45 protein-coding genes are annotated in these 44006 nt (G+C 57.4%); 30 read left to right on the top strand and 15 right to left on the bottom strand.

What is annotated here, in order from left to right:
* Positions 1-33 precede the first annotated feature (33 nt).
* Complete coding sequence (locus ACOZ32_RS14155; RefSeq protein WP_424335355.1) at positions 34-1260, top strand: RNA-guided endonuclease TnpB family protein; 1227 nt, start codon at positions 34-36, stop codon at positions 1258-1260.
* A gap of 264 nt (positions 1261-1524) precedes the next feature.
* Here ACOZ32_RS14155 and ACOZ32_RS14160 read toward each other — a convergent pair whose 3' ends face one another.
* Positions 1525-2838, bottom strand: a complete 1314-nt coding sequence (locus tag ACOZ32_RS14160) for a Cdc6/Cdc18 family protein (protein WP_424335356.1) — start codon at positions 2836-2838, stop codon at positions 1525-1527.
* Positions 2839-3665: 827 nt separating this feature from the next.
* On the opposite strand from ACOZ32_RS14160, the gene ACOZ32_RS14165 reads away from it, so the two are divergent.
* Complete coding sequence (locus ACOZ32_RS14165) at positions 3666-4121, top strand: hypothetical protein (RefSeq protein ID WP_424335357.1); 456 nt, start codon at positions 3666-3668, stop codon at positions 4119-4121.
* A gap of 41 nt (positions 4122-4162) precedes the next feature.
* Here the strand turns inward: ACOZ32_RS14165 and ACOZ32_RS14170 are convergent, their stop codons facing one another.
* On the bottom strand, positions 4163-5398 hold the full coding sequence (locus tag ACOZ32_RS14170; protein WP_424335358.1) for a glycosyltransferase family 2 protein: 1236 nt from the start codon (positions 5396-5398) through the stop codon (positions 4163-4165).
* A gap of 3 nt (positions 5399-5401) precedes the next feature.
* On the bottom strand, positions 5402-5566 hold the full coding sequence (locus tag ACOZ32_RS14175; protein WP_424335359.1) for a hypothetical protein: 165 nt from the start codon (positions 5564-5566) through the stop codon (positions 5402-5404).
* A 211-nt stretch (positions 5567-5777) separates the two neighbouring features.
* On the opposite strand from ACOZ32_RS14175, the gene tnpA reads away from it, so the two are divergent.
* Both tnpA and ACOZ32_RS14185 read left to right on the top strand, forming a co-directional pair.
* Positions 5778-6170 (top strand): IS200/IS605 family transposase, encoded by a 393-nt coding sequence (gene tnpA, locus ACOZ32_RS14180; protein ID WP_424335360.1) that lies wholly within the window; start codon positions 5778-5780, stop codon positions 6168-6170.
* Positions 6171-6172: 2 nt separating this feature from the next.
* Entirely contained in the window at positions 6173-7432 is a 1260-nt protein-coding gene (locus ACOZ32_RS14185) for an RNA-guided endonuclease TnpB family protein (RefSeq protein ID WP_424335361.1), read from the top strand.
* Positions 7433-7743: 311 nt separating this feature from the next.
* Here ACOZ32_RS14185 and ACOZ32_RS14190 read toward each other — a convergent pair whose 3' ends face one another.
* Positions 7744-9084 (bottom strand): ISH6 family transposase, encoded by a 1341-nt coding sequence (locus tag ACOZ32_RS14190; protein ID WP_010904179.1) that lies wholly within the window; start codon positions 9082-9084, stop codon positions 7744-7746.
* Between the two features lie 307 nt (positions 9085-9391).
* On the opposite strand from ACOZ32_RS14190, the gene ACOZ32_RS14195 reads away from it, so the two are divergent.
* The 5 genes from ACOZ32_RS14195 (at position 9392) to ACOZ32_RS14215 (ending at position 13591) form a co-directional block, all read left to right on the top strand.
* Positions 9392-10048, top strand: a complete 657-nt coding sequence (locus ACOZ32_RS14195) for a TasA family protein (RefSeq protein WP_424335362.1) — start codon at positions 9392-9394, stop codon at positions 10046-10048.
* A 13-nt stretch (positions 10049-10061) separates the two neighbouring features.
* A complete protein-coding gene (locus ACOZ32_RS14200; protein ID WP_424335363.1) occupies positions 10062-11024 on the top strand; it encodes a hypothetical protein in 963 nt (320 codons plus the stop codon).
* A gap of 9 nt (positions 11025-11033) precedes the next feature.
* Positions 11034-11576 (top strand): signal peptidase I, encoded by a 543-nt coding sequence (locus tag ACOZ32_RS14205; RefSeq protein WP_424335364.1) that lies wholly within the window; start codon positions 11034-11036, stop codon positions 11574-11576.
* A 431-nt stretch (positions 11577-12007) separates the two neighbouring features.
* Positions 12008-12757, top strand: coding sequence for a hypothetical protein (locus tag ACOZ32_RS14210; RefSeq protein WP_424335365.1), 750 nt, complete (start codon positions 12008-12010; stop codon positions 12755-12757).
* A 78-nt stretch (positions 12758-12835) separates the two neighbouring features.
* On the top strand, positions 12836-13591 hold the full coding sequence (locus ACOZ32_RS14215; protein ID WP_424335366.1) for a hypothetical protein: 756 nt from the start codon (positions 12836-12838) through the stop codon (positions 13589-13591).
* A gap of 28 nt (positions 13592-13619) precedes the next feature.
* Here the strand turns inward: ACOZ32_RS14215 and ACOZ32_RS14220 are convergent, their stop codons facing one another.
* Complete coding sequence (locus ACOZ32_RS14220; protein WP_424335367.1) at positions 13620-14651, bottom strand: PGF-CTERM sorting domain-containing protein; 1032 nt, start codon at positions 14649-14651, stop codon at positions 13620-13622.
* A 137-nt stretch (positions 14652-14788) separates the two neighbouring features.
* On the opposite strand from ACOZ32_RS14220, the gene ACOZ32_RS14225 reads away from it, so the two are divergent.
* The 6 genes from ACOZ32_RS14225 to ACOZ32_RS14250 all read left to right on the top strand — a co-directional run bounded on the left by ACOZ32_RS14225 (position 14789) and on the right by ACOZ32_RS14250 (position 21838).
* Positions 14789-16018, top strand: a complete 1230-nt coding sequence (locus ACOZ32_RS14225; RefSeq protein WP_424335368.1) for a hypothetical protein — start codon at positions 14789-14791, stop codon at positions 16016-16018.
* A gap of 20 nt (positions 16019-16038) precedes the next feature.
* Entirely contained in the window at positions 16039-17205 is a 1167-nt protein-coding gene (locus ACOZ32_RS14230; RefSeq protein ID WP_424335064.1) for an ISH3-like element ISH27-3 family transposase, read from the top strand.
* Positions 17206-17439: 234 nt separating this feature from the next.
* Complete coding sequence (locus ACOZ32_RS14235) at positions 17440-18543, top strand: PGF-pre-PGF domain-containing protein (RefSeq protein WP_424335369.1); 1104 nt, start codon at positions 17440-17442, stop codon at positions 18541-18543.
* A gap of 101 nt (positions 18544-18644) precedes the next feature.
* A complete protein-coding gene (locus ACOZ32_RS14240; protein WP_424335370.1) occupies positions 18645-19379 on the top strand; it encodes an ABC transporter ATP-binding protein in 735 nt (244 codons plus the stop codon).
* A gap of 127 nt (positions 19380-19506) precedes the next feature.
* A complete protein-coding gene (locus ACOZ32_RS14245) occupies positions 19507-20604 on the top strand; it encodes an ABC transporter permease (RefSeq protein WP_424335371.1) in 1098 nt (365 codons plus the stop codon).
* Positions 20605-20611: 7 nt separating this feature from the next.
* A complete protein-coding gene (locus ACOZ32_RS14250; RefSeq protein WP_424335372.1) occupies positions 20612-21838 on the top strand; it encodes an ABC transporter permease in 1227 nt (408 codons plus the stop codon).
* 365 nt (positions 21839-22203) lie between these two features.
* On the opposite strand, the gene ACOZ32_RS14255 is transcribed toward ACOZ32_RS14250, so the two are convergent.
* The 3 genes from ACOZ32_RS14255 to ACOZ32_RS14265 all read right to left on the bottom strand — a co-directional run bounded on the left by ACOZ32_RS14255 (position 22204) and on the right by ACOZ32_RS14265 (position 26264).
* Positions 22204-23244 carry a DUF1616 domain-containing protein gene (locus ACOZ32_RS14255; protein ID WP_424335373.1) on the bottom strand — a complete coding sequence of 347 codons (1041 nt, stop codon included), beginning with the start codon at positions 23242-23244 and terminating at the stop codon, positions 22204-22206.
* A 2-nt stretch (positions 23245-23246) separates the two neighbouring features.
* Positions 23247-25397 (bottom strand): hypothetical protein, encoded by a 2151-nt coding sequence (locus ACOZ32_RS14260; protein ID WP_285265410.1) that lies wholly within the window; start codon positions 25395-25397, stop codon positions 23247-23249.
* Positions 25398-26045: 648 nt separating this feature from the next.
* On the bottom strand, positions 26046-26264 hold the full coding sequence (locus ACOZ32_RS14265; protein WP_285270502.1) for a hypothetical protein: 219 nt from the start codon (positions 26262-26264) through the stop codon (positions 26046-26048).
* On the opposite strand from ACOZ32_RS14265, the gene ACOZ32_RS14270 reads away from it, so the two are divergent.
* The 4 genes from ACOZ32_RS14270 (at position 26226) to ACOZ32_RS14285 (ending at position 29030) form a co-directional block, all read left to right on the top strand.
* Entirely contained in the window at positions 26226-27032 is an 807-nt protein-coding gene (locus ACOZ32_RS14270; RefSeq protein ID WP_424335377.1) for a DUF58 domain-containing protein, read from the top strand. The two genes, ACOZ32_RS14265 and ACOZ32_RS14270, sit on opposite strands and share 39 nt — an antisense overlap.
* Complete coding sequence (locus ACOZ32_RS14275; protein ID WP_285265408.1) at positions 27029-27481, top strand: hypothetical protein; 453 nt, start codon at positions 27029-27031, stop codon at positions 27479-27481. Before ACOZ32_RS14270 ends, ACOZ32_RS14275 begins: the two co-directional genes overlap by 4 nt.
* Positions 27474-28310 carry a hypothetical protein gene (locus ACOZ32_RS14280; RefSeq protein WP_285265407.1) on the top strand — a complete coding sequence of 279 codons (837 nt, stop codon included), beginning with the start codon at positions 27474-27476 and terminating at the stop codon, positions 28308-28310. The genes ACOZ32_RS14275 and ACOZ32_RS14280 overlap by 8 nt, the downstream gene beginning before the upstream one ends.
* Positions 28311-28475: 165 nt before the next feature.
* Positions 28476-29030, top strand: a complete 555-nt coding sequence (locus ACOZ32_RS14285; RefSeq protein ID WP_285265406.1) for a metal-dependent hydrolase — start codon at positions 28476-28478, stop codon at positions 29028-29030.
* 125 nt (positions 29031-29155) lie between these two features.
* On the opposite strand, the gene ACOZ32_RS14290 is transcribed toward ACOZ32_RS14285, so the two are convergent.
* The 4 genes from ACOZ32_RS14290 to ACOZ32_RS14305 form a co-directional block, all read right to left on the bottom strand.
* Positions 29156-30136 (bottom strand): AAA family ATPase, encoded by a 981-nt coding sequence (locus ACOZ32_RS14290; RefSeq protein ID WP_285265405.1) that lies wholly within the window; start codon positions 30134-30136, stop codon positions 29156-29158.
* Positions 30133-31152 carry a DUF4350 domain-containing protein gene (locus ACOZ32_RS14295; RefSeq protein WP_424335374.1) on the bottom strand — a complete coding sequence of 340 codons (1020 nt, stop codon included), beginning with the start codon at positions 31150-31152 and terminating at the stop codon, positions 30133-30135. The genes ACOZ32_RS14290 and ACOZ32_RS14295 overlap by 4 nt, the downstream gene beginning before the upstream one ends.
* A 50-nt stretch (positions 31153-31202) precedes the next feature.
* Positions 31203-31478 carry a hypothetical protein gene (locus ACOZ32_RS14300; RefSeq protein WP_285265403.1) on the bottom strand — a complete coding sequence of 92 codons (276 nt, stop codon included), beginning with the start codon at positions 31476-31478 and terminating at the stop codon, positions 31203-31205.
* Between the two features lie 114 nt (positions 31479-31592).
* Complete coding sequence (locus tag ACOZ32_RS14305; RefSeq protein ID WP_285265402.1) at positions 31593-31784, bottom strand: hypothetical protein; 192 nt, start codon at positions 31782-31784, stop codon at positions 31593-31595.
* A 673-nt stretch (positions 31785-32457) separates the two neighbouring features.
* On the opposite strand from ACOZ32_RS14305, the gene ACOZ32_RS14310 reads away from it, so the two are divergent.
* Complete coding sequence (locus tag ACOZ32_RS14310; protein ID WP_424335375.1) at positions 32458-33015, top strand: hypothetical protein; 558 nt, start codon at positions 32458-32460, stop codon at positions 33013-33015.
* Here ACOZ32_RS14310 and ACOZ32_RS14315 read toward each other — a convergent pair whose 3' ends face one another.
* On the bottom strand, positions 33016-34290 hold the full coding sequence (locus ACOZ32_RS14315; protein ID WP_010890432.1) for an IS4-like element ISH8B family transposase: 1275 nt from the start codon (positions 34288-34290) through the stop codon (positions 33016-33018).
* Between the two features lie 112 nt (positions 34291-34402).
* Between ACOZ32_RS14315 and ACOZ32_RS14320 the strand changes: the two genes are divergently transcribed.
* From ACOZ32_RS14320 to ACOZ32_RS14345, 6 genes are all read left to right on the top strand, one after another.
* Entirely contained in the window at positions 34403-34720 is a 318-nt protein-coding gene (locus tag ACOZ32_RS14320) for a hypothetical protein (RefSeq protein ID WP_424335376.1), read from the top strand.
* Between the two features lie 319 nt (positions 34721-35039).
* Positions 35040-35675, top strand: a complete 636-nt coding sequence (locus tag ACOZ32_RS14325; protein WP_424334752.1) for an outer membrane lipoprotein-sorting protein — start codon at positions 35040-35042, stop codon at positions 35673-35675.
* Complete coding sequence (locus tag ACOZ32_RS14330; RefSeq protein WP_424334751.1) at positions 35672-36583, top strand: S49 family peptidase; 912 nt, start codon at positions 35672-35674, stop codon at positions 36581-36583. The genes ACOZ32_RS14325 and ACOZ32_RS14330 overlap by 4 nt, the downstream gene beginning before the upstream one ends.
* Positions 36570-37583 carry a DUF4350 domain-containing protein gene (locus ACOZ32_RS14335; RefSeq protein WP_285271307.1) on the top strand — a complete coding sequence of 338 codons (1014 nt, stop codon included), beginning with the start codon at positions 36570-36572 and terminating at the stop codon, positions 37581-37583. Before ACOZ32_RS14330 ends, ACOZ32_RS14335 begins: the two co-directional genes overlap by 14 nt.
* An 890-nt stretch (positions 37584-38473) precedes the next feature.
* Positions 38474-38674, top strand: a complete 201-nt coding sequence (locus ACOZ32_RS14340) for a hypothetical protein (RefSeq protein WP_230890055.1) — start codon at positions 38474-38476, stop codon at positions 38672-38674.
* A gap of 119 nt (positions 38675-38793) precedes the next feature.
* The gene (locus tag ACOZ32_RS14345) at positions 38794-39354 is read left to right on the top strand and encodes a TATA-box-binding protein (RefSeq protein ID WP_285271306.1); all 561 of its coding nucleotides are present in this window, start codon (positions 38794-38796) and stop codon (positions 39352-39354) included.
* Between the two features lie 92 nt (positions 39355-39446).
* On the opposite strand, the gene ACOZ32_RS14350 is transcribed toward ACOZ32_RS14345, so the two are convergent.
* Entirely contained in the window at positions 39447-39728 is a 282-nt protein-coding gene (locus ACOZ32_RS14350; protein WP_230890057.1) for a PadR family transcriptional regulator, read from the bottom strand.
* A 137-nt stretch (positions 39729-39865) separates the two neighbouring features.
* Here ACOZ32_RS14350 and ACOZ32_RS14355 point away from each other — a divergent pair, with 137 nt between their 5' ends.
* Positions 39866-40033: a hypothetical protein gene (locus ACOZ32_RS14355; RefSeq protein ID WP_058984897.1), complete on the top strand. Its 168-nt coding sequence runs from the start codon at positions 39866-39868 to the stop codon at positions 40031-40033.
* 226 nt (positions 40034-40259) lie between these two features.
* On the opposite strand, the gene ACOZ32_RS14360 is transcribed toward ACOZ32_RS14355, so the two are convergent.
* A complete protein-coding gene (locus ACOZ32_RS14360) occupies positions 40260-41477 on the bottom strand; it encodes a PQQ-binding-like beta-propeller repeat protein (RefSeq protein WP_058984962.1) in 1218 nt (405 codons plus the stop codon).
* A gap of 488 nt (positions 41478-41965) precedes the next feature.
* Here ACOZ32_RS14360 and ACOZ32_RS14365 point away from each other — a divergent pair, with 488 nt between their 5' ends.
* From ACOZ32_RS14365 to ACOZ32_RS14375, 3 genes are all read left to right on the top strand, one after another.
* Positions 41966-42166, top strand: a complete 201-nt coding sequence (locus ACOZ32_RS14365; protein ID WP_211312382.1) for a ribbon-helix-helix protein, CopG family — start codon at positions 41966-41968, stop codon at positions 42164-42166.
* 300 nt (positions 42167-42466) lie between these two features.
* Positions 42467-42985, top strand: a complete 519-nt coding sequence (locus ACOZ32_RS14370; protein ID WP_058984896.1) for an ArsR/SmtB family transcription factor — start codon at positions 42467-42469, stop codon at positions 42983-42985.
* Positions 42986-43433: 448 nt separating this feature from the next.
* The coding region (locus tag ACOZ32_RS14375) for an IS4 family transposase (protein WP_424335378.1) at positions 43434-44006 on the top strand (573 nt) is incomplete at its 3' end.

Here is a 44006-nt window from a genome sequence, read left to right on the forward strand (position 1 = left end):
ATGCTGTGAGTATTAGCTAAAGACGAATGACTTGTGAAGACGCTGGAGCTGAAACTCGTCGATCCGAACACCCACAAACGACGGAAGCTCCGCGAGACACGGGACGCCTACCAACAAGCGCTCCAAGCAGCCTTCGACGCTGGATGCACGACACAGACTGAAGCAAACGACGTGGTAGTGGACTACGAACTCTCAGGGTACGCGAAAAACGCCCTCAAGAAATACGTCCCACAGCTAACCACAACCGACGAAGCGGAAGAACTCCACGACGACCACCCCGTCAAATTCACGAACGAAGGGCTACGGCTTGGTCACAAGCCCGAGAACGCTATCGAGTGGTACGTCAAAATTCCCCACCACGACGACTACCACCTCTGGCTCCCAGCGCAGCCAAATCCCGACCAGCGGGACTGGCTGGAGGCGTTGAACGCTAGTGACGGCGAGATGGGTGAGAGCCGGCTCGTCGAGCGGGACGGAGCGTGGTATTTGCACGTCAGCGTAACCCGCAACGTGGAGGAACAATCTGAGGCGTCCGCCGAGGAACGGACGCCGATCGGAGTGGACATCGGGGACGCGTCGCTCGTCACGGTGTGTCACCGCGACGAAGCCGGGTCTCCGACCCGCCCCGAACTATGGGCTGACGAGGGCAAGACCGTTCGTCGGCTCCGCAAAACCTACTTCACCGCCACACGGCGCCTCCAGACGCGTGGCAGCGAGCGTATCGCCGAATCCTACGGTGACGATTTGTGGGCCCAGATAGACGATATACTCCACACCGTCACCCGCGAAGTCATCCAGTACGCCGAATCCATCCAGAACCCTGTGCTTGTACTAGAAGACCTGACGTACATTCGGGAGTCCATGGACTACGGCGAGTACATGAATCGGCGTCTTCACGGCTGGGGGTTCGCCAAACTCCACGCCCAAATCCAGTACAAAGCCCTCGAGAAAGGCATCCCTGTCGAGGTGGTAAATCCCCGCAATACCTCCAAGGAGTGCCACGCTTGTAGTGAAGTTGGGTACCGTCCCCGGCAGGCGACGTTCAAGTGTACAAACGACGACTGTTGGATCGGTGAGTACCAAGCCGACGTGAATGGAGCGATAAATATTGCAGATCGCTACCGCAGTGGAGAGAGCCACCCAAGAAAAGACACGAGTGGCGATGACTCGGCTGCGGATGGGGCCTCGTTGACCGGGCCACAAGACACCCAGGCCGATGCTGACACACAGCAGGAGACGCGTGGAACGGATGCGTCTTGAAACCACAAGGCCGCGCTCGGCCTGAAATCCCATGGTGGGATTCCCGCGTCTTCAGGCGCGGGAGGAGGTCAAGTGGTCTGTGCGGAACGCGATCACGAGTTCGACGTGGCGATGCTTCGGGACGCATCAATAGCGGCGACCTGTACTCGCTGTAGGTATCCTAGAGAGACGATACAGAGTGGTTCTCACAGGAAACTATTCTGTTCTAGCGGGAATTGCTGAAACGGTGGTGGGTGTTTGTCTGGTTGTGTCCTTGTTGGTTGGTTATCGTCGTTGGTTGAGTTGGTGGAAGTCGATGTCGGCGAATCGTGTGGTGTCGTTGAGGACTTCGACGGCGATGTCGGTGTCAACTTGGAGTTGGTATTCCCATGCGGGTCCGCCGATTGAGCCAGCGGTTACTTTTTCACCATCTGCGATGCCTTGCATGTCGAGTTCTCGGAGGTGGTCTTTGAATCGTCGCTGGCCGAGTTTGTCAGCGTCCGTTTTTGTGGCGATTTGCTTGTAGACGCCGTAGATGGGGTTGGCTCTGACGGGGGTGTCTCCAGCGAAATCAAGGACGGTGAGTGCTGCGAGTGCGAGGTGGGCTTGGGTCGTCATCTCGCGCATCGCTTCAACGACGGTTTCTCGTTCGACGAGGGCTTGGGCTTTGCGAGCATGTTTCTCGCGGACTTGCGTTTCGTTGTGTTTGTCCGCAAGTTCGCTTGCCTTCCGGAGGTATTTGATTGCTTGTCGTGCATCGCCTGTGTCTTGTGCGGAGAGGGCGGCGATCAGTGGGATGACGTCGTCGGTGAGGACATCGCTTTGGAATCGGTGTTTGCGTCCGGATTCATCGACGGTGACGACGGTTCCAGAATCAGCTGTCGTGGCGCTGTCTTCGAGTGGGATTAGTTCAGTGTCGCGGAAGGCTTTGGTTGCTCGGCGGTAGAGGATTTGTTGGAGTTGGGTTGCGTCGTAGGGGGCGAAGAGTACAGAGTCGTCGTATAGTGAGCTTTTGACTTTCGGGCTGAGTGTATCGCGCCATTGCAGGTCGTTGCTGATGCCGATGATGCTGGGGAAGACGTGGTCGTCGACGTAGCCTTGTGCGCGTGCTCGTGGGAGGCTGTAGAGGATTCGGTCGTCATCGCTGAGTGTGTCGATTTCGTCGAGGACGATGATGATTGTCCCGCCGATGTCGTCCATCGCTTCGAACATCATGTCCATGACGACGTCGGTTGCGTGGCCGGTTGGGCGGCTGTCTTCGGTTAGTTCTTGGTAGATTCGGGCGGCTGCTTTGTAGGATGTTGAGAGGTCGTGTGATTCGCAGGAGATGTAGCAGGTTGTGAGATCGAGGTGTTCGGATTCTTGTTCGGCGTGTTGCTGGAGTTCAGCTAGTTTTGCTTTTGCTGCTGCTGTTTTTCCTTGTCCGGCTTTGCCGTGGAGGAAGACGTTGTTTGCTCCGACACCGCGTGCTGCGGGGGCGAGGGACATGTGGAGGTCTTCGATTTCACGTTCGCGTTCGGGCAGTTCGTCTGGGCGGTGCTCCTCTCGGAGAACGGCTTCCTGCTGGAAGATAGGTGAAGAGTCCGAGAATTGTGTCATACCTCAGTTGTACTGCTTTCGATTCATAAAACCCCCGTTTCGGGAATGTCTAATACGTCCTCAATCTGGGGATGACACCCACCACCGTTTCAGGAATTCCTCGAATACACCCCCACCACCGTTTCAGGAAAACACGAAGCAAAGATACCGCTAGCAAACTCCCGGCCTATTCTACATCCTCATCTAGAAGACCGCTCCTACAGACCACACGAAGAAACCAACTTACAAAAATATAAAGCTAATCCATTTCAGAATTAGTTTTATATTCTATTACTAGGAGAATATACTACAATTCAGGGGGCGAGACAACGCTAATACTACCTGCTTCCGGCCACCAAATTGCTGAAACGGTGGTGGGTGGGTGGCCATTAGGAAAACATCGACATCCTCTCTATCTCCCACCAAATACGGTGTCGAGGCTGGAATCAGGCGTACCTCAACTGACCATCTCTCAGATCATCCGTCCGTAGTACGGTTCTCAGCCCCATCTTGTGGAGTTCCTCGCAAGGGCGTACTTAGTTCGGAATTGCTGAAACGGTGGTGGGTGTCCGATACCTACCCTACTACAATTTTGCTAGATCGAAAGTGAGCTGGTTGGGGCTAGTATCGTAGACGTTCTTGATTCCAGTTCGCGGTTCGAAGCCGTTGCGGATATCGTTGAGTTCGCCGCAGAACGGGATGGGGGCGGGTGTTCCGGTGTTTTGGGTCTTTGATTTAGGACCGGGGGTTGTCTCGATAGCTCCGGAAACAGTGGTGTGGGAGTCCGGAAGCTTCGGAAGTGGTGGTGTGGTCGGAGCTTTTTTCGTTAGCATAATATACTAACTAGTGTGGCGAACGCCATCAAGAAGTCTGGCGACGGACTAGCTCTCCAAATCACTCGGTCAGCACGAGCAGCAACACTCGTTGACGAAGACGACGATAATACTGCAACTCGACTAGCCAGGACACGAATTCATGCCTTTAACGGCCTTCTCGTCGCCGTTGACGTTGGTCGTGTTCCTGATGGTTACGAAGCGGAACTTGTCGCGACGGCTGCTGCCGACACCAACACTGCGTATCGAGCGGTCACAGCACACGTCCAAATCGCCGGGAACGGCTATCAACTGCAACTTCCGAATGCTGTTGATGCAGGTCTCCACGAAGGGGACACCCCAAGGATCACGACCGCACCAGGCGTCCTCCTTATCGCGCACAACGAGACGGATACCGAGACAAATTCGGTTCGCGTTGGGAAGGATCTCGCCACGAGACGTCGAGAACAACACACCGAGGCAAGTCGATAGCTTCGGAAATGGTGGTGGGTGGGTTCGTAGTCGATGAGCTGTTAGCGTGTGGCGACGGCGCTGAGGAAGAAGGCGTTGAAGACGGTTTGGATGCCGATGACGATGGCGGTGAACGCGATGACGTCGCCGGTGACCATGGGGAGTTGGGTGAAGCCGGTGTTGGCCCACTGGTAGACGAGCCAGCCGGCGTACGCGGCGCCGCTGAGAGCGACGATGGTCCCGATTGACGCCATTTGTTCGAGGTTCATGCGGTCGACGAGTGCGTCTGTGACTGGGTCGTCGGGGCGTTGAATCGGGTCGCTGGCAACCGTCGCGAAGACGCCGAGGCTGGCGACCTGGTAGCCGACGAGCACCAAGAGTGAACCTGCAATTGCGGAGTGGATGCCGAATGTTGCGCCGTTAATGGAGATGCCACTGAAGGCGGCCAGCAGTACCATCGCCCCAAGGATTCCCATGCCGGTGCCGGGGATGGAGAAGAGATAGCCCGGGGCGTTCAGGAGCATGAAGCGGACGTGGCGCCAGCCGTCGCGAAAGCTCTCCAGGGTGGCTTCACCTTCCCGTTCATGGTACGTAATCGGGATCTCTTCAATCGTCAAATCACGGGCGCCCGCGTCCATGATCATCTCGGAGGCGAACTCCATGCCCGTCGTCTCGAGGTCGAGGTCGTCGAGCATGTCCGCGCGGAAGGCGCGGAAGCCGGAGTGGGCGTCGCTGACGCCGGCTCCGTAGAAGGCGTTCAAGAACTTCGTCAGGAGCGGATTCCCAATATACTGGTGGAGGGCGGGCATTGCACCGTCTTTGATTTCACCGTTCAGACGACTGCCCATGACCATGTCGGCGTCGCCGCGCGCGACTGGTTCGAGCAGTTTGGGGAATTGCTCGAAGTCGTAGGTGGTGTCGGCGTCACCGATGATGATGTAGTCACCGCGGCAGCGTTCGAAGGCGTAGCGGTAGGCGTATCCGTAGCCGGCTTCGTCGGGTTCGACGACGATGGCGCCGAGTTCGCGCGCGATTTTGGGTGTGCGGTCGGTTGAGTCGTCGCTAATGAGGACTTCTGTCTGGTAGCCTGATTCTCGAACGGCGTTTTTCACGCGGTCGATGCATTCTCGGATGCCTGCTTCTTCGTTCATCGTCGGCATCACGACGCTCACTGTCGGTGCGATGTCGCTGTCGGGGCCGATGAGAATACTGTCCGGGCCGGTCGTGTTAGCCTGGTCGGTTTGCTGGACTGGTGTCGGTTGCTGGTCGTCGTCGTTGTGGACTTCCCTTGATGCCATTTGTTAGTCGTCGCCTCCGGCTGTAGAGCGAGACTCTGTATGCGGGTCGAAAAGCTGTTTGCCGCACTCTACGCAGACGTAGGTGTCGTCGGTTGTTTCGGCGGCGGGCGCGTTACACTGGATGCATTTCACTCGTGCGCTCCGCACCCCCCTCGGATAGCGGTCCATTACCAGTACCAATACGAGAATCCCTTAAAGATGTTTCTCCACCGATATTTCGAAATAATAGGTTCCTATCTTGACTCAGCAAGAGAATCCCGCCGTTTACGGCGGGCGTGAATCGCGTAAGCCCGGTGCCACAGTCCACACAGGTCTGCCGGACTGAATACCAACGCACAAGAGTTATTGGAATTGGGTGTCTCATATTTTGTGAGGCCAAATGGAGTATCATCTGCAATCCGGGTCGCACACGGTCTACGCGCTCCAATACCACTTCGTGACCGTCACGAAGTACCGCGCCGACATCCTTACCGATGAACGGCTGGAGCGCGTCGCCGAAGTCACTCACGAGATTGCAGACGACTTCGAAGCCGACATCAAGAACGTGGACGGCGGCACTGACCACGTTCACATCCTGTTCACGACCAAACCCACCACCGACCTCACGAAGTTCATCAACTCGCTCAAGGGAGTTACCTCGCGTCGGATTCGGCAGGAGTACCCCGAGGTGAAAGACCGTCTCGAAGATGCGTTCTGGCAACCGGGATACTTCCTCGCCACGACCGGCCAAGTGAGCATCGACGTGCTGATGGAGTACGTGAACGACCAGTAGCGATGTCCACGACCGTCACGAAGACGTTGCAGGCGACGTTCGCGCCACCCACCACGCACAAGCAGACGAAACTCAACGACCTGCTCGAAACCTACCGTGACGGTCTGCAAGAGGCGTTCGACTCCGGGGCGAGTACCATGTCGTCGGTGAGCGACATCGTGACGCCATACGACCTGCCGTATCAGGCGAAGGCTGCCCTCTGCAACTACGTCCCGAAACTCCGCAAGACGTACAACGCGCAGGAGTTGGACGACGAACACCCGATACGATTCACCAACCAAGCCGCGAAGTTCGACCACTCCGAAGAACGTGACTACGAGTTCACGTGGTGGGTTCCGCGTCCCGGTCGGGGGACGAACTTCTGGATACCGCTCCGCATCAACCCAGAACAGGAAGACCTCTGGCACGACCTCGTATCGGAGGACGCGAAGGCGGGAGAGATACGGCTTCAACAGCACCGACAGAACTGGGTACTGCACGTCACCGTCGAGTACCCGGTCGAAGAACCAGCGACGGACGGTGACGCCACGCACATCGGCTTAGACATCGGAGAAACCGCCCTCATCACGGGCTGTGCCCTCAAGGACGGTTCTCCGACTGACCCGTTCGTGTGTAGCGGAAGCAGAGCGAAGCATCTCCGCAAAGAGATGCACACGACCCTGAAACGACTCCAAGAGCGTGACGCATCCGAGTGGCGGATGGACGAACGATTCAACCACTACCAGAACGCGCTCACCGACATCGTGGAGAAGGCGTCTCGGCAAGCCGTCGAGTACGCCAAGCAGTTTGAAAACCCGGTGTTGGTGATGGAGGACTTGACGTACATCCGCGAACGTCTTGACTACGGGAAGTATATGAACCGTCGCCTTCACTCGTGGGCGTTCGCCCGACTGCAAGGGCGCATCGAGGACAAGGCGACGGAAGCAGGTATCCCGGTCGAGTACGTGAATCCGGCGTACACCTCGCAGACGTGCCACTTGTGCCACCGTATCGGTCGGCGGGACTCCCAAGCCGAGTTCCGGTGTCCGCACGACGACTGCCACGTGTCGACGTTTCAGGCCGACATCAACGCTGCCGCGAATATCGCACGACGGGTTGACCCGTGGGGAGAGAGCGTCCCGCTTGACAAGGCGGAACGCGATGACTCGCCTCGAGATGGGAGCGGTTGTGACACCGCCACGACTCACCGTGAGAAGAGCGTTCCAGCGCAGATGACGCTCACGGCGTTTCGAGAGTCGAAACCCTCTGCCAGCGACGACTAACTGGTATTCCCCATGCGTGGGAAGCCTCGCCGTTTACGGCGCGGAGGATGTCACGGGGGTTCTAGTAGGATGTGTCGCCGAGGGGGCCCGGGTCGGGGGAACCGGGTGTCGGTGGTGACAGGCAACACCGCCTGATAAGGGGTGGGGGGTCAGGGGCGTCGTTTCGGCGACACATTATGTGTGTGACCACTCAGCATACCTAAAAATTCCTATTCGTCAGCCGGTGGGGTCGAGACTAGACCTCGCGTTGTTCGTCGTGTCGTATTGTTGGCTCGTCTTCCAGCAAGATTCTGGTCGCGTCGCAAAGCGGTCTAGAGTTTGCCTCTGGTGCTCTCAACTGAGAGGTCACAGCTCATTGCTGTTTTGGTCGATCGCTGGAGCAATTCGTCGAGGAACGACTGGTAGTACTCTGGGTCGGCGTACTTCACCAGCCGAAGCTGGAGTATCGCCTCTAATCCCTCCGTTGTCCAGCGCATCCACTGGTTCTTACAGCGCTTGCTGACTTCCCCCATCAGCCGTTCGACGGGGTTCGAGGTCCACGGCACCTCGAACCCCTCGGCAGCCTGCTCGGCAAACGTCACGATCGACGGCAGCCACCGCCGAAGATACCCCGCAGCCTTCTCTGACCCGTACTGATCCAACTGCCAGGCTGTCTTTTCGATACGCTCGGTCGTTCGCGCGATCCGTTCGCGGATCGCCGCGAACTCCTCGTTTGGACGGTGCTTGGCGACCGAATTCTTCAGATGGAACACCTCGTCGATCACCTCCGAGACGATCTCGTTCCGTCGATCCAAGGAGAACACGCCGTCGTCCCAGAGGTTGTAGTCCAGCGTTCGGCCGACGTGGACGAGATCGAGTTGGTGATCGCTGTATTCGTCGGTAAAGGCCGTAACGATGCCGTCATCAGCGTCACTGACGACCGTCGCGTCGTCAGTGACTGCGTCGATATCATCGAGATCGGCTGCTGTTTCGTCCCAGTCAGCGTTCACCGAGAGATCCAGTAGAGAGCGTGATTCCTCAGCGGTGTCTTCGCCGAGCGTGGCTTGGACGGAGTGGTACGTGCGGTCGTCGTCTTGGCTGTGACACTTCGTGCCGTCAGGAATAACGGCGTCAGCGTCTGTGTCAGCGACACAGTCTGGAAGGAACTGCTTGAGCTTGCTGCCGTATTCTCTGGCGCGGCGGTTAATCGTGGTCGGCGACGGCATCTTCGAGAGGATGCCGTCGCCGTGGTCAGCAGCATCACGGTAGCTGAGCGAGGTGGCGAGATCGACGCTCTTGGCCGCAATGTCCTGCTGATAGCGGTTTTGCCCGTCGAAGCTGAGAACATCTTCGACGGGGCGGAAGTAGCTGGATTCGTCGTGGTCAGCGGCGGTATCTTCGACGTAGTGAAGGTCGAATTCGTGTTCACCGGCGGTTGTGACGGCTGTGCGGGTGTCGGTACCGGCGCGTTGGAATCGCTGATCACCATTGCCGTGAGCGTGTTTCTCGCCACAGAGCGCCTCGACGCGAGCCGCGTCGAGGCTCTCGACGAGTCCTTCGAGAAGAACTGATTCAACGTTCTGGTCAGTGATGAACTCGGCAAGCGTGGCCAGCGGTATCGTTTTGTCGTCGTCGATGCTAACGGTCAACCGCACGTCGATTGTGGCGTGCATGGGACACCTCTTGGGTGGACACCAGAGGCGTCCCGTTCCTCACGGGAGCCAGTTGCTACTGAACTCTAGACCGCTTTGCGACACGACCAAGATTCTGCGCATCTGCTTACGGTTGGGTGGATTGTATTCTGGTCGTCCCCGGCTAATACTGTGGGGGGTTTCTAGCAATACTGTTGTAGCTCTTCTAACTGATATTGTTCTGGTATGTTTTGGATGGTGGCCAGAATGTTGAAAACCCCGGGAGGGGCTGTATACCGGGTCAAGACGGCCAGAAGCTCCTTTCCGTGCGAGCCCCACATTGCTATTGATGACTGACAAGACCATTTCGATCACCCGGCGGCGGGCACTCATCGCGCTGGGCACAATCGGCGCCGGCGGTGCAGCTGCGGGCGCTGGCACATTCGCAGCCTTCTCCGACACCGCGTCGACAACGGGTGACCTCTCTGCCGGCACCCTCGACATCAGCTCAGACACCGACCTGTCGTTCAACACCGCCGAAGACATCGTTCCCGGTGACAGTGGCTCAGCATCAGTCACCCTAACTAAATCCGGGGATGTCGCCGGTAACCTCTCGATCGAAGTGACGGGTATCGAGAGTAGTAATGGTGATTCAGGTGATGGTAGCCTCGATGAGCAAATCGAGCTGCAACTCTGGATCGACGCAAGTGGCGGGGGAGGCGACAGTGTCGACACGAATGACGTCGGCCTCAACAGTGATTCAACATTTACCGACGTAGGCTCCAAAGGAACCGCCGACTTCGCCTCGAATTTCAGCAGTGCAACGTGGGACGCGCCTGATTCTGGCGAGCCGTCGTACTTTCGAGACTTTAGTGGTGGTGTTGATTTCGTCGTTGAGTACGAGTTCGTCGATGACAGTGACAGTTCCGTGAGTTTCGATAACGACGATGTCCAGGGTCATGATCTCACCGTTGACTTCCAGTTCACGCTGACTCAGCAGCAATAACGGCCTTTGGGTGATGAGCATGGAGTTGTCCCGTCGCAAGCTACTCGCTGAGATTGCTGCAGTTGGCAGTCTCAGCTCTATCGCTGTGCGGGGCACACAAGCACGGTTCCAAGACGACGTCAGCGAAAGCGCGTCCCTGCAAGCAGGCACGTGGGGGTTGAATGGTGCTGTTGCATTCATCCAAGGTGAGACCCTCACCACGGCCCGACATCACGAACCGGCGGAAACATACGGGGTGACCGACGCCGCGGTTCTTGGCGCTGGCCGCCCCGCATTCGGCCACACCTACGTCATCCCATACATCACGAGTGGGGGCAACCTCGAACTCGTCACGCATGACGGGACACAACACTCACTCGCTGCGGGCGGGACCTCGCTGCCCACACAGAAAACCTTCCCCGCAGTCGGCACCTGGAATGGCGACGAAGACGTCTTCTACACGGCATCAAGCACTATCTACCGCATCTCACCCAGTGATTCAGAGCCAACAGTTGTGAAGGACCTGGGAGGGCTGAATGGCGCGAAAGGCGTGCTCGGCGTCAGCGATATCGACGAAGATGACACCGATGAGTTAGTGTATATCGGTGGGTCGGGGAGTATTCGATACCTCAACCCCGCGAAAGCAGACGACCCGAAAATCAAGGGGACGAACGCGAACAACCAGTATGGGGTTGGCGCACCGTTCCAAACCGACAACGGCCCACGCATCCCATATGTTGATGGGAGTGGCAACCCCGGATTCGTTGATGTCAACGGGAACTTCACCCAACTTGCAACCGGTGGTGTTGCAGGGAAAACTGCCCTCGCCGCCAGCGACGTCGACAACGACGACACTCCTGAACTGGTCTTCACCAACTCTAATGGTGAGCTCCATTACCTTGATGACCTCACCCAGCAAACAACTCCACAGCCAGTCTACGATAGCACCGGCAGCCAAATCACAGGAATCGACACGAACGCCGGCATCCTCGGATAACCACCCTAGATGAACCGTCCATCACTGCAAACCGCTGGGAAGACAACCGCGACACTCGCTGTCGTCGCCGTGCTCCTCACGACGGTGCTCGTGGCCATCCCCGGTGTGATCGGTGCTGACGCAAGCTACGTCGTCCTCTCAAATAGCATGGAGCCAGCGCTCGAAACTGGCGACGTTGTTATCGTCCAAGCAGTCGCCCCAGGAGCCATCGAGGTCGGCGACGTTATCACCTACCAGCGCCCGCCGGACGCCGACGGCGGCCCGAACCGAGTGTCACACCGCGTCATCGACGTCCACGAAGCCGACGGTGAACTCACGTACCAGACGAAAGGCGACGCAAACGACGCCCCTGACCCCTACCAAGTGCATGAATCTGATCTGACCGGCCGCATCTGGTTCACCATCCCCTACATCGGGTACCTCATCCGATTCATCGGCACCACAGCCGGCATCCTCACTTTCGTCGTCCTCCCCGGCATTCTACTAGTTGTCACGGAACTCTACAGCGTCTACCAGGATGCAACCACCCAACCCCAAGATGAGGCCGGATAGCCACCATGTCCACACCTAGTAGTCGACTCCCCCACGGACCGCCGTGGAAACTCCTCCTCGCAATCGCGGTATTCGCCCTCTGCTTTACTGCCGCCTTTTTCACCCCTGGTCTGCTCACCTCCCCGGCAACGTCTGGCCCCCAACCAGCGCCGCCGCCGGCAGAACCCCCACCAGTCACAGCTACCCCACCCAACGGAACCCAAACACCAACCACGACACAGCCACCACAAACAACGACACAACCAGCCGTAGACCCAACACTCACCATGTCAGGCACGCAGTCCCTGACCGTTCACTCCCCAACCGGAGACGTAGAGGCACTCCGCGGTGATTTGAATGGGACACTCACGTGGGACGCCCAGACAGTAGATGCCGCGACAATCGTGGTTCAATCGTGGGTGCCTGGTGACGGCTGGACACAAACCCACCGTATGCACACAAACCAGACGGCTCCAGTCGTTCTTGCGGACGTCCTCAAACCGCCAGTTGTGTACGCGAATCACTCACGAACCGGGGCATTCGAGAACCCGACTGATGGCACCACCAAAACACGGCAGGGCGCGATTGCAGTTACCACGGTGTTGTTCACGAACGCCGAAGAACAAACGCGGCTCACGGAGACGATGAACTACACCGTCTCCGTGACGAACGTCGACCAATCCGGCGACGACAGTAGTCCGGACAACGTTGCCCTCCAATTCGGGACGGAGACTACCAGCGATCCAGCAGATGGGGGAACGCCGCCACTGGTGAATGCAACCCAGGTTGTCCCGGGCGCCCAGTACGCGAGTACAGCCACCCTCAGTAATCCCGGATCGGACTCGGGCACGGTATATTTCAACGTTAGCTATCAGTCATTCGAAAACGGAATTGCGAACGAAGCCGAAGCACGCGTTGACGCAACTGGCGGCGACCCCGGCCGTGGCAACGGCGAACTCCACCAAGCCGTTGAACTCCGCATCGCACGCGTCAACGCAGATGGCACCCTCACCTACGTCCTCGGGAATACGTCCACGTACCGTGATCTCACAGCTATCTCCCAGCAATCAGTCCCCCTCACAGAACTCTCGGCAGACGAAACCACCGACCTCCGCGTCGAATACCGGATTGAACCAACCGCCGGCAACGAAATCCAAAGCGACACTATCTCTCTCGACTTCCACTTCCTCATCCAATCCTAACGCGACGATCGAGACACACTCCTCCCGCGTTCCACGTGGCCGGTGGTCTTTTTGCCGGCGGCCCGTGTTCCCGTAGCTATGTCGATGGCTTTGACGCATTTCGCTGTCGGCGGCACACTCACAGCCGTCGTGGCGCTGTATCTATTACCACCCACGAAGTACGCACGCACGCTGGTACTCTTTGGTGGCGGCTGGGGGATGATTCCGGACATCCACTGGGTGACACCGGTCTATGCAGCTGAACTCAAAGCCCTCCATTCGTCGGTGTTTGCGAACGTCTTCTGGCTGCACGAAACACTCGACGTCCTCGACCCCATGGATTCACGCGTCGTTGGAGCGCTCGCACTCGCCGTCTTCTTGGTAACCGTCAGTCTCAGTGACCACTGGTCGTACACTACTCGCGAACGCGCCGTTAATACTTCAGATACGACGTGGCCGATTGAACAACTTCGATCACTCTCGACGATCACGTGTCTCGCCGGTGTTCTCGCCGTCCTCGTTGGTTGTAGTTACCTCCTTGCCGCCGTCTTTCATCCTGGGGTAGGGTCTTTCCAAGGGCTGTATCTCGGCGTTGGCATGGCGCTCCTTGGTAGTGGCATTCTCGGCGTTGTTGGACGCTTAACCGTCAACGAATGGATGACGCAGCATGTTCCACGGAGCGTACGTCACATCATCTGGGCAAGCGTTAGTACTGGCAGCGCACTCCTTGGGGGTGTCCTCCTCGTCATGCCCCTCCGTGTCGGAGTTGACGCTCAAGCAGTCACATTCGCGGGTGTCGGCAGTCTCCTCCTCGTCTCCTCACTGTTTCTCGCCCAACTCCGATTACAGGATTAGAATTCTTCGAGAGGGCCTTCGACTGTGACTAGTTATGACGGAATGCAAATACGGCCGCAGTAAGCATCGCAACGAGTGCAGCGCTCACTCCGAAGCCTGGTACGGATGATCCCGTGCTGTTCTCTTCGGAGGTTGCGGCCGTAGTGGTGTTTGATGCTGGCGTAATCACGCTTGACTCTGTCGTCGTTAGCTCGGTCGAGGTTCCGGTAGTCGTTTTAGAGTCGGTTTCCGTCGTTGTGGCGGGAGATGACGTTGTGGCTGTGGACGTGTGTTCCGACGTGGTCGCCGTTGTTTGGCTGACACCACCGCCGCCACCACCGCCGCCGCCACCACCGCCATTAGTCTGGGCTTCCTCGACTGTTAGTGTAGCTGTGTCTGAGATGCCGATGATTTCATTCTGACCTTGAGGCGCGCTTTCTTCACTGTAGACGACAGCTTGGACCTGGTATTCGCCTGTCTCAAGGTCCCCCACATCGAGTTCGCTTACGTACGAGTCGTCTGTTTCTGTTGTGTCTAATCGCTTTGTTGTGTCGTCGTCGAATACGGCGATTTCAACGTTTTCAACGGACTTTCCAGAGACCAGCTCCGTTATTGAGGTGGAGAGTTCGATTGTATCGTCTGTCTGTGCTGTCTCCGGGCTCGAGATAGTCACTTCGTAGGCTGGAATGACGAGTGGCAGCGGTGCTTGATCGCGATTGATGGTAATCACGTAACTGCCGGTGTCAAATTCACTCGTATCAAATGACACCTCTCCACTCTCATCACTGTCAACGAATTCGTCAGTGTACACCTTTCGTTCGCCATTATTGTTCTGGTAAATGTAGACGCGGTAACTCTCTCCGTCCGGGCCATCTGTTTGCACCTGTAGTGTCTCGCCCTGATCCACCCTGGCAATAGAACTAACCGTGTACGATTCTCCCTCGACAGTAGCCGTCCGTTCCGGGATATCCATGCTCCCGGGGACAGTAGTCGTATACGATGACTGGGCTGTTGTGACCATTGCAACGCCAGCGGTACTAATTAGGAGAACACAACAGAACGCAACGACAATCCGTTTCATAACTGCAAGCATTCCCAGTAGCGCGGAAATACTTTTTGTTTGACTTCACTTATTGATCTAGTGGCATATCTGGGCCGTTTCACTCAAATAGTTGGAAGCACAAGAATTATGATTGCTCGTTGACGACCTAACTGCATATGTCGTATCCCCGCGTCAACCGTGCAGCCCTACTCCTAATGGTTGCGGTACTGGTGGTCGCACCAATGACCATGGCCGTAGGCGCTGTAACTACAAGCACAACCCAGTCCAACAACACATATAACGTGGCGGATAACCGCACGTACAACGTCACAGACAGTATCACCATCTGGGATCGTTCCCCATTCTCATTCGAGCTTGCCACGGAAGATGCTACCAAGACAATCCAAGGTGGTTCGACGGTCGTTAACCTGACCGAGGGGCCAGGGGAAGTCCCGCTTGAGGACACCGGTGTGAGTGTTTACCCGACGGGCGAGCCGGTCACGACCGTCTTTGAAAACCAGACGAACGTTCCCACGAGTAATTTTGATGGGAACGACACGCAGGTCGTGATTGCGCGTCTGGACTCGGATACACCTGCGACCACTAGCCTGGGAATGGTCTCATCCTCGGGAAGTAATGTAACTGAACTCTTCACTGCCGGGAACGCGAATCAGAACGCCACTTTCTGGGTTGAAAATAGCACCGAACAGATTGATGGCGGGAGTGTTCAAACGGATGTGTCCTTCTCTCAATCCGGGGCGTATGCATTATTCCTCGCAACGGGAGATTCATTTAGCGCACCAGAGGATGGTGGGAATCTCTCTGTCAACGGAGAGTCGACGATTGTTGGCATGACTAATGCGGTGGTTGAGGATGAACCCGCGCCCCTTACCGACGTGAGTGAGCCAGTCGTCCCTGGCGATAATGCTACATTCACTGTTGACCCCGGCGAAGGCACCACAACAAACGTCTCCGTCCTCTTGTATAACCCCAGCACGGTTGAAGACTCGCGGACTGAGTTCGTCGCTGGGGAATCGATTGATTCGTCGTTGGACCCAAACGACCTCACAATCCGACATTCGATTGCGAATGTGAGCGGCGTCGCTGAATTTGACGGCCCTACGCCAATTCTTGGTACCGAGTTTAATGACCAGGAATACTCCGGGACGGTATCTGTCGTGGGAGTGCTTGAACGGGCGTTTGAGGAAGCGAACGCCCGCCAGGACGACCGGACCGATGGTGAACTCACAATTCCAGATACGGAAGTCATCAAGAAGGACGATGCGGGAATTGCCTATGAAAACACGCTTGATGCGTCTGCCGTCTCTAAGACCAACATCAGTGGTTCCACGCCCATTAATGTGCAGACCTTCGAGAATCAGTACATCACAAAGCCGCTTAGTTAGAACGTCTGCTTGCTGAAGGTGTGTCTACGACCCAGCAAGCAGACAGTGAGATTCACGAGGACCAGCTCCTTAACTTCCTCGTCAACTGCCTTGACGAGGAAGTTTCTCTCAACCTCGCCAACAACGCTGAAATCGGTGCAGAGGACATCTACGAGGTCCTCGTCGGCGCGACCGCCGACGGGACCTCGATCTCGACGCTGTGCAACTCCAGTGAAGACTCGCCATCGGCGAACACAGTTCTCTATCATCTACGGACGAAGTTCGAGCCCGAACGGCTCGAACGAGTCGCTAACACGCTTCTTCGCCGAGACATCGTCGAACTGCTTCCCGAGCAGGTGGAGGTCTGCGCAGACCTCCACCTGCGGCCCTACTACGGTGATGAAGACGACACGGAGAACCTCTATCACTCGGAAGCCAAGCGTGGAACCACCGCATTCCACGCCTACGCCACACTCTACGCGCGTGTGAAGAACAAACGCTACACGCTGGCGGTGCGCCGTCTCGAAGACGGCGACACCGCCAGCAGCGTCCTCGCTGAGTTCCTTGGTGTACTCGACGGCCTTAACACCGAGGTCAAGGCCGTCTACCTTGATCGCGGATTCTACGACAGCAAGTGTCTCACGCTGCTTCAGGCGCACAACTACGCCTACGTGGTCCCAATCATTCAGTGGGGTGAGGCGATTCAGCAGGAACTCTCGGAAGGATGGAGTCGCATTATTCAACACAACCTGACAGGGAAACTCGACGGTCACAGCTGGACCGTCGAGTTTCCCGTCTACATCGACTGTACGTACCTGAACGGACGATATGACGAGAACGGTGTAGCGCGTCACGGCTACGCCGCTGACGCGCCGTTCATCGAGACGCCACGCGAAGCGCGATACCACTACAGCAAACGCTTCGGTATCGAATCGAGCTATCGCTTGTCCGAGCAAGCGATAGCGACGACAACGACACGAGACGCGACGGTGAGACTGCTGTACGTCGTAGTGAGTCTGCTGCTACAGAATGTTTGGCGGTATCTCCACTACGAATACGTGGCGACGCCGCGCCGAGGCGGGCGTCGCCTCTGGTGGTGGCCGTACAAGGAGTTCGTGAATATGGTTCGACGGGCTGCGTGGACGGCCCTTGCGGTGCGTCGGGCCGTCCCCGCGAACCGACCACCTGACGACCGATTCCACCGCTAACCACTGACCGGGACAGCCCCCGCACTGAGTGGCGACGCTGTCGCGTCGGCGGCTAAGCGCCGCCGACAGCGACAGCTTCCCGTCGATCTGTGAGGAGATCGCGGTCGGTCACTGCACTCCGCAACAGAAATCAGACCTCAGACTGACTCAACTGAGGACGCTTTGTGAGGTACTGAGAATTGGTCGACAGGAGATTACAAGTATCTCGTTGTAACTGGCAGTCCCTCTAGTGACTTGCAGACTGCTACCGACGAAATCACACTCAGTTCCCCCGACGAAGACGAAGAAAATGAAACGGAAGAACCATCCATCGGTGATGGGGCGAATGGAACAATTAACGCCAGTGACGGCCGGATAAATGTCTCCCTTACAGAGACGGCCCCCGGGCAGGAAGTTCGCATCCGTGCCCCAGTAGACCAGAATGCGCTCAACCAGAATGGCCATGCCCTGAGTGGCATGCGCATGCGATTCACCAGTAACGCTACGGGCACAATTAACACCTCTCCAACAACAACGCCGGATGCGCCTCCTGTCTCGTCAGATGGCGATCTCGGATACTTCGAAATCAATCACACCATCCCGGACTCGGCTGTTGATAACGTCACCTTCGAGTTCTCGGTGAGCAAGCAGCGGCTCGACAACCAGGGCATCAACGCGAATGACGTTGTGTTGCATCGCTACGTAAGCGGCAGTTGGACCGAGCTTTCGACTCGCCAAATTGGCGAAACCCCGAACGCCTTCGAGTTCGAAGCTGACTCACCTGGCCTGTCACTGTTCGCAATTAGTACTGCACAGCAAAGCGGCGGTGGTGGCGGTGGTGGCGGTGGCGTCGGTGGTGGCGGTGGCGGCGGTGGCGGTGGTTTCGTCGGTGGGAGTGGAACGCCGAGCTTCAATGTCACGTCTGCGAGCGTCACGCCAACTACCATTACCGCCGGTGAATCCGTTAATGTGACCGCCACAATCGAGAACGAAGGCACGTCCGGTAACTTCAGTGCTGAACTCCAGATCGATGGCTCTACGGTTAACACGAAAACGATTGAAATCGGCGAGAACGAGGAAGAGACCGTCGAATTCATGCAGACGTTCGATGAGGCCGGCGACTATTCAGTCAGCGTGAGCGATTACGACGCTGGCACAGTGAGTGTCACCGAGCAAGCCACCACGACGACGACGACACCGACGACGTCTCCGCCTCCGACGCAAACCACGACGGCACCACCGAGTGGCGGTAGCGATGGGACGAACCCGCTTGTCTGGGTTGGACTCCTCATCGTCATCGCTGTGCTCGTGGCTGGTATCTACCTCTACCAAACGGGATACTTCGGGGGTGGCGACTAACACTTCCTACCCGTCTCTTTGCTCACGAAGGCATTACGACAGTATATTGAATCGATACAGTAATACTTCGCCGTAGTAACGATTGGTACACCTCGAACGAAATGGCCCAACCATCTCCTGATGACCCAGTTGTCCGTTGTCGTAACGTCACGCGCTCCTATACGCGCGGACAACAGCGCTCGCGGTGGCTGAACCGAACGCATCGCAGCGAGCAGCCAACGGTCACGGCGCTTGAGGACGTGAGCTTGGAAGTCTCTCCAGGGGAGATTCTCGGCATCAAGGGACCAAGCGGTAGTGGGAAGTCAACACTCCTACATCTCCTCGGTGCGCTTGACACCCCAACCAGTGGGACAATCTCGATTACGGGTCAGTCGATATCCGACCTCTCCCAGAACCAGCGGGCGCGACTCCGCCTTGATTCAATCGGGATTGTCTTCCAGCGGTTCCACTTACTGTCTGCACTTCCGGCAGTCTCGAATGTTGCACTCCCGCTCGTCGAGCGGGGGGTATCGAAATCCAAGCGGCGGAACCGCGCAAGCGAGGCCCTCCACCGGGTAGGGCTCGGTGAACGCCAATCTCATACGCCGGGTGAGCTCAGTGGCGGTGAACAACAACGTGTCGCTATCGCTCGCGCACTCGTCACCAGCCCCGACGTGCTTATTGCAGACGAGCCGACTGGCGAACTTGACACAGCCACTGGTGACCGCATTCTCACGCTCTTCGAGGATGCCGCCGATGATGACACGGCGATTGTAATCGCGTCGCACGACGACCCAACGCTAGCCATCGCCGATCGCGTCGTCAACCTTCGCGACGGCAACCGAATCGATGCGTAATCCGTTCACGCGACTCCGAGCGCTCCTCGGACTCGGTGGTCGCCTCGTCATCCAACGACTCCGCCACACCGCTCCACGTCGAACCACCGTCACCATCCTCGGGATCGCGTTTGCGGTTGCACTATGTGTGACCGTAAGTGGGGTTAGTGTCGCCGTCGCCAACCAAGGATCCGTCGTCGGCTCAAACGTCGATTACTGGGTTGTTCCAGAAGGCGAATCAAGCTCAACGCTGCCGGTGTCCGTGGGCGGCCCCCAGTTTGGTGACGTACACGCGACCTCGAATCAGCTTACAGATCGCGACGATGTCACCTACGCTTCGCCAGTATCCTTACGACTGCTAAGAGCGACAGCCGACAATACCACCGAATACGTTCTCATCGCCGGTGTCGTTGCCCACCCTGGCTTAACAGTCGCCGGTGTCAACACAAGCGCGCTCACACCGGGCGATCCCTACTACGGTAACGGCACCTACAACGGTTCTCGGACTGGTGAACTTGTCCTCTCGTCGGGGGCAAGTGAACTACTAAACACCACCGAATCAGACACCGTGCTTCTCCCAAACCAGACCGCAGCCGAACACCAGCAGTTTACCGTCTCGGAAGTCACAACTGGAGGTCAGTCCGGACTTGGTTCGATACCGGTCGGCGTTGTTCACCTCTCCGAACTCCAAGCACTGACCGGCGGCACGACAAGCGATACGGCCGACCAGTTGCTCGTCTCAACAAACTCTGCTGACGTCCGAGAAGACCTGACAGGCCTGTACGATCACTCGCGAGTAATTACGCGATCTGGGTCCGGACTCACAACTGTCGCGAACTCCGATCTCGCGCTTGCGCTGGCTGGCGCCGGTCTCCTCATCTCGCTCATCGTCGGTGTCCTATTTGTCGCGACGACGATGGGCTTGGAGGTGACAACTGACCGGCGCCTCTGGGCGACACTCACCGCAATCGGCTACAGCCCACGTAGCCGCATGCTCCTGTTGTTCCTCCAGACATGCCTGCTTGCACTAACCGGTGGCGTACTCGGCGCGCTCTTCGGACGGATCGGCGTGTTCGCTGCAAACGTCGGCATCAGTGCCATCCTGGATGGGACTGTTGTCGCCGTCTATCCCCTAGAGTTCGTCCCGTACGCACTTGGAATCGCGCTCTGTATCGCCGTGCTCACCACGCCGTACTTGCTCTGGCTGACCAGCCGGGGCTCAGTCACTGAAACCCTCTCAAGCTAACCATACCATGCCTGGACAACGCCTCCGCGCAGTACTCGGCCTTGCGGCCTCACGACTCCGCCACGACCGCACTCGCACCCTTCTCGCAGTGCTTGGCGTGACACTCGCCGTCATCTCTACAACACTTCTGGGCAGCCTCGGAATCGGTGTCGTTGATACTGGCCAGCAGAAATTCGACGCTGCTGACCGCGATCTCTGGATTTCTGGTGGTCCAACCCGGATCTCACCTGGTTCACTTGGCGGGTTTCAGGGCGGCATTGTTGACGCCCATGCGGTCAGTCAGAATCTCGGCCAACGTGAGACTATCAGAACCGCCGCGCCACTGTTATTCCAAACAGTATACGTCGGCTCCTCACCGGACTCACTCGAAACCGTCGCCGCAGTCGGCGTCACTGGTGATGGCGGGTTTAATATCGCGTCTGGTGGAGGATTTGGGCGGGACACCGGCTTCTACAACGACGGCGCGTATAATGGAACACCAAATCAGAATTTGGTTCTCGGTACGCAACTCCAATCCCAAGTTGAAGCCGGTGTCGGCGACCAACTCCATATCGGCGGAACGATTGTTGATGCCCGCCAAACCACCTACAACGTCACCGGAACAACCCCAACATTCTCGAAATTCCTCGGCACCTCGACCGTCGTCGTCCCGCTTGCCGAACTCCAAGCGATGACGGGGAAATCATACACCGACCAAGCATCGCTCATTACGGTCGATGTCGCTGATAATGCAGATGTTACTGCTGTGGCCGACCGGCTTGAATCCGAGTACCCACAGTACACGGTTCGGACGAACTCCGAACAACTCCAAGCGGTTGTCGGCGAACGCATCCTCATTGTTGCAGCCGGCGGGGTACTTGTTGCCCTTGCCGTGCTTGCGGGAATCGCACTCACTGTGAATCTCCTCGCGTTGCTCGTGTTCCAAGAGCAGGACGCACTTGCAGCGCTCCGTGCAGTTGGTGTCTCTCGTTCAGTCGTTGTTGGACTCGTTGCTACCCAAGGACTATGTTATGGCATTCTCGGTGCTATCACCGGCGTCCTCATTACGTACCCTGCAGCAGCCATACTAAACCGCATTGCCCGGGAGCTCGTCGGTTTCGAGGGACTAGTACAAATTACGCCACGTGTTCTCGCTGCAGGCGCTATAATTGCAATCATCGCAGGACTCAGTAGCGCGATTGTCGCCGGCTGGCGCGCAGCCAACGTCTCCCCACTCGCTATGCTCAACCGGTAGCAACGAGCGAGGAAGCAATACCGCACATTCTCGAATACGTCTTTGCCCCCCTTCCATGGCTGTAGCCGGTATTCTTCCGAGATGAGTATGGCACTGTTTAGATAATACTGATAGAGGTAAAATTATTGAAATCTCGAATATGGCGAGTTAGAGCCGCTTCAGGCTGATTTTTACTGTTGCTGGAAGGAGTGTTTGACTCAGCGTTGAGTTTGAGCTATTTTGCTTGCTGATTCGAAATCAGTACAAAAGCAGGGGTGAACGGGCAATATTACATGCTTATCTGAACACTGCCGATGTATCATGGCTGTCTCATCGCTTTACTGCAACCGATGAATAGGAAGCTTCGCTGCTCTCACCGAAAAGAACTACTCGGGATTCGAGACGTTAATCCAGAGGTGTGTCTCACGGTACGCATTCTCCACGGTGGTCTCCGCAGGTGGCGTGTCCTTGTATAATAGGAACGCCAGTCGGAGCCGTGTCCCCGCACGGTCGGGCGTAATATTGATCTGCCGGTGGTGAGTGTCGCCTGCTGCGACCTGCGTCTGGAAACGCTCAAGCTCGGTTTCGTCGAGGACCGTCGTTGAGTTATTCTCTACTTGAACGTCCTGAAGTTCAACCACTAGTGAGTACTCGACATCCTGATGTTCGTGGTTTCCGATTCCCACGATCACTGGCCGTGTTTCATCCACCTCGAACTTGGTGGGGTAGTCGTCAGCAACGAGTGTCCCGTTTTCCTGTTCTGTGAGAAGATAGTGTTCGGTGAATGCTTCACCCTGTTTTGGTACTGTAACCGCGTACGCGACACTTGAGACGGCAAGCAAGATGCTGATGACCATGAGTACGTTTAATGCGCCATCAAACCGCGAATCCGGGCTCGTTAATTCTGCTCGTGCGGTCTGCAGCCAGTCCTTGTAGAGAACACTGAATTGGTCGTCTGGAGCGAGTTGCCAGCGACGATGTGCTGCGATCGCTGTCATCGCAATTGTAAATCCAGAAATCGCGACCAGTATTGGGGCAAGACGAATGCCGAATGGCGTAAAATTCAGAATCAGGCCGAGTAATGGGACAACAGCAATACTCAACCCGAACGATAACGCCACTCGTTCAATCCCGTCAATACCCTCCTTCTCGCCTGTTTCGGCGGCCTCGTCCGCCGTCGCCTCCTTATCATCTGTGCTGGCTGGTGGGTCGCCGGCTTCAGGGAACAGTGCGGCAACCAGCGCGTAGCCAGGGAGGAACAGCACAAACGGCAACCCGAAGACGACACGGAGCGGTGTCTCTCGAATTCCAGGCGTGATGACCGCAAGGAGTGTGATGGCTGTCAGCAGTACAACGGCTGTGAGGTCCGCTGGGAGACGGCGAAGCCGACCTGGTACTAACAGCCACCAATCAGAGCCACCGGCCATGCTTACTGTTCGCTCCGGGATGGTGCCGGATTCAGGTTACGGTTTGCCGTCCACTCTTTGAGGTGCGTTTCTGCGTCGGTGACGAGTTCCGCAACGTATTCTTTAGATGGGGGATTGTCTGCGAACTGAACTGCTTCATACGCTTCCGTTACCTCGCGGAGAGTTTCATGAGCGGCTGGCGAGAGATCGAGGTCACTACTGGCTGTTTTGAAAAATCCCCAGTGAGTCTGTGACGTCTCAGTGCCGGGGGCATACACAGTCCGAACGGTCCCGTAGAGGGCTCGGATAGCCTGCTCAACGTTGTCGTCTTCGATGGCTACGGTGGCACGCTCAAGCTGGTCGTCCCATGTTGAGGTCGGGGCTGCTTGGATTGTATGCAGTTCGGATTCGGTGGACGTTGTGGATGCGTCAGCTGTGGTCTCCGCGGTCGACTCGTCGTTGTCGGATCGACGGCGAACGAATGCATATGCGAGCCCAACTAGCCCAAGGAAACCGCCTCCAGCAAGCCCATGTGAGCGTGGGATGCCAGTTCCGAAGAGGCCGCCTGACTGTGAGAGCGTGACGGTTGCTGTGGCCTGCGTCGACGCGAGGTTCGTTTGCTGGCCATCGAATGTAGCTACAATCTCGATATTTGCGTGTTTCATGTCGGCATCCGATAGGGGGAGTGTCGCAGAGATATTCCCAGAACCATTCGTTTCTACTGACTGGACGACCTCACCATTTCGGCGAAGGGTGACTGGCTGGTTGCGGATTGCTTGGCCGTCTGTTGTTTGGAGGTGTCCCTGCACCTGAACTTCTGTGCTGTTGTGTGTTGCGAACAGTGTAAGTTCGGTTGGTGTTTCCGCTACGGTTACCGTTGTCTGATTCTCGGCCGGAGCCAGCGCCGTCTCCGTTTCGCCAACGGCGACAACAAGCGCCTGGTTTCCAGCGGCAACCTCTAACGGGAGTGGTGCCGAGGTGTTGTACCTCCCAGAGTCATTGGTTCGTGTCTGCGCGAGGTTCACGCCCGCAACTTGGAGTTGCACTGTCGTATTCGGAACAGACTGATTCTCAACGGTCACCTGTCCGGTGACTTGGACTGAGCGATCATACTGGACCGTAGTGGGTGCCGTCCCAAGTTGAATCGAGGGGATGTCCTGTGTGATGTTCGTTTGAATGGTGGAATTCGAACCCAGATACGGTCCACTGGGGTATGGAACGTACGTTACGTTCGCTGTGAGTTGCCCTGTTGGTGCTTCCGTTGGTCGGTAGGGGATCGTAAATGAGCCATTTGCTGTCACTGGCCCTTGGAACGTCTGATTGGGGGTCTGGACTTGTATTGTTCCGTTGAGCGGCGTCGTCCCATTTGTCGCGACTTGACCGGTAATCTGGATTGGGTTAGAAAATGAACCCTGAGCGTCGGCTGACGCGGTCATCCGGGTCGGTGTGAATTCTCCGGTGACAATAGAGTTGGTTTGCTGGGAAACGTTTTTCGTCGTGTTATTGATTGATTGTAGCTCGTTTTGATACGACACCCCAGAGCTTCCGGAGATATTCTGATAGTGAGTCGCTAGGACGTCACTAGCTTCGGCAAGCTCTGATGATAGCGATCGTAGATTTCGCGCTAGCCGGCGTGCTCGCTCGCCATTCCCATTCTCGCGTGCACTCTGGTATTCTTCGTAGGTCCCCCAGTAGTTCTGTAGCGACTGTGCGTACCTTGACTGCGTTTGTGCGGTCTTATTGAACTGCTCAGCCTGTTCGTTGACACTGCCCCCGTCACCGTTGTTTCCGCCAGTTCCGGCGCCACCGGTACCGCCGCTCACCTCGACGTATTTCGAGAGTGTCCCACTATACTGCTCACCGAGAGCGTCTTGAGCGTCCTCGTATTGACCTTGGCTGATCTGAATTGAGCTACCGGCTAACTGCTCGCTCAACTGCGACGACAGGTACTCCCGGAGGGCTTCGGAATTTCCGCCCTCATTTACTTGATTTGGGTTTTCTTGCTGTGGAGGTGACGTCGAATTGTTCGCCGGTGCGTCCTCTTGGAAGACGCTTCCCGTTCTGACAGTCTCGACACTGTCGGAGGCCGCGAGTGCGCCGCCAGCAGGCACTACGGCTATTCCGACGAGTAAGAGGGCGACCACAACGGTACTTCGGACGCCGAACCGAGACACATTCTCCGGGTGGCAACCTGCGAATAAATCCTTTCCGCTTGTTGTTTCTTCCACATTTCCCACTCACTTCTGGAAACACGGGTTCCAGACAGTCTACCCTAATGCTCGTTTGTCTGTGCTTCAAGCGTGGTGAATCTCGTGCTGGACCGGGCTGTTTCAATACATTAAACTATCCAGGATTGATTCGATTTGCTGATGGAACCAACGCGGCGCTTCTGGGTGGCTGGAGTTCTCGCCACGGGAGGCGCCGTGTTGGCTATCCTTTTCGGGGATGTCTACTGGCTTGGCATCCCGCTTGGGGTTACCGTCTGGATCCTCGCGGACCAACTCGTGTTCACCACTACACTCACTCACGCCACCCAAACCCCACCTCTTCACCAAACCCTCACCCAGAATACCGTTCTCGTTGACGAACCCACAACACTCAACATCGAAGTTACCGCGTCAGCCACCAAGCTCGCAGCGCTTGACGCTGAATTCAGCATCGCTGACCATCCCGCTATAACCGTCGAAGGAACGCAAACGCACACATTTGAGGACGCGTCACCGGCGCTCACAATCCCACTTCAGGTTGATGTTGCTGGTAGTTATACGATTGCGGCACCGACAGTTACCGTCACAAGCCACCAAGGTCTATTCTCGGAGACGCTACAGCTTGGCAATCAGTGCTCGTTGACGGGCAATCCACGCGTCCCCCGGGATATTCATATTGGAACGGGTGGCGAGCGTATCGCTGTTGCGGCTGGCGAACACGACGCTGCACAGGGCAGCGGTCGCTTTGAGCCGGGTGAGCTCCGCGAATATCTTCCCGGCGACCCAACCAATCGGATCGACTGGAAGGCGACAGCGCGACTTGGCGAACCCCATATTCGTGAGGTTGAAACGGAAAGCACCCGTCGAACACACCTATTCGTTGATCGGCGCACCCCTATGGATGCAGGGCCGGATGGACTCACGAAACTGGCTCACGCTCGAGAAACTGCAATTTGGCTCACCGAACATATCACAAATCTCGGTGATCCGCTTGCACTCACCATCGTCGGCGATGACGACGCCGTCGGTTCTCAAACAACGGAGGCATCGACAGCCCAGTATCAACGCATTCGCCGCCAACTCCGCGACCTCAGTGCTGGCACGCCAACCGCCGCTGGGTCCCCACAGTCGACGCGGTCGGCAACACGGTCCAGTCAAGAGGCACGCGATGTTGCGGATTCGCTGACTGATGACAGTGTGTTCTCGCGGACACTCCAGCCATATTTCCAGCACGTGGACGCCTACATCGACCGCGTGACAGCGGACCCGCTGTTCCAGAGCGTTCAGAAACGACTCGCCAACGACGGCGGGGATTCATGGCTCATCATTATCACGGATGACACGAATCGCGTGGAACTCCTTGAAACGACGCGAATGGCTGCCGGGGTAGACACACACGTCTCGGTGTTTGTACTGCCGTCCGTGCTCTTCGACGAGCAAGTATTTACGAACCTTGAGGAAGCTTACGCGGAGTATCGTGACTTTGAGGAGTTCCGCCAGCAACTCGCAGCCATCCCAAATACAAGCGCCTTCGAAGTTGGGCCCCACGACCGCCTCGCCGCGCTGCTTGAGGCAGCCCCCTCCCAGGAGGTACAGCTATGATTCTGGATGCATGGGATCGACCGCAGCGACTCGCCGGCGGCATTGCGATGCTTCTCGCCGCTGGGTTATTGGGGAACCTCGGTGGAGTGGCTGGCGTACTCTTTGGTGGTGCCGCAATCGGGGCGTGGCTTGTTGGCCCGCCCGTGTTTGCGTTCGTCATTTCGCAAGCCGGCGTTGCCGCCATCTCACCCGTCCAGTTCTCGATACCAATCGCCGGCATGGAACTCGCGTTATTAGTCGTGCTTTTGAGTGATTCGACAGTCCCGTGGACGGCAACATCTCGTGGCGGTGCCGCGCTATGTGCAATTCTCGGTGGCGCACTCATCTGGGTTGGCCAGCACCTCCCAACATGGCAGCTTGCACTGGCCGTGCTTGCCGTTGCAACGCTTTGCATCTATGGCGTGCATCGCTATGAACTCCTCACGACGAACCAACTGAACCATGAGTAGCAGCCAGCAATCCAACGACCACGAGTCACCACCCGCGGAATTGAACGCGGACGAAATACGCACCCAACTTGCCGTCCTCCGAGAGGAAAACGAACGACTCCGAGAAGAGTACGCCCGAGCACAACAGACAACGTATCGGAAGACAGCACTCGCACTGACTGCCGTTGGTATCAGCGCGATCGCTGCTGGAATGCTGCTCAGCGGTATTCGTGATGTGTTGTTCGTGATTGGCGCAATCGGTGTGTTTGGCGGCATCCTCACCTGGTACTTAACGCCGGAACGCGTCCTGACTGTCAGCGTCAGCGACAGTCTCTACACCGCACTTGCTGCGAATGGCGAGCGGCTTCGAGATGAACTCGGCCTACAAACCACACCAGTCTACGTCCCGAGCGCAGACGGTGTTCGCCTGTTCTTCCCCCAGCAATCGGAATTCACCCTCCCAGACACCCTCACAACAGTATTTCTGACCGAGGACGCCAATCGAGGTGTGTCGTTGACGCCATCCGGACAGGCCCTACTCGAGGACCTTGAGCGCACTCAACCAACCACATCCGCGGATTCCCTCCACGCGACAGCCACCCAGCTTGGCGATGCACTCGTCGAACAATTCGAAATCGCAGACGCCGTATCTGTCGGCGACAGCGACGACAACGACCAACTCGTCGTCACCATTGACGGCGCAGCATTCGGCCCGGTAACATCCCTTGACCACCCCGCGGTTTCGGTGCTTGCCTGTGGTCTCGCCACAGCCCACGAGGCACCACTTGCTGTCCAACCAATCGATGAGACAACCGTAGCCTTCGAACTCGACGTCCCCCCACTCCCGTGAACCAGAACCCAAACACAGCCACCTGGAACGCACCCATTCGGACACCACCGGATTATTGCACCCACCCTCAAATTCAGTGGCGTGCGTCCCGTATATCCAAGGACTGGAGTGTGCTTGAGTGGTGCTTGCTGTCCAATCAAACAGGCCGACAGTGAGGGGGTTGTAATGTGGCCGTGGGGCCATCTCGCCGTTGGCTACCTCTGCTATGTCGCGTGGACGCGTATTCGTGGAACTAACCAGCGTCCGCTAGCCGTCTTTGCCGTTGTATTCGGCAGCCAGTTCCCCGATCTCATCGATAAACCACTCGCGTGGACCGTCCCGATATTGCCATCTGGACGGTCGCTCGTTCATTCCTTGCTAACTGCGACATGCATTCTTGTCGTCGGCTATCGGGCGAGTCAACGATTCAATCGGACGGATGTCTTTGCTGCCTTCGCCATCGGCTACCTCACGCATATCATCGGCGACCTAGGTCCACGAGTTATTGGTGGGCTTCTCACCGGGGATTTCACGCAACTCAAATGGACGACATACCTGCTCTGGCCACTGCTGCCAGCGCCACCGTATCCCAACGACGACTCATTCCTCGCGCACTTTACAGCGTTTACCATCGATCCATTTGTCGCGGTACAATTCGTGCTGTTTGGTATCGCAGTTGTCGTCTGGCTGTGGACCGCAATGACGCCAAGTATTCGCTATCTCCAGTCCCGGCTTCCATGACGAAAGCGTTCTTTTCTCGTCGTTCGGAACTCCTCGCACGTTAGACTGAGAGCAAATACATGCGAAGCGTGCAGTCTTCGACCAATAGTTTGGGTCAAAGAGGAGGCCCCGACAAGCCAACGGCTTCAGCTGTTGGTTGCCGAGGATGGCGCTTCTGCCTCAAGCTGGCTTGGCGTGGGGACATCCTCTAGGGCGTCCGCAAGCACATCCTCAACTGAATAGTCACTGAGGCTCGCGTCGGTACTCAAAACAAGCCGATGGCTGAGAATCGGTTCAACGAGTGCAGTGATATCATCGGGGATGACGTAGTCGCGGCCGTGGATTGCAGCACGAGCTTTTCCAGCGTCGAGGAAGGCGAGACTTGCACGTGGTGAGGCCCCTGCGTCAACGTAGGTACTCTCGCGGACGGCTGCGACAACATCAAGGAGGTAATCTTTGACTGGGTCTGCAACGTGGACTTCGCGGACGGCCTCCCGGAGGTCAAGTATCTCACTTGGTGACAGCACTTGTGAGATGGCTTCGGGGCCCAGTGTTGCGTTGTTATCGAATCGGTCGATGATTGTGCGTTCGTCGGCTCGCTCTGGGATTTCGACGGTGAGTTTGAATTGGAACCGGTCGCGTTGTGCTTCTGGTAACTCGAAGGTCCCCTCCATCTCAATTGGATTCTGGGTTGCAATCACCATGAACGGCTGCGGGAGCGCCAGTGTCTCGCCCTCAATTGTGACGTTGCCTTCTTCCATCGCTTCGAGCAACGCTGACTGTGTTTTCGGCGTTGCCCGATTGATTTCGTCGGCAACGACGAGATTCGAGAAAACGGGGCCGCGCTCCAACTCGAATTCGCCCGTTGACTCCCGGTAGACGTGCGTTCCGGTGATGTCGGCAGGGCGAATGTCCGGTGTCATCTGGATGCGAGTGAACTCCATCCCGATTGCGCGTGCAAAGACGTTTGCAGCGGTTGTTTTCGCGACGCCTGGGACACCCTCAACCAGTACGTGCCCGCCGGTTAATAGTGAGATTGTGAAGCGTTCGATGAGTTCGTCGTTGCCGACGAGGACCGTTGAAATCTCGTCGCGAATGTCAGTATAGGCCGATGCCGGGTCAGTCATTCCTTACCTTCATTCGATTCGTCGGACATAATACCTCTTGCGACACGTTCAACGCGGCCGTCATCCCATTCGGGATGCCGGGCCGTAATCCGTGCCGTGATCTCGGCGTGTGATAACCCAGCCTCCGTAAGATCGGCTTCTGCGCTCGAACCACGCCGCCAGAGAGCTAGCCCTCCGCCCTTCCACGCTGTGGCACCGATCCCAGCGAGAACCGTGATTACCAGGAACTGCAACAGCGGTGAATCTGCGATTGATAATACGATTCCAACAGCGAGTGGAATGCCAGTTCGATGAGAGTAATCAAAGACAACGGTATCGGCGTCCGCGGCGAGATTCTTCGCGAAGCGACGATTATCAGGGGCGTCAAGCATCGAGTTGATGAAGATGCTGGGGTCGCTCACAAGAATAACCTCGCCGCTGCCATAGGATTCGCGGACGACAATCGAACGCTCACTCAGTGATTCATTCGCATCTAATGATCCGTTCTGGTTTGCGTCAAGATACGCGAATTCGGACGTTGTAGCGAGTGTTGTGCTATTTGGGCCGGGTGTTAGTGTCGTTCCGTGATTGAGTGTGAGCCGAGAAACGTTCTCCAGCAGTGGGGTACTGGAGATGTTTGTAGCCACAGGTAGGTCTGGGCCACGGAAGTAGTGTCGTTCGTCGCGAACCAGTTGCTGATTAAACCGTGTCTCTACGCCAAGCTGGGCGAGTAGTGGATTCGTGTGGCTGTCGAAGTCAGAGGCAACAACGACAGTTCCGCCCTGTGAGAGAAATGAGGCAATCCGTTCGTCATCAGTCCCAGCGTATGAGGTGGTTGGTGAGATGATGAACGCCGTAGTCGTATTCGGTGACTGCTGGGTGTATGCGACTGTTGACTGTTCAATTTCGACCGAAGCGTTGGCTGCTGCCACGTCCCGGAGTTCACTGGTGCCATCCCAACCGGGATTGTACGTATCGAATGCTGTCGATGATGTACTGAGTCCAACCCCACCGGCGGTAACGATCGTGACAACCAAGACAGCGAGCAAGATCCGAGGATACGTAATCTCATAGCCACGTACGCGCATCATATCACACCCGGCGGAAGGATCGCGAGAATACGGCGAATAACAATACTCCCGAATACGATCAACCCGATCAGAATCAACCAGCGCAGCCGTTGGCGCCACGCTGGCTGCACGTTCAACGGCGCAGTTAATTCAACGACGACGAGGAATCCGATTAGCGAAACAACAAACACCAACTCGTAGCTGAACGCGTCGAGGACAACTAATACCAGCACACTCGCAAGTATCCACGCAAGCGTAGCATGCACGAAGCGTGTGCGACGACGCGTCGCCATTACCCCGTAGTTACCGACCGGGTGATTAGCCTGTTTTGGTTCACCGACTTGGGAAGGCTGATTCTCTGCCCCACCGTGAATGGAAAACCCTGACTGCGCGAAAACGAGGGGCGATCAGAGTTCGTCGGGCTCCGTTTCGTTTTCTTCGTCTTCCTGTTCCTCGTCTCTCATCCAGAACAGCAGAGGAATTGGCAGTGAACGCGGGATGAACGCGAGACCCTTGAAGTAGTAGAGCGGGATGCCAAGAAAACCGATCACGCCGAGGGTGAAGGCGAAAACCCAGCTAATATGCACAGTGATGAGCAACTGCTCTCCACCGCCACCAATCCCACCCTCGTCAGGGTGTGGGACTTCCGTAGCGGTCTCACTCGAACCAGTGGGTGATTGATTATATGCGGGGAAGGCGCAATACCACGGCGTTCAGGCCGTGGATACGCGCCGTCACTCAAGGACACAATCCACCGACAAATTGCGGAGCCAAGTTTCCAATCCATACGTTGAAGTGCCAAGAACCGCTACATGGCGGTAAGGTCAGGTCGGAACGGAGCGGATTCCGAACGACCTTCGGAGGCGGCCAGCCCGCCACTTAATGAGACAGTATCCGAAACACCGATGCGGTGAACGCGAATCCTCGAAGGATTCGTCTTGTGCCCGTCGGTCAAGCAAGCCCACGATACCTCCGAGTCCGGCGACGTGTCAGCGATTCCCTGCTGGCAAAAACAACAGGTGGGAGTCAACGACGCTGAGGATAGGAGTAACAGCCGCTTGGCACGGCTAGCCAGCCACCGACCACGACGACTGGGTTAGATGCGGACTCCCGTAAAGTGGCGGCATCCATGGTTGCGAACCTGAAACTCCCACCGCTCGGGATTCCTCCGCCTTCAGGCGGAGGAGGATGTCAATGCTTGGTGAACTATTGGTGTCCGTACTCCTCGTCCGGTCAGCAGTCGTTGAGGTTTGAGTGGGTGTGCGCGGGGCCGTGGTTGTATTGGAGGGAGACTGCGTCGTTGTCCGTGTAGTGCTGGTTGCTGCTGTTGTGGTTGGTGTCGCTGTCGTACTGGAAGCAGTTGTGGTCGGCGTCGAGTCCTCATCATCATCATCATCGTCGTCGTCGGGTGTTGCTGGTGGCTGTTGGGTTGATTGCTCAGTCACTGTCACTGAGGTTGTATCCGTGTTCGTGTTCCCTGCAGCATCCACCACGGTGAGTGCCACAGTATGGGTGCCAGTCTCGTCGAACGTGTACGTTACATTCTGGACGTTCGTCGTCGTGGTTGTCGTCTTTTGGACTCGGGCTGTGGTCCTGGAGTACAGCCGTAGCGGTGCGGTGGCTTGTCGCTCGAGAAGTGACGTGTTCCCCGCGATGGTCTCGCTGTCGACTTGCCATGCTGCGTCGACGATCTGTGTCTCGTCGTCGGTGGTGGTGAGTGCAGTAAGGCGAGTGGAGGATCCCCTGGTGATAGTGTCCTCAACAGTGATATTCGCAACTGGTGGGTCCGTATCAACAAGCACGGTATTGGATGTCGCCATTCGTCTTTAGTTAAGACTCACACCTCGGTTGTGTAGCGGTAGCGAGCGTCTCTTGTAAGATCGGTCGTTGCTTGTGGATCTTCTGTGCGTCCTCGATCAGCCGCTCCAACAGCGGCGGTGGCGAATAACCGAGGTGCTCACCGAGTTCGTGGAGGATGAGCTGGGCGTGCGACCGGAAGGTCGCCGCCCAGCGTTCCGGTGGAAACACGAGCTCATCATCCGCCTGCTCGGTGACCAGATCCAACAGATCACGGCTCACAAGCAGTGACAGCAACGCTGCGTACAGCAAGATCTTCACCACGTGCTCGTTGCTCGTGTCGAACTCGTCCAGGTCGTACTGCGTCTTCAACTCACGGAACAGCAACTCCACTTCCCACCGACACCGGTAGATCTGCGCTAAATCCGCCGGAAAGAACTCCTCTCGCGACAGATTTGTCACGTATAGATGGTAGTCGTCGGCGTCCTCGTCGCGGACGCCGACGACGCGGAACCGCTTCGTATCCAGCGACCGCGTCCCGTTGTACGGCCCGCGCTTGAACTCGACTTCGACTTCCACATCGATGTACGTCCGGTCGAGATCGTCGAGCACATCACGGAGTTGCTTGCCCTCCAAGGGAATGGCGCGGCCGCGCCATTCCCGTAATTCATCCGTAATCACCGGATTCGCGTTCTGTTTCAGCCGGCTCACGAAGGAGCCGCCGTTCTCGTCGATCCGCGCAAACCGTCGGTACTTGAAGTACGCGAGGTCGAACAATACGAGGCGGTTCTCAAGCCACGACCCTGTCTTGAACAGCGTGCTGTCGTGTGCTTTCTCGTCGGTAACGTCGATCCGTTCAATCGTCTGTTCAGTGGCATTGTGGAGCAGGTGGAGCTTCGCTCCAGCCTGCTCCTCGTGGCGGGCTTCGAACTGATCAGCGAGAAACTCGTGTAACCGCAACACCGTTCCATCAGCGATCATTACATCACTGAATCGGTCGATGTCAACGTCAACAGTGTCGGGAACAGCGACCTCGTCGAGACCGTGCTCGACGAGGTCGCGGAAGTACTCCGCGAGCGTCGGCGTCAACCGCTGATAGAACCCACCCGGTGAGATCGGCTCGTCAGCTGTGGAGTTGTAGCTGCGTCGAAACCCTGCGAGTGTTCGGCGTTCGCCTGCGGCGAAGCCGAACACGAATGCCCAGACGAAGACGGGAATCTGGAGCTTGCGGTCGCGTTCGACCACGCCGAGTTCCTCGGCGTGCTCTTCGAGGAACTCGGAGGGAAACAGTGTAGTGAGCCGACGCATAATCCGTGATGAGGAGGTTTCGTTGTGCACACTCGACACCTCCTCATTCCTTCCGAAAAGTAGCCTCGATAAGCCGCCACTGTCACGCGGTTCGTCTCCTAACTAAAGACGGATGGAAGAACCACACGCCGTGCACTTGGGTGCGAGTATCGAGGAGAGTACTCCTGCAAACGTGACTGTCGTCAACTGGAACGAGACCTCGCTTTCAGCGAACGAAACCGTCCAATCAGTCGTCGAAACCGCAGTCAAAACGAACGCGACAGATGAGACGATCTCCCTCGAAATGTACCGGTCACTTCGAGACCAATTCCGCGAGCTCCCACATCAAATAACCCAATCAGACTACGTGACGGAGCCAACCGTATCCGTCTACGTCAGGCATAATACCACTATTATTCAGATCCAGCTTGAGCCAATCATATACGGCTAAGGTAGATTCTGGAATCAGGAACAGGAGTGCATAGGATGGTTCGGCTCCAAGTTCGCATATCTACTCCCTAGGGAATTCGCCTAGTTCGAGAATGAAAATAACCACTCTGTAAACAGTTCTTTGGCACCCTCAACTAGAGCCCTCCCAGTCGAGGGTGAGTTCGGTGAGACTGTCAAACCTGCAACTCCCACCGCTCGGGGATTCCTCCGCGTGAACGTGGAGGATGTCAATCGAGGGCTCGCTATCGCTGGAGCTCTATCGGATATGTTTTGTGCCCTCTCGAAAGACGATGATATGGAGAGTAATGTATACTACACGAATGCGAGTGGCGGTCGCAGCCGCCCTCGTTGCCCTCACGCTGACTGCCGGCTGTATCGGCGGGCTATCCACTGATAGCTCTGTCAACGCCGCCGCAGTCGGAGACGCAGTCGAACAGCGATACGCCGCCCTTGACGGCTACGACGCCACGGTCTCCCGTACAGTTGAAGTCGGTGACGCAACTACGGAGACCCGCGCGGACGTCACCGTCCACGGCGATCAACGAGATGTTATGTACACGGCTGGCCCGAACGCTGGTGAAACAGTTACTAGCGCAGCCGATAGTGGCCCGGTCTTCACCACGGGACCAAGCAATACTGGCGCGGTTGCGCCGGCTAGTTATGGGGCACTTGCGGAAACACTCGTCCGAACAAGTAACGTCTCCGTCGATCGAGTAACCAGCTATGGCGGCCACCAGACCGCTGTTGTTGAACTCACGCCGGTGGCGAACGCAACGGCGAAAGGGACGGCGAACGTGACACGCACCGTCTGGGTGGATCTGAACCGTAAGATTCCCCTGAAGGTCGTCACGTCCTGGACGGCCGCCGACGGGCAGCCGGCGACCGTTACCGTCTCATACGACGACGTCGATCTCCACGAAGATAATGCATCGAATACTGCTGAGGTGGCGATGTGACGGCCCTTGATGGCTCTACTCGCCAACTCACGCTCGTTCTCATCGTTGTTGGTCTCCTCGTCGGCGTTGCGGTCGCGCCCCAGGCGTGGGATCGTGCGACCGAGCCCGACGGCACGGTTGCGGTTGTGGAGCTTCACGGCTCTATCACGGGTGACTCCGCGACCGCAGTCATCGACGACCTCCGGGACGCCCGGCAGAACGACTCCATCCGCGCGGTCGTTCTTGATGTGAACAGTCCTGGTGGGACGGCGTCGGCGAGCGAGCAGCTCTATCTCGCGGTGAAGCGCACGGCGGGTGAGATGCCTGTCGTTGCGAGCGTCACCGGCACTGCGGCCTCTGGGTCGTACTACGCTGCCGCGCCCGCTGATGACATCTACGTTACGCCCGCCTCTGTTGTCGGGAGCATCGGCGTGCGCGCCACCCTGCCCTCGGCAAGCATTCCTGAGGGGCAAGTCGTCACTGGTCCGGACAAAGTCGGTGGGTCGACGCCTGATGAAGTCCGCCAGCGCGTCGAGACGCTGCGGCGCGCGTTCGTCGGCTCCGTGTTCGCCGAGCGCGGCGACCGTATCGAACTCACACGCGAGGAGGTCTCGCACGCGAAGGTGTACGCGGGCGCCAGCGGCGTGGAGAACGGCCTCGCGGACGAAATCGGCGGCGTTGACACGGCTATCGAGGCCGCTGCTGACGACGCCGGCCTTAGCAACTACGACGTGGCGCGCATGGAAGCGCCGCAGCCGTCGGTACTCGCCCAGCTTGGGCTTTCCGCAGACACCACTAGCGACGCGACCACCGAGCAGACCTTCGACTATCGCGGCGTCGACACCGTCCAATATCTCATGCTGCATGGAACCATCACAACCGACACAGCTCGTAACGCAACGGAGGTGACCGCGAATGCAACCGCGTAAGGTTGCCCGCGCCATCGGCGTCATCGCCGTCGTCGCTGCAGTCGTCGTCGCCGCGGCATTCGCCGGCGGTCTCGTGTTGGGCTCACCCACGCAGGGTGACGCACCCGACGCGCCGGCCTACGACACGAACGAACTGGTCGCCGAGCCCATCGAAGACGATGGGAGCGTCACCGCACCTGCAGATGGCGAGTCGAAGACTGTCGTGGTGGACATGAGCCACGGCAACGGCGTCAGCGAGAACGCCATCCAGCCGCTCGTCGACGCGCTCGTCGCCGCGGGCCACGAGGTTCGAATGTATGCCGGCGGGTCGTCGAGCAGTATCGGCGCTCAGCCCGGCGCGGCGTTCAACGAGACGCTGCGCGGCGCGGACGCACTTGTCGCTGCCAGCCCCGCGACGACGTACTCGTCGAACGAAGTGGCAGGCGTCGAAGCGTTCGCTGACGCCGGCGGTCGCGTGCTGCTCGCGGCTGAGCCGCCGACGACCACGAGCACGACGTCGACCGTCTCGATACCCGGCTTGACGTCGAGCGGGACGGTGTCCGCTGCCGGGCAGCCGACGAACCTTGCAGCCGCGTTCGGCGTGTCGTTCGGGAACGGTTACCTCTACGACATGGCCGAGAACGCGAACAACTTCCAGTCCGTGTACGCGGGCGGTGACAGCGGCGTCGCCGACGGCGTCGAGGATGCAGTCCTCACCGACGCCACGCCCGTGACAACTGGCGGGGACGCCTCGCCGGTGCTCACTGCCAGCGACGTCTCGCTGTCCTCAACACGCGAGGAAGCGTCGTATAGTGTCGCTGCGCGCAACGGGAACGTGCTCGCCGTCGGGGACACTGACTTCCTGACGTCGACGAGCGCGACGACCGGCGACAACGACGTGTTGTTGAGCAACGTTGCCGCGTTCCTCGTCGAGGGTGACAAGCAATCCGGCATCCCCGCTAGCAGTCAATCCGGTGGGCAATCATCCGGCACAGGCACGACACCCGTGATGGCTACCTGATCGGGGATCCAGCTCTGCATCGGGCACCTGGCACGTTGCTCGCCCCAATCGGTACCCATACGCACCGATCGAGATTTGCGTAGTGTACGCTTCGAACTTCCCGAGCAAACGGTTGCAGTCCGAATTCCACGAGGGACGGATACGTAGCGCAGTCCACCCAGTCACTCTAGCAACGAAAACGGTGGGCTAAGGCCACCAATCCAAAACACTACCCACAACTCAGCACAGCGCAGCAGAAACCCACCTTAACGCAGAAATTCCTCAGCAGTTCTAGTGAGATAGGCGCGAAGTAGAGATGCTTATCGCACGGTTTCAAATGCCAATAGTTGTAAATCGTTCTCTGGGATAGTTTCCGCTGTCCGTAGGGTGTTCACGACCTATGTATACGGGAGATGACGTCGAATTCGGTGGTATTTGGGAGGGGCTGAGTACCCTCCTCGTCTCGGTGCTTGCATTAGGCGTGTTCGTGGTCGCGTCGGACCCAATCAACATTGGTGGCGTTGTAGCGAGTGTCGCCCTTGCCGTATTTGGGCTTACGCAGCTCCTTGCGCCCCGAGTGTTACCGTGGTATACGAGTCTCTCGCCTCGCTGGACTGGCCTGTTCTGGATACTCGTTGGAATCGGTCTCGCCATGTTGGGTGTCGTCGCCTCGACTACGATTGGCACATTCAGTGGCGGTCTGATACTCGGGATTCTATTCGTTCTCTACGGGTGTCTCACCGCACTTGACCGATAAACACATCTCTTGTACTTACCGAAAATATGAACCACATCGAGGCGGGTTCTCACCAGCGAATTCGGAGTGAAACAGCTGCTCAGTCGGTGTGCGAGTGTATCGAACAGTTCAGTCTGTCGGGACATTTAAAATGTGAGCAATTGTGCATTAGACCATGACTTCTGGTGCAGTTGACGCAGAAGATTCCCCCTCCGTCCGGGTCCTGTCCCCGGTGAATGTTGGACTTGTTCTGATTGGTATTGTGTACGCTGTGTTGACGCTTGCTGATGTCATCGATTATCCGTGGCTCTCAGTCGTGTTAATCCTCGTGGGTGGCGGGGTCGTCACATATAGAGCATACCGACGGGAGTCGTGAGAGATACACGCCCTGTACTTACCGACCGACGCTCGAATCTAGTAGCCGTTGAGAGTTTCAACAGAGCCCCAAATTTCCACCCGCCGTACTTTAAGTGAGTTGTCCGACGAATACTCTGTATGAGCACGCTCGCGGACACAATCCAAATCGAGAACGTCGTTGCGTCCAGTGATCTCGGCCAAGAACTCGCCCTCGACCAACTCGCCACAGACCTTCCCGGCGCCGAGTACAACCCCGAGGACTTTCCTGGAATCGTCTACCGCCTCCAGGAGCCGAAGTCAGCCACGCTGATTTTCCGCTCGGGGAAAGTCGTCTGTACCGGCGCGAAAAGCGTCGATGACGTTCACGAAGCTCTCGGCATCGTTTTCGATGACATCCGCGAGTTAGGGATCGATGTCTCGAGTAATCCGCCGATTGAGGTGCAGAATATCGTCTCCAGTGCCGATCTCAAGCAATCGTTGAACTTGAACGCAATCGCAATCGGGCTCGGCCTAGAGCAAATCGAGTATGAACCCGAACAATTCCCTGGCCTCGTCTACCGCCTCGATGAACCCGATGTCGTCGTTCTCTTGTTTGGCAGTGGGAAACTCGTCATTACCGGCGCAAATGAATCTGAGGACGCCCAGCACGCGCTGGCACACGTCAAAGACCGCCTCACTGAACTCGGCTTGCTTAAGTAATCCCCCGTTTATAGAACGACTACCACGCGAAAGGAGCTGTGTTGCTGGGGCGAGTGGCATCCACCTGTCCCTGATCGCTGGGAACGGGGGTGTTACTCGCTGACGTCGACGTACTGGGATTCCCAGTCACGACGAGCAGCAATTTCACGGCGGCCACGCTGTGTGAGCGTGTACACGTTCGTGCGCTTGTCGAGTTGTCCCTTCTCGACGAGGCCTTTGTCGACAAGGTCGTCGAGATTCGGATAGAGTCGGCCGTGGTTAATCTCCTGTTCGTAGTAGTCCTCGAGTTCATCCTTGACTGCGAGTCCATGTGGTTCGTCGAGCCCGGCGATCACGTACAAGATGTCCCGCTGGAATCCAGTTAAATCGTGCATTCGTCTATTTCTCTTCTTTTCGTGGGTGGATTAAGTGTTCTCTGGTGCTCGGAGGGGAATATTCGAGACTATTTGGCGGGAATTCCGCGTGAGGATTTCGAACCTTTATCTGGTGGGCGGGCGAAACCTGCGATGGAATGTCTGACCTGATCGTCAAAGCAGCCGTAAAGGACGAACTTTCGGAGCACAACGTCTCGGCCGATTTCTACGACGCCCTCAACGAGGAAGTCGCTGAACTGCTCAATGACGCCGCCGACCGTGCCGAAGCGAACAACCGGAAGACGGTCCAGCCCCGCGACCTGTAGGCCTGCGTAACGCAGCCAACCCCGCCACTCGAACCTAGCTTTTTGAGGTTCCTGTACAGAAGGGAGGAAACGAAGATTGCGGACGCACCGGATACCGAACGGCAGGCGGTCGAACCCGATGCGAGAGGCCCTCAGCGTGTCACAGTAGGGTGGGTCGGTCACTATGAAGTGTGGAGCGAACGCCTTCAGTCGGTGGGGTGTAGTGCGAACGCGCGCTGTTGCACTTCTAGTGGGTGGATGCTACGCGGAAGACGCCGTCGTCGCGGCCAGCGTAATAGAGTGCGGTCCCGCGGATTGCGGGGGCACTCGTGAGTGCTGGTTGGACGTCAAGCGCGTGCGACCAGTGTACCGCACCGGTTGCGGCGTCGAGTGCGTACAGTGCCTGGTCGCATAGCACGTATCGGACGTCACCGGCGATGACTGGGGGACGCGATCTAGGGCCAGATGGTGCATTGAGCGTTCGCCGCCATCCAACCGACCCGTCTGCCGTGTCGAACGCCGCAAGTTTACCGTCCGGCGACTGGACATGGAGGTTGCCGTCCGCGACAGCGACATACGCGCTGCCGTCCTCTGGTAGCGGGACCGATGCCGTCCATTGTGTCGTGCCATCATCGAGGGAGAGTGCGTAGACGGCGCCCTGGTGCGCGGCGTAGTACAGATTCCGATCGTCGACAGTAAGGGTGGTGTGACTTTGGGGGAGGTCGTCTCGCCGCCAGTTTTCTTCGCCCGTCGCTGGATCGAGTGCTGCGACGCCAGCGTCCTCGTGGTTCGCCCCAACAACCGTGTAGGCGACCCCGTCACGGGCGGCAAGTGCAGTGCCCGAGCCTCCAGCATCATATTGCCAGCGCTCCTTGCCGGTCGCGGGGTTGCGGCCATACACCGTCTCACCGCTATCATCGAGAAGCGTGTCCTCGGCGAGCACGGGAGCGTTCGTAGTGGATCCATAGCCACCTACGTTCGTTCGCCAGCATAGCGCGCCATCACGTGCGTCGTATGCTGCAAGGAATTCTGCAGTCGAGACGAACATTGCGTTGCCGGCGAGCGTCGGCGTCGACTTTCCCGCCGAATACTCAACTGTCCACGACGCATTCGAGTCACCCAGCTCAAAGCCTCGATACGCACCTGCATCTCCATTCCCGTCGCTATAGCCAACGAATCCACGGCCATCAGCGAGCGCAACCGACGTGGCGAGTTTTGTATCACCAGCTGCGACGCCTTCACTAGTCGCCTCATTTGATGGGCCATGATCGGTCGTGGCCCCGGTATTCGCGAAGTCGTGCTGGTAGGTTGGCCACGCGCCGGTGACGGGGCCGACAGGTGCGTCCTGCTTGTGGTCGCGTGTACTACGGCCGGCGACGCGGCCGAGACAGCCCGTGAGAGAGGTGACACCAGCTGCCCCGGCAGCAACAAGTACATCACGACGTGTCTGTCCGCTGGAGGGCATATACATTCATGGCGATGGATTCGGCCAGTAAGTAGTCTTCTATTGCACGGAGTGGCGGCTTACTCGCAGAGGAATCCGTTCGACATGGAAGTGGACCATAGGATAGCGGTACAAATCTCTATGGTGACTGAGTCAACTGCCACGGGCACGGTGGCCCGTGGCTTGTCAGTGGACTCACCGCGTCATACCCGAAGGGGTTTCGGGCGTTCACGGGTCGGCATCCCTGACCTTGGGGGCCGGTTGACTGCGGCCCGTGGCCGGCGACAACTGTGGGCCGCCGACCACTACAAGACTAGTGGGATGGCATTCACTAAAAGACTGGTATGATGCAGCGAGTGTCGGCTTCCTCCCCGCCCACGGTGGGGAGGGGAATCCGCCTTGGTTTTCTTGAGGGTGTCATAGAAGAGTTCTCATGGTTTGCTGAATCAGCTCTAACGAATTGAAAGCGCCGTACACTTGGTGCACGCTGTTTTTAGCTTGTCGTAGCTATGGCGAAAGAGAAGTTCGGAGTCGCTGTTGACGAGGAAATCGTGCGAGAAGTGGACGAACTGGTCGCTGAGTGTGACGATCTCGGAGTCAGCCGCTCCGAGATCGTCGAGGCCATCCTCACAGCGTTCGTTCAATCCGAGTCAAACCACGCTGCGCGAGTGAGAGAGATCATAATTCGGAAACGAAAGGGTACTCTCTAAGCATCTTAACATACCGTGCACCAAGTGCACGACTTTCTAAGCTAGTAACGCTCTATAACAGTTAGAAACTCTACTATAGTGTGTGAAGACTTCTATGACACCCTCTTTCTTTTGAAATCGAGGAGCGATTCATCCCCCACCCTACTCGCTCCCATTCGGTCGATCCTTGAGGGTGGGGGCTTCTCGTCCAATCTGCTATACGCCGTGTTTTGATCGAGTTGCGAGCGAAAAAACGCGCCTAATTCAATATTTTGAATTGGCGTTCAAAACAGTAATGGTGGTGGAGATCCAAATACGTGTATGAGCGACTCAGGAACCATGGATCACACGGCAAAGGTCGCCCGGATTCGAGAGGTTGCGATGACGGTTCGTGAACCAAAAAATGCGGGGGAAATAGCTGAGGCTGCTGGTGTTGCCCGAAACACGGCCGAGAAGTATCTCACGCAACTGGTCGAAGCAGATAAACTCGCGACGATCCAGCGTGGTCGCGAGACCTGCTACTATCCAGATCCAGTCACCCAGTATTTCGATCAGATCCGTGACCTCGTCAACGACCATCGAAAAGACGAACTCACGGCTGAATTAGATGCGATCCGGGACGATATCGACGAGTGGAAAGAGGAGTACGATGTGGAGTCTGCCGACGAACTTCGGGCGACCGTCGGTGGTGATATCCCGGCATCCGAACGCCGACAGCGGCGCCACGACGCAGAGGATTGGGACTACTATGAGCACCAGGCGATGCTCATCAAACAAGCAATTCAGCTCTATGATACGATCGAGGCGACCCGCGAGAGTCGTATCGCCTCCGCCAACTGACTCGGTGACAGAAATGGGAAATCCACCGATTTCTGGAGACACGCATCTCCACCGATACGAGGTCCACAAACGAGTTGCAAATCGACTTCAACGGGAAGCTGGTGTGACGACCGTGGAAGCCAACCCAAGTCCGATGCGTCCAGTTCGTCTCGCGGCGACCCTCGATCGCGCGGTCTTTTTTGACCAGAACACGGACGCTGGCGACGCGACGCTTGAATTCGAGTGGCGCCCTCATTCCACACGGGATGAGTTCCGCATCCAGTATAATGAACTGAGGACGCCGTGGTCATGTGGCTGGCATCAGGACGAAACCCACGAGAAACTTGGACCGAGCATCCGTCTTTAGCTAAGCCAGAAACCACGTGACAGCAGCGGCTTATCGAGGCTACTTTTCGGAAGGAGTGAGGAGGAGAAGTCTGTGCACAACCCTCGCTCCTCAACGAGAATCATGCGTCGGCTCACTACTCTCTTTCCCTCTGAGCTCCTCGAAGAGCACGCCGAGGAACTCGGCGTGGTCGAACGAGAGGGCAAGCTTCAGATTCCTGTCCTCGTGTGGGCGCTCGTGTTCGGCTTCGCCGCAGGCGAGAGCCGAACACTCGCCGGGTTCAGACGCTGCTACAACTCCACAGCTGATGAAACGATCTCTCCCGGTGGATTCCATCAGCGGTTGACGCCGACGTTGGCAGAGTATCTCCGCGACCTCGTCGAGCGCGGCCTCGACGAGGTCGCTGTCCCCAACGCTGTTGACGCTGATATCGACCGATTCAGAGACGTGATGATCGCTGATGGAACGGTGTTGCGGTTGCACGAGTTCCTCTCTGATGAGTTCCAAGCCCGTCATGAGGAGCAGGCTGGAGCGAAGCTCCACCTGCTCCACAACGCTACCGACAAGATGATTGAACGACTCGACGTGACGGACGAGAAAACGCACGACAGCACGCTGTTCAAAACGGGTTCGTGGCTGCAAGGACGGCTTGTTCTACTCGATTTAGCGTACTTCAAGTACCGCCGGTTCGCGTTA

Source organism: Halobacterium sp. MBLA0001, from assembly GCF_049705385.1.
Taxonomy (GTDB): domain Archaea; phylum Halobacteriota; class Halobacteria; order Halobacteriales; family Halobacteriaceae; genus Halobacterium; species Halobacterium salinarum.

Bases quoted from the DNA above. Each gene is read 5' to 3' on its own strand.
- ACOZ32_RS14265 (WP_285270502.1), bottom strand. From the start codon at position 26,264: ATGGGGTTCGCCAAGTCGCGCTGTCGCCTTCCAGTCGATCCGATTGGT.
- ACOZ32_RS14340 (WP_230890055.1), top strand. From the start codon at position 38,474: ATGACTTCTGGTGCAGTTGACGCAGAAGATTCCCCCTCCGTCCGGGTC.
- ACOZ32_RS14360 (WP_058984962.1), bottom strand. From the start codon at position 41,477: ATGCCCTCCAGCGGACAGACACGTCGTGATGTACTTGTTGCTGCCGGG.
- ACOZ32_RS14320 (WP_424335376.1), top strand. From the start codon at position 34,403: ATGGAAGAACCACACGCCGTGCACTTGGGTGCGAGTATCGAGGAGAGT.
- ACOZ32_RS14355 (WP_058984897.1), top strand. From the start codon at position 39,866: ATGTCTGACCTGATCGTCAAAGCAGCCGTAAAGGACGAACTTTCGGAG.
- ACOZ32_RS14220 (WP_424335367.1), bottom strand. From the start codon at position 14,651: ATGAAACGGATTGTCGTTGCGTTCTGTTGTGTTCTCCTAATTAGTACC.
- ACOZ32_RS14160 (WP_424335356.1), bottom strand. From the start codon at position 2,838: ATGACACAATTCTCGGACTCTTCACCTATCTTCCAGCAGGAAGCCGTT.
- ACOZ32_RS14240 (WP_424335370.1), top strand. From the start codon at position 18,645: ATGGCCCAACCATCTCCTGATGACCCAGTTGTCCGTTGTCGTAACGTC.
- ACOZ32_RS14280 (WP_285265407.1), top strand. From the start codon at position 27,474: ATGAGTAGCAGCCAGCAATCCAACGACCACGAGTCACCACCCGCGGAA.
- ACOZ32_RS14285 (WP_285265406.1), top strand. From the start codon at position 28,476: ATGTGGCCGTGGGGCCATCTCGCCGTTGGCTACCTCTGCTATGTCGCG.
- tnpA (WP_424335360.1), top strand. From the start codon at position 5,778: ATGGAGTATCATCTGCAATCCGGGTCGCACACGGTCTACGCGCTCCAA.
- ACOZ32_RS14370 (WP_058984896.1), top strand. From the start codon at position 42,467: ATGAGCGACTCAGGAACCATGGATCACACGGCAAAGGTCGCCCGGATT.
- ACOZ32_RS14300 (WP_285265403.1), bottom strand. From the start codon at position 31,478: ATGGCGACGCGTCGTCGCACACGCTTCGTGCATGCTACGCTTGCGTGG.
- ACOZ32_RS14345 (WP_285271306.1), top strand. From the start codon at position 38,794: ATGAGCACGCTCGCGGACACAATCCAAATCGAGAACGTCGTTGCGTCC.
- ACOZ32_RS14250 (WP_424335372.1), top strand. From the start codon at position 20,612: ATGCCTGGACAACGCCTCCGCGCAGTACTCGGCCTTGCGGCCTCACGA.
- ACOZ32_RS14190 (WP_010904179.1), bottom strand. From the start codon at position 9,084: ATGCACGCCACAATCGACGTGCGGTTGACCGTTAGCATCGACGACGAC.
- ACOZ32_RS14350 (WP_230890057.1), bottom strand. From the start codon at position 39,728: ATGCACGATTTAACTGGATTCCAGCGGGACATCTTGTACGTGATCGCC.
- ACOZ32_RS14275 (WP_285265408.1), top strand. From the start codon at position 27,029: ATGATTCTGGATGCATGGGATCGACCGCAGCGACTCGCCGGCGGCATT.
- ACOZ32_RS14205 (WP_424335364.1), top strand. From the start codon at position 11,034: ATGAACCGTCCATCACTGCAAACCGCTGGGAAGACAACCGCGACACTC.
- ACOZ32_RS14185 (WP_424335361.1), top strand. From the start codon at position 6,173: ATGTCCACGACCGTCACGAAGACGTTGCAGGCGACGTTCGCGCCACCC.
- ACOZ32_RS14195 (WP_424335362.1), top strand. From the start codon at position 9,392: ATGACTGACAAGACCATTTCGATCACCCGGCGGCGGGCACTCATCGCG.
- ACOZ32_RS14365 (WP_211312382.1), top strand. From the start codon at position 41,966: ATGGCGAAAGAGAAGTTCGGAGTCGCTGTTGACGAGGAAATCGTGCGA.
- ACOZ32_RS14175 (WP_424335359.1), bottom strand. From the start codon at position 5,566: ATGGACCGCTATCCGAGGGGGGTGCGGAGCGCACGAGTGAAATGCATC.
- ACOZ32_RS14170 (WP_424335358.1), bottom strand. From the start codon at position 5,398: ATGGCATCAAGGGAAGTCCACAACGACGACGACCAGCAACCGACACCA.
- ACOZ32_RS14225 (WP_424335368.1), top strand. From the start codon at position 14,789: ATGTCGTATCCCCGCGTCAACCGTGCAGCCCTACTCCTAATGGTTGCG.
- ACOZ32_RS14290 (WP_285265405.1), bottom strand. From the start codon at position 30,136: ATGACTGACCCGGCATCGGCCTATACTGACATTCGCGACGAGATTTCA.
- ACOZ32_RS14335 (WP_285271307.1), top strand. From the start codon at position 36,570: ATGCAACCGCGTAAGGTTGCCCGCGCCATCGGCGTCATCGCCGTCGTC.
- ACOZ32_RS14215 (WP_424335366.1), top strand. From the start codon at position 12,836: ATGTCGATGGCTTTGACGCATTTCGCTGTCGGCGGCACACTCACAGCC.
- ACOZ32_RS14200 (WP_424335363.1), top strand. From the start codon at position 10,062: ATGAGCATGGAGTTGTCCCGTCGCAAGCTACTCGCTGAGATTGCTGCA.
- ACOZ32_RS14255 (WP_424335373.1), bottom strand. From the start codon at position 23,244: ATGGCCGGTGGCTCTGATTGGTGGCTGTTAGTACCAGGTCGGCTTCGC.
- ACOZ32_RS14315 (WP_010890432.1), bottom strand. From the start codon at position 34,290: ATGCGTCGGCTCACTACACTGTTTCCCTCCGAGTTCCTCGAAGAGCAC.
- ACOZ32_RS14210 (WP_424335365.1), top strand. From the start codon at position 12,008: ATGCACACAAACCAGACGGCTCCAGTCGTTCTTGCGGACGTCCTCAAA.
- ACOZ32_RS14325 (WP_424334752.1), top strand. From the start codon at position 35,040: ATGCGAGTGGCGGTCGCAGCCGCCCTCGTTGCCCTCACGCTGACTGCC.